Source organism: Arthrobacter sp. YAF16, assembly GCF_052113385.1.
Classification (GTDB): Bacteria; Actinomycetota; Actinomycetes; order Actinomycetales; family Micrococcaceae; genus Arthrobacter.
Genome location: NZ_JBFRDC010000006.1, coordinates 172,457 through 229,149 on the forward strand (window position 1 = coordinate 172,457; position 56,693 = coordinate 229,149).

A 56,693-nucleotide genomic window follows, 5' to 3' on the forward strand; every position below is an offset into this window, starting at 1 on the left:
CGCGGCACCGACGATCCGGAGGGTGTCCGCCTGGGCGCGGGCCTTCGCGCTGTCCGCGGCGTCCACCACGACCACCCGGGCGCCGAGTTCGATCAGGGTGTCGGCGGCGGCGAAACCGGAGATGCCGATGCCGGTGACGACCACGCGGAGGCCGGCCCAGTCCGAGTCCCAGCTGGTCAGCGTGTCCAGCCGCGGGGACGTGGCCAGCGGCTCGGGAATGTTCCCGCTCACAGCAGCACCACCCATTCGGCGTAGAAGATGCCCAGGCCCGCGGCGACGAAGAGCCCGCAGAGGATCCAGAACCGGACCACGACGGTCACTTCCGCCCAGCCCTTGAGTTCGAAGTGGTGCTGCAGCGGGGCCATCTTGAAGAACCGTTTGCCCTTGGTGATCTTGAAGTAGCCGACCTGGATGATGACCGAGAGGGTGATCAGGACGAAGAGGCCGCCGATGAAGGCGAGCAGCAGTTCGGTCCGGGACAGGATGGCGAAGCCGGCGACGGCGCCGCCAATGGCCAGCGACCCGGTGTCGCCCATGAAGATCTTCGCCGGCGAGGTGTTCCACCACAGGAACCCGACCAGCGCGGCGCTGAGGATGGCGGCAAGCAAGGCGAGGTCGAGCGGGTCACGCACGGTGTAGCAGCCGGCGCCGGCCTGCCGGGGCGAGCCGCAGGCCTGGTTGCTCTGCCAGATCCCGATGATCGTGTAGGCCCCGAAGACCATCACGGAGGCGCCCGCGGCCAGGCCGTCCAGGCCGTCCGTGAGGTTTACCCCGTTGGTCGCTGCGGTGACAATCAGGTTGGACCACAGCACAAACAGGATGGCGCCCAGCACGGTGCCGCCGAACGCGAGGTTCAGCCACGGGATGTCCCGCACCAGCGAGATCTGGTACGACGCCGGTGTGACGTTGTTCTCGTCCGGGAAGTTGAGGGCCAGGACCGCGAAGATGATGCCGACCGCGGCCTGCAGGATCAGCTTGGCCTTGGCATTGAGGCCCAGGCTGCGCTGCGCGGAAATCTTGATGAAGTCGTCCAGGAACCCGACCAGGCCCATGCCGACCATGAGGAAGAGCAGGAGCAGGGCCGAGGCGGACGGCCCCGGCGAACGGGGGTTCATCATCCACATGACCAGGTGCGTGATGCCGTAGCTGACCAGTACCGCGACCACCACCACCGTCCCGCCCATGGTCGGCGTGCCGCGCTTGGTGTGGTGCGAGGTGGGTCCGTCGTCCCGGATGAATTGTCCATAGCTCTTGCGGACCAGGAAGCGGATGAAGAGCGGGGTCCCCAGGAAGGAGAGCAGCAGGGCCAGACCGGAGCCCATCAGCAGTGCGATCACAGCAGCGCACTCCCTTCAGTGGCGGTTCCGGCGGCGGATTCAGCAGCGTTTCCGGCCGAGCTTCCGGCCGGCGCGTCCGGCGCATGTGGGGGTAATGCTATCCGATCCCCCAGATGGCGCAGCCCGATGCTGTTGGAAGACTTGAAGAGGACGAGGTCACCGGGCTCCAGTTCGGAGCGCAGGATTTCGTAGGCTTCGTCCGCGGTTTCGGCAAACAGGCATTCGTCCCCCCAGGAGCCCTCGTTGACGGCCGAGACGTAGAGCGCTCGGGCCTCGCGTCCGATTACCAGCAGCCGGGAGATGTTGAGCCGGACCACCTGGGTGCCGACGGCGGTGTGCTCCCGGATGGAGTCCTCGCCGAGTTCCAGCATCGCGCCGAGCACGGCCCAGGTCCGGCGGCCACGGCCCAGGTCCGCCAGCGTCCGCAGGGCGGCGCGCATCGATTCGGGGTTGGCGTTGTAGGCGTCGTTGATGATGGTTACGCCGTCGGGCCGTTCGGTGCGTTCCATCCGCCAGCGGCTGGCAGCCGCCTGGGCGCTCAGCGAGGCGGCGATCTGCGCGCCGGGGATTCCGGCGGCGTGGGCCGCCCCGGCCGCGGCGAGCAGGTTGCCCACGTGGTGGGCCCCGATCAGCTTGGCCGAGACGTGGTGCCGCGCGCTCTCGCCCGGAAGCAGGAGGTCGAATTCAGGGCTTCCCCCGGCGTTCAACTCGACGTTTTCGGCCTGGATGGCGGCCTGCTGGCCGCCCCGGGCGGGCTGGGCGGAGAAACCGAGGACCGTCGCGGAGGTCCGCGCGGACATCGCAGCCACCCTCGCGTCGTCCAGGTTCAGCACGGCCGTGCCGTCGGCGGGGAGGGCCTCGACCAGTTCGCCCTTGGCCAGGGTGATGTTTTCGACGCCGCCGAATTCACCGGCGTGGGCCGTGCCGACGGCCAGCACCACACCGATCTCCGGGCGGACCATGTCCGCGAGGTAGCGAATGTGCCCGACGCCGGTGGCGCCCATCTCGATCACGAGGTAGCGGGTCTCATAGCCGGCCTTGAAGACGGTCAGCGGAACGCCGACCTCGCCGTTGTAGGAACCCTGGGGCGCCACCATTTCGCCGTGTTCGGCGAGGATCCCGGCCAGCAGGTCCTTGGTGGTGGTCTTTCCCGCGGACCCGGTGATCCCGATCACGGTGAGTTCCTCGCCGCGGGCTGCGCGGCGGGCACGGATCCTGCGCACCGCTTCAGCAGCGAGGGCGCCCATGGCAAGGACCGAGTCCGCAACGACGACTGCGGGGAAATTCTGCCCGTCAGCGGCGGGGACGTCCCGCTCCACTAGGGCCAGGACGGCACCGCGTTCGAAGGCGGCGGCCACGAAATCGTGCCCGTCGGCGGCCTCCCCCGGCTTGGCCACATAGAGGGAACCCGCCGTGGCCTCGCGGGAGTCGGTCACCACAGAGCCGGGCGTGAGGCCCGGTTCGGCGGCCAGCCGGCCGTTGGTTATTTCGGCGATTTCCGCCGCTGTAAATGCAATCATCTCGGTTTAGGACTCTATCCGCTGGTCATCGAGAACGGTGAATCCTCGTACTGTCAAGGCGGTCCGCAGCTCCACCCGGTCATCGAGCGCCAGGTTGACGCCCTTGACTTCCTGCCAGACCTCGTGGCCGCGCCCGGCAACCAGGATGGTGTCCTCCGGGCCGGCGAGTTCCACCGCCTTGCGGATGGCGGCGTCGCGGGGGAAGACCTCCAGGACCGTGCAGCCGAGGCCCTCCGCGGTTTTGGCCTCGATGGCTCCGGCCATCACGTCGGCGCGGATGGCTGCCGCGTCCTCATCGTGCGGGTCGTCGTCGCTGACGATCACGATGTCCGCAAGCCGGGCCGCAATCGCTCCCATCGCGGGCCGCTTGCCCTGGTCGCGCTGGCCGGTGGCGCCGAAGACGACGATCACCTTGGACCCCGGCGTCTGGGAGCGCACTGCCTCAAGCGCCCGGGCGAGGGCATCCGGGTTGTGGGCGAAGTCGACCACGGCGGCCGGAGCCGTCGCAACGAGCTGCATACGGCCGGGGACGGCCACGGTGAAGGGGTCCGCGCTGTCCAGGGCGGCTTGCACCTCGGCCGCGGAGATACCGGTGGCGAGCACCATGGCCGTGGCCAGGGCGGCGTTGGCGACATTGAAGCTGCCGGGCAGCCCGGTGTGCAGGCGCAGTTCGGTACCGTCCCGGTGGCGCAGGCCGAACTCGGTGCCGAGGCCGCGCGGCTGGGGGTCCACAACCCTCCAGTCCGCTCCCGGAGCAACCGCTTCTGCTGCGTCGGAGCCCGTGGCGAGCGTGGTGACGGGGATGCCGGCGTCGGCGGCCAGCTTTCGGCCCCACTCATCGTCAACGGTCACGACGGCGGCACGGGCGCGCTCTGCCGTGAAGAGCCGGGCCTTTGTCTGGAAGTACTCCTCCATGGTCCCGTGCAGGTCCAGATGGTCCTGGGTGAGGTTGGTGAAGCCGGCGACGTCGAACACCACGCCGTCGACCCGGTGGAAGGAGATGGCGTGCGAGGAGACCTCCATGGACGCGGCGTCCAGGCCGCGTTCACGCATGAGGGCCAGCAGGGCGTGCACGTCCGTCGACTCGGGGGTCGTCAGGAGGCTGGGGATCGCTTCGCCGCCGGCCAGGATCTCGATGGTCCCGATCAACCCGGTCTTTTTGCCCAGCGCCTGGAGCAGGGAGTTGATGAAGTAGGTGGTGGTGGTCTTGCCGTTGGTTCCGGTGACGCCGAACAGGGCCGGCGCCGCGGCGTGCTCCAGCCGGCTCTGGTAGATCAGCGCGGAGAGGCGCCCGACCAGGCTGCGCGGCTCATCGGCCAGCAGTACCGGCACGGAGATGTCGTTGGAGAGCGCCAGGAGGCGGGCGCCGGCGTCGTCGGTCAGTACCGCGACGGCGCCGGCGTCGACCGCCTGGGACACAAAGTCCGCGCCGTGCCGGGTGGCGCCGGGCAGGGCGACGTACAGGTCCCCCGGCCGGACGGCCCGGGAGTTCAGCGAGATCCCGGTGACCGGGACGGCCGCGGAGGAGCCGGGAACGACGACGCCGATCCACTCACCGATGGTTTCGAGCGGCACCGCGGCAACCGCCGTCGGCCGGAACGCCGAAGTGGAGTCCTGGCCGGACGGCGCGGCGGCCGCGTCCTGGGCATTGAGCTCTGACAAGGGGATCTCCGTTTGCGGTACTGGGGCAGCGTGCGCCGCGCGCGGAGGATTGCCCCGCACGCAGGCCCTGCTGCGTGGAACTGGTTGTTGCTGCTGACTCGTGAAGCTGGGTGCTACTTGGCGTACTGCGGCAGCCTGACCGGTTTACCGGTGGACGGCTCAACGTTGTACGTGCGCAGCGTCTGGCTCATGACCGAACGGAACACGGGTCCGTTCGTGATGCCGTAGATGCTGCCCTTGGGCCGTTGCAGGACCACTTCAACAATAAACCGCGGATCGTCCATCGGCGCCATCCCCACCATCGAGGCCGTGTAGCCGCAGAAACCCGACTTGCCGTCGTCGCACGGCGACTCGGAGGTGCCGGTCTTGGCGCCCACGCGGTAACCGTCAATCGCGGCGTCCTTGATCTCGCCTTCGGTGACGGCGCTTTCCAGGATGTCGCGGACCTGCTTGGCGGTGTTCTTGGAGACAACTTGGCGGGTGGGCTTGGCCGGGACTTTCTCTTCGGTGCCGTCCGGGTTGATGTAGCTGTCGATCAGGCGCGGCTGGACCATGACGCCGTCATTGGCGATGCTCTGGTAGGCGCGGACCGTCTGCAGCGTCGACTGGGCCACGCCCTGGCCGAAGAGCACGGTGTATTGCTGGCGGCCGTCCCATTGGTCGGCCGGCGTGAGGATGCCTTTGGACTCGGCGGGCAAGCCGATGTCCGGTGCCTCGCCGATGCCGAACTTTTGCAGCCAGTCGTGCCGTTTTTCCTTGCTGAGCCGCCGGCCCACCATGACCGTCCCGGTATTCATGGAATAGCCTACGATGCCCGCCAGGGTCCTCTTCTCGGTGCCGTGTTCGAAGGCGTCGGTGAACGTCTGGCCGTCCACCGTGTAGCTCGGCGGGATGATGAATTTATCCAGCGGCCGGGCGGTGCCCTCCTCGATGGCGGACGCGGCGGTGATCATCTTCTCCACCGAGCCCGGCTCGTAGGCGGCGGTCACCGCACGGACTCCGCGGTCCTTGGCGGCGACCTTGCCTGGATCATTGGGGTCCGGCGCGTCGGTGTCGGCCATCGCGATAATGTTGCCGTTCTTGGCGTCTGAGACGACGATGATGCCCCACTCCGCGCTGAGTTTGTCCTTCTGGCTTTGGATGGCCTGCTGGGCAAAGTACTGCAGGTCCGAGTTCAGCGTGAGCTTGATGTCCTTGCCGTTGACGGCCGGCGTGAACTGGTCCACGCCCACCGGGATGCGCAGCCCGTCGGCGCCAATCTCGAACAGCCGCTTGCCCGCTGTGCCCTTGAGCACCTCGTCCTGGGTCTGCTCCAGCCCGGCCTGGCCGGTGGTGCCGTCCTTGAGGAAGCCGACGATTCCGCCCGCCACCGAGCCGTTGGGGTAGACCCGCTTGCTGGTGCCCTCGGTGACGATGCCGGGCACCTGGAGTTTGGAGATGCGGTCCTCGACGTCGGGCCTGATGTCCTTCGCCACGATGTAGTAGCGCGACGTCCCGGTCACCGCCGCCTTGAGGTCGTCTTTCTTAATGCCGAGCACGGTCGCGAGCTCTTCGATGCCCTGGTCACGCGGGATCTTGACGACGGTGTCCTTCCCGTCGACCTTCTCGAGCCGCGGGAAGGATTCGGTGTTGGTGTTGACGGTCTGGTCAACCACGACGTTGTAACGGATCACGCTGCTGGCCAGGACGGTGCCGTTGGCGTCAAGGATGCTGCCGCGCTCCGCGGGCAGCTCAATCGGCTTCAGCCGGTTCTTGAGGGCTGTCTCAGCCATGCCGCCGACGTCGAGGCCCTGGACCAGGAACAGCTTCCCGCCCACTACCAACAGGAGCGTGAGCATGATGCCCAGCCCGAGCCGCAGTCGCCGCGTGGCGCTCGGCGTCTTGCCTGTCCGTGCCTTGCCGGTGTTCTGCGCCACGATGTTTCCTTGCTGCTTGCCTGGGCTGGTGGTCGGTCCCGTCGGCTATTTCCCGGGGACCTTCTGCGCGGGGGCGGGAACGGAGCCGCCGTACAGGTTCACGGACAGGGCGGGCGCCCGGACGGCCGGAGCCTTTGCAGCGGGCACGGCCGGTGCACCGCCTGCAGCTGCCGGAATGCTCGCGGCCGGCTTGCGGCTCAGGAGGGGTTCATTCGCCGTGGCGGCCGGAACCACATTGACCTGGCCGGCAACGGCCGGCGCGGCAATGACGGCACCGGGGGCGTCGCCCTTGACGGCGGGCTTGGCCTGGCCGGTCACCGCGAGGGTGGACAGGTCAATCTGGCCCTTGACCGTGGAGGCCACCATGCCCAGCTCCGTGGCCTTGGCAGCCAGGTTCTGCGGGGCGTCAAAATTCTGCACCTGCTGGGTGAGGTCCTGGTTCTGCTTGGTCAGCGTGGACTGCTTGGCCCGCAGCTCCACCAGCTGGTACTGCGCCGAGGAGACGGAGATGTTCAGGACCAGCACCGCCATCAGCGCAAGGGCCAGAATTCCGAAGCACATCACGACGAACGGTGCCCGGCGCTTGCGCGGAACGGAGCGGACGACGGAGAGCGGAGTGCGGGACTTGCGTGCGGGCGCACCCGGGTGCAGGTCCGGGAGGGCACGGGCCGTGGCAGCTGTGGCAACGGGGAAGCTGTTGACGGCGGCGGTGCTCATGCGACTCTCCTGGCTTTGATGCGTTCCACGGCGCGGAGCCTGGCGGAGGCAGCGCGTGGGTTTTCTGCGATTTCTGCGGCGGTGGGCACCTCGGTGCCTTTCGTCAGGGTCTTGAGTTCGGCTTTATGTTCCTCAAGCTCCACCGGGAAACCGAGCGGGGCCGAGGACTTGGAACCGGCCTGGAAGACTCCCTTGACGATCTTGTCTTCCAGCGAGTGGTAGGACATGACGACGACGCGGCCGCCGAGGGCGATCGAGGCCACGGCCGCCGGAATTGCACGCTCCAGGACCTCGAGTTCCTCGTTGACCTCGATCCTGAGGGCCTGGAAGGTCCGCTTCGCGGGGTGGCCGCCGGACTTGGCGGCACCGGAGGGCACCACGGCGCGGATGGTCTCGACAAGTTCCCCGGTGGTAGTGAAGGGCTTTTCGGCGCGGGCGGCGACGATCCGGTTGGCGATCCGGCCGGCGAACTTCTCCTCGCCCCACTTCCGGATGATCCGGACGAGGTCTTCTTCGCTGTAGTTGTTCACGACGTCGGCGGCGGTCTGGCCGCGGCTGGTGTCCATCCGCATGTCCAGCGGCGCGTCGAAGGAGTAGGCGAAGCCGCGTTCGCGCTCGTCGAGCTGCAGCGAGGAAACGCCGAGGTCCATCAGGATGCCGTGGACTTCGGTGAAGCCAAGGTCTTCGAGGACCTCAGGGATTTCGTCGTACACCGCGTGGACCAGGTCGATCCGGTCCGCGAAAGGCTTGAGGCGTTCGCCGGCCAGGGCGAGAGCCTCCTCGTCACGGTCGATGCCGATCAGGTGCAGGTCCGGAAACCGCTGCAGCATGGCTTCGGAGTGGCCCCCCATGCCGAGCGTCGCATCGACGACGACGGGCGTCTCGCCGCGGCGTCGCGCTTCTTCGAAAGCCGGTGCCAACAAATTGATGCACCGGTCCTTGAGGACCGGTACATGGCGTTCGGACGTAGGCTTCGCCTGGTTGGAGTCTTCGCTCATGCCTGCGTCCTTTCGTTGCGGGAAGTACCTGTCGGGTGGTGTGCTTCTTGGTCCAGATCCCCATCCGCGCCTACCCTGCGGCCCGCCTGGCTCCGGGGAAGTGAGCCAGGTGAACTGCCGGATGGGCGGCTGGAGATCTCGATCAAGAAACGGTTGGTGCTGATGGTGCCGGCGCCTGCGGGGCTTCAGAGAATCCCCGGGATGGCGTCGTCGGTTTCCGAGAAGGCTGTTTCCTTTTCGGCCAGGTACTCGTTCCAGGCCTGGGCGTCCCAGATCTCCGCGCGGGTGCCGGCGCCAATGACGGCCAGTTCCCTGCCGAGACCTGCGTATTCCCGGAGCGCCGGCGGAATCGTCACGCGCCCCTGCTTGTCAGGTACCTCGTCGGAGGCTCCAGAGAGGAAAACGCGGATGTAGTCACGAGCCTGCTTGGAGGAGATTGGAGCCTCCCGCATCTGCTCGTGAACCCGGCCGAATTCCGCCTCGCTGAAGACGTAGATGCAACGTTCCTGGCCCCTTGTGAGAACCAGGCCGGCGGCAAGTTCCTCGCGGAACTTCGCCGGGAGGATGATTCGACCCTTTTCGTCCAGACGTGGCGAATGAGTGCCGAGAAACACGGCCCACCGCCTGTCTGTTGTAGGAAGTCCAACGTCCCCTGTGCTGCCACTACCCTCTTACGTCCTCCACATTACTCCACTTCGCTCCCCCGTCAACGACATCGGGGACATTTTGGAGCAATTTTGGGCGAGTTTTCAAACAAATGTCCGTTGCAAATAAAGGGAAGCGTCAAAAGTGGGGCGCAGTGGAGGGATATGCCCCGGGGAGGCCGGGCAGCCGGAAGGGCACCTACGCAGCAGTCGATGCCCGGCTTAACGGCAAAAGACCCGCCGAAGCGGGTCTTTAGGTGCCTACCGGAGGTCGCGGTGGGGCGGAATGGAGGGGCGGTTGCGGCGACGGAACCGGGAACGTGTCAGGCGTCCCCGCGGTGCCTTTCCTCCCACCGCTCCTCCAGGTTGCTCATGAAGGAACTGCGCGGCTTGCCCGGCTTCCGGCCGGCGGCTCCGGACTTGGATTTGCCGCCCGCGCTGCGCATGGTCGCGAAGTAAACGCCGGCACCCATGACGACGAAGCCAAGGACACCCACGATGATGCTCTGCAACGAGACGCCCAGCAACAGCAACAGGATGCCAGCGAGGGCACCGAGGACCCCGATGACCAGATGACGGGTGGACCAGGAGCGACCCGGATCCGAGCCCATCGAGCTGGCAAACTTGGGATCGTCCTCGTGCAGCTGCTTCTCAAGTTGCTCAAGCAACTTCTGTTCGTGCTCCGAGAGCGGCATCACGACCTCCTTAAGTCGACCAACGTCCAGATTTGACGCGGTCCTTGTCCCTAAAACCCTAACGACCGGGATGGCCGGCTGGTTCCTTGTTTCCCGTCATTGGTGAAATAAGGATCCGCGGTTCCCTGAAAGGTGTTTAGTTGGCATGGCCGGCAACCCGAACGTTCGATCCAGTCGTTCGAAAACTATGTATATCTAAGGATAGATTGTTGCGCCCTGTTCTGAAAGACGCTAGGCCCGGCTTCGCGGCGCCTGCCCGCCCCTTGGACGCAGCCCCGCCAGTGCCGACCGGGACGGCCTGCGCCCGTGCACTGCCAGCTCACTCGGCGGCCGGCCCCGGGTCAAGCAACCGGGCCGGGAGAACCGACTTGTTGCCGAACTTGCGGGTGACGCGGTCCAGGGCCTGCTCGGCGGCGCGCCAGTTGTCATCCCGGCGGTCCAGGCTGAGTTGCAGCGGCGCCTGGGCGGCTTCCTCGAGCTGCTCCGCCCTAATCCCCACGAGGCGCACGGTCATGGGCCGCTGGCCAACGGACTCGAGCAACTGCACGGCGACGCCGTAAAGCAACTGGGCGCTGTCAATGGGCGTGCTGACGGTGCGGCTGCGGGTAATTGTGGAGAAGTCCGCGTAACGCAGCTTCAAGGCAACCGTCCTGGCATGCATCCCGGCGCTCCGGAGCCTTTCCGCCGTGCGGTGCGAAAGCCGGAGCAGCTCGCGGTGCAGCAGGGCGTCGTCGGCGGTGTCCACCGCAAAGGTCTCTTCCGCCCCGATGCTCTTTTCCAGCCGGACCGGCGTCACCGGCCGGGGGTCGATCCCCCACGACAGCCGGTAGACGTGCTCCCCCGTGGCGCCGAGGATCTTGCGCAGTGACGGCAGCGGCGTTGCGGCGACGTCGGCGACCGTCCGGATCCCCATCCGGGCGAGCACCTCCACGGTCTTGGCACCGACTCCCCAGAGGGCGTTGACCGGCAGGGTGTGCAGGTAGGGCACCGTCTCGTCCGGACCGATCAGCAGCAGGCCGTCGGGCTTGCACCGGGTCGAGGCGATCTTGGCGACGAACTTGCTGGCCGCGATCCCCACCGACGCCGTGATGCCAAGCTCGCCCTCGACCCGGCGCCGGATCAGTTCGCCGATGTCCCGGGGCGGACCGAGCCGCCGGATGGCGCCTCCGACGTCGAGGAAGGCCTCGTCGACGCTCAGGGGTTCCACGAGGTCGGTGATCGATCCGAAGATGGCCATGATCTGTCCCGACACCTCGTAGTACAGCTTGTGCCGCGGTTCGATGATGACGGCGGAAGGGCACATCCGCGCCGCCACCGCCATGGGCATCGCTGACTTGACCCCGAACTTGCGGGCCTCATAGGAAGCCGAGAGGACCACCGAGCGGTCCGCCGGATAGCCCACGATCACCGGGCGTCCCTTGAGCTCCGGACGGGTGCGCAGTTCCACCGAGACGAAGAAGGCGTCCATGTCCACGTGCAGGATGCTGCTGCGCCGGAGTTCGCGAAGGCCCGCCTCGCTGGATTGTGTCCCGCTGTGTTTATCGATGTGATTTTCCCTGTCCGGCCCCACGCATCAATCCTATGCGCAGGTACTGACTAAACTGGAGGCTGGATCCGGCGTCAACACCAGGAGGAATGTCCCCGTGAAGGTTATTGGAGAGCGCAAACGCGCCGTGACGGCCGTTGCCGCCGCCGGCGCCTTGCTGGCCCTGGCCGCGTGCACCCCGGGCCCGGGAGCCCCGTCGCCTTCGGCGTCTGCGTCTGCGCCGGCGGCGCAGTCCACCGCCCAGCCCTCCACCACGGCCCCTCCCAGCCCGTCCGCCGAGCCCGGCACCTCCGCCACTGTGGGTGCCCTGGTTGCGGGCTTCCCGAAGAAGCTGCTGCCGGTCATGCCTGGCGCACAGGTGGAATCCAGCAGTTTCGACAAGAACGGTGCTCCCGCGACCGTCGCCCTGGTGGCGAAAATCACCTCGCCGGCGGCCGGAGTGGTCGCGTACTACAGCAAGAAACTGGAAAGCCAGGGCTTCAAGGCAGTCCCCGGCGGCACCGTCGGTTCGGTGGCGTCCAAGGACTTCCTGCGCGGGGACAATGAAACCGTGAATCTCGCCGTCGTCGAGGCCGCCGGGGTCTCCACCTTCACGATCGGCGCCAACGTCGCCGCCGAGTCCGTCAAGTGAGCCTGGCCGAACAACTGCGGGTTGAGCAGACGGACTTCGTGGCCGCCGTCGCCGGCAAGCTGACCGACTTCCTCACCGCCCGCACCACGGTGATGTCCGCCATTTCCCCCGACATCGACCCGCTGATGGGGTCCATCTCCAACCTGGTCACCGGCGGCAAGCGCCTCCGGGCCCTGATGTGCTACTGGGGCTGGCGCGGGGCCGGGGGCGGCGCCGGAGCCCGCGAAGTGGTCACGGCCGGCTCGGCGCTGGAGCTGTTCCAGGCCGCGGCACTGATCCACGACGACATCATTGACCGCTCGGACACCCGCCGCGGCGGCCCCAGCGTGCACCGCCGCTTCAGTGAACTGCACGCGAGCCAGGGCTGGGCCCTGGATCCCGAGCGCTTCGGCCACGCGGCGGCGATCCTGACCGGCGACCTGTGCCTGTCCTTCAGCGAGGAATCGTTCACCGAAATCGGCGACCGGGCCGCCTCGGGCAGCCAGGCCCGGCTCATCTTCAACCTGATGCGCGCCGAAGTTATGGCCGGCCAGTACCTGGACATCCTGGAAGAGGTGGCCGGGCCGCACCGCGACCGTGCCGGCGCCGTCAGCCGCGCCCAGTCGATCATCCGCTTCAAGTCGGCTAAGTACTCCACCGAGCATCCGCTCGCGCTGGGCGGCGCCCTGGCCGGCGCCTCCGACGAGTTGCTGCGCGGCTACTCCGCGTTCGCCCTCCCCCTGGGCGAGGCTTTCCAGCTCCGCGACGATGTCCTGGGCGTCTTCGGCGACCCGGTCACCACCGGCAAACCGGCCGGTGATGATCTCCGCGAGGGCAAGCGTACGGTGCTGGTGGCCTTAGCCCTCGACCAGGCCGCGCCGGCGGAATCGAGCTTTCTCGACGCGAAGCTGGGCAGCCCGGACCTGAGCACCGCCGACGTCGAGGAGATCCGCCGCATCATTGTCGACTGCGGGGCACTGCAGGCCACGGAGGTCCTGATCGAGGAATTCGGCCGGGCCGCCTTCGACGCCTTGGACCTGCTGCCGCTGGAGGAGCTGCCCAAGACCGCGCTCCGGAAACTGGCTGAGGCCGCCGTCAGCCGCACCGCCTAAACGCAAGGCCAAAACACGCAGGCAGACGAAAACGGAGACGAAAAAGGCCGTGGACAGCGGGATCCGTCGTCCACGGCCTTTGCCGTATTACCAGGGCTTACTTTTGGGCCGTACTACCAGGCCATGGTCTGTGCCCGGCGGCGGATTTCGGTTTTGCGCCCTTCGCGGAGGGCATCGATCGGACGGCCGCGCAGGGACTCGTCCGGCGTGAACAGCCAGGTGATGAGTTCTTCGTCCGAATAGCCGGCGTCGGCGAGGACAACAATTGTGCCCTTCAAGCTCTCCACCGGGTGGCCGTCCTGGATGAACGCCGCGGGCACGGAACGGATCCGCCGGTCGCCGATCCGCACTGCCGCCAGCGCGCGCTCGTCCAGCAGCGCATGAACCTTAGTGATGGAAACGTTCAGCAGCTGGGCTACATCGGGCAGGGGCAGCCATTCGCCTACAAGGCTTTCTACAGTACTCACGGATCAAGATTGCCATGCCGGGGCGGAATGCGCCTAGTCAGCCACGACCCAATAATGCGACCGCTTAACCCGGCGTATAAAAGGGACTGCGAAATGGCCGCCGGCGCGGACGCCTTCGCGGGCCCCGGCCGGGGCCCCTGGGCCGACACTCCCAATAGCCGCGTTGCAGAATGTCAAACAGTTCTTGTGCTAATTCGCAATTCATGAGAGATTCGCATAGATCACATTTGTAACTGCAGTATCTTCAGTCACACTGGTAACACCAGTAACACTGTCCGTGCTGCAGGGTTCGCCGCTGAGAAGAGGATCTTTCCCATGACGACGTCACGTTCGCCAAAGCCCAACCCGAGGCCCGGCCTCCCGCTGATTGCGGCGACGACGGCGGCTCTCCCCGCCGTCATGCTCTCCTCCTTGGCGATCGCACAGCCCGCTGCTGCCGAATCCCGCCCCCGGGCGATCCCGGCGACGCTGGCGGCGGCCATGAAGGCGCAGGGTCAGGCCGCCGCGGCACTGCCCTCGGCTCGGATTCCGGCAACCGAGGTTGCGGTAGCGCTGCCGACCGCGTTCCGCCCCGCCAAGGTCGCCGCACCGGCCCAGTACACGATCGTCCGCGGCGATACGATCAGCGCGATCGCCCGCAAGTTTGGACTGAGCACCCAGTCCGTCCTTACGCTGAACAAGCTCCGCGCCAACTCCGTGATTTACCCTGGCCAGAAAATCAAGCTCACCGGCGGCCCCGCCGCGAAGGCAGCTCCGGCCAAGGCAGTCCCGGCGAAGGCTGCTCCGGCGAAGGCTGCTCCGGTCCGGTCCGCCGGCAGCGTTTACACGGTCAAGTCCGGCGACACCCTGAGCGGCATTGCCGCCCGCCACGGGGTCAAGCTGTCGGACGTGTTCAGCCGGAACGGGCTCAACATGCGCTCGGTAATCCACCCTGGCCAGCGGATCAACATCGGCGCCGCCGCGGCAGCACCCGCGCCGGTCCGGACCGCGGCGCCGAAGCCCGCCCCCAAGCCCGCCCCGGCCCCAGTCAGCTCGGGGTCCTACACGATCAAATCCGGTGACACGCTCTCCGGCATTGCCGCCCGGCACGGCGTAAAGCTCTCCGCCGTCCTGTCGGCGAACCGGCTGACCATGAGCAGCATCATCTACCCCGGCCACAAGCTCGTCATTCCCGGTGCCGGCACCGGGACCTTGAAGCCCGCCTCAAGCCAGCCCGCGGCGACCGTGACCCCGCTCGTGCCCAGCACGTTCCTGGGGTTCAGCTACCCGAAGGCTGTCGTCAGCTCCGCCAACCAGAACAAGGCGCTGCTGAATGCCTCGCCGGTTCCCACCCGCGAGCAGATGAAGCAGATCGTGGCGGACACCGCGCGCCGGATGGGTGTGGCGCCGTCGCTGGCCATGGCGTTCGCCTACCAGGAGTCCGGCTTCAACCACCGCTCGGTGTCCCCCGCGAACGCGATCGGCACCATGCAGGTCATTCCGTCCTCCGGAGGGTGGGCCTCGGAACTCGTGGGCCGCAAGCTGAACCTGCTGGATCCGTACGACAACGCCACGGCCGGCATCGCCATCATCCGCCAACTGGTCGCGACCAGCAAGAACCTGGACTACGCCATCGCGGGGTATTACCAGGGCCAGTACTCGGTGAGCACGAAGGGCATGTACGAGGATACGAAGGCCTATGTGGCGTCGATCAAGGCGCTGCAGAAGACCTTCAGCTAGAACCGCCAGCATCGCACGGGGCTGAGACCTCCGTCGCGTAACGATACGGGTCCGGGTTGCATGTCAATCCGGGCCCGTTTCCGTGCAGAGCTTAGGATCAAAGGGTGCAGGAATACACATCGGACGCTCTCGTCGGGACCCTGGTGGACAACCGGTACCTGATTCGATCCAAGCTGGCCCGGGGCGGGATGTCCACGGTTTACCTCGCCACCGACCGGCGGCTCGAGCGGGACGTGGCGCTCAAGGTCCTGCATCCGCACATGGCCGGAGACCCGCAGTTCCTGGACCGGCTGGGCCGCGAAGCCAAGGCCGCCGCCCGGCTGTCGCACCCGCACGTGGTGGGCGTCCTGGACCAGGGCGACGACGGCCCGCTGGCCTACCTGGTGATGGAATACATCAAGGGGCACACGCTGCGGGACGTGATCAAGGAAAAGGGAGCCCTCACGCCGAGGCTTGCCCTGGCGCTGATCGACCCGGTCGTGGAAGGACTCGGAGCCGCCCACGCGGCCGGCCTCATCCACCGCGACGTCAAGCCCGAGAACGTGCTCATCGCCGACGACGGCCGGATCAAGATCGGCGACTTCGGGCTGGCGCGGGCGATCACGACGACGACCAGCACCGGCGCCCTGATCGGGACCGTCGCCTACCTCTCCCCCGAGCTCGTGCTGGGCCAGCAGGCCGACGCCCGCAGCGACATCTATTCACTCGGGATCATGCTCTACGAGATGATCACCGGTCGGCAGCCGTTCGACGGCGAGGTTCCCATCCAGGTCGCCTACCAGCACGTGAACTCGACCGTCGGGCCGCCGTCGGCCCTGGTCCCGGGGCTGGCCGAAGAACTCGACGAGCTCGTGCAGTGGTGCACGGCGAACGACCCGGACAAGCGCCCCGTCGACGGCAATGCATTGCTCTTCGAACTTCGACATATCCGCACCAACCTCAGCGACGCCGACTTGGACCTGCGGCCCCCGGCCGCCCTTGCGGCGCCCGTTGCCGGCGCCGCGGCGGCAGGCCCCGGCGGTTCCACGCCCGGGCGGCCCGCGACGGAACCCCGCCCGGCCGCCGCCAAGGCACACACGGAATTCCTCGGTGGCCTCCAGCAGCCCACGGAAGTCATCAACCGCGGCAGCAACCCCACCACCGTCCTCGCCGGCAGGTCACGGCCCGGCGCTTACGGTCCGCTAGCCGCGCCGGAGGAACGAGAGTTTGGCGCCTATCCTGAGGATGCTCCGGACGGCCGTCCGGAGCCGGCAAGCAAGCGTGCACAACGCAAGCAGGACCGCGAGGAGGAAAAGGCGCGGCAGCGTGCTGCCGCGACCCCCAGCCGAAGCCTCCGGGCGGGCAGCCCGCGGCGCCGGGGCCTGGCCTGGATCCTGGTGCTGGTCCTGGTGGCGCTGCTCGCGGCCGGCGCCGGTTGGTTCTTCGGCATGGGCCCGGGGTCTCCGGGGACCATTCCGCAGTTGGCCAACAAGACCGTGGCCGAAGCACAGCAGCTGCTCCGCACTGCCGGTTTCGAGTCGACCACCCGGGACGTCTTTGACGACGACGTGTCCCCTGGCCTCGTGGTCGGCTCGGAGCCGCAGGCGGGTCAGGTGGTCCGGAAATTCCAGTCCGTCTCGCTGGCCGTTTCGAAGGGTCCGGAGCTGTTTCCCCTGCCCCAGCTGACGGGCAAGTCGCTCGATGCGGCGAAGACGGCCCTCAATGGCGCCGGCATGGCGCTGGGCCCCGTCACCGAGCGCTACGACGAGGCCGCGGCGGCTGGAACCGTGCTGGCCCAGAAGCCGGGCAAAGGCACCCCCGCCAAGCACGGGACAGCCGTGGGGCTGACGGTCTCCAAGGGGCCGCGGCCCATCCCGGTGCCTGAGCTGCGCGGCAAGGACCAGGAGACCGCGGTGAAAACGCTGGAAGCCGCCGGGCTCAAAGCCGTCGTCGCCCCGGAAGCCGTTTTCGACCGGGAGGTGCCAAAGGGCGCGGTTGCCGGCCAGGACCCGGCCACCGGGAATCTCACCAAGGGCGGCGCCGTGACCCTGACGATCTCCAAGGGGCCGAAATTCGTCCAGGTCCCGGACGTGTTCCGCAAGCCGGAGGAGGAGGCGGTGCAGGCCCTCAAGGATGCCGGCTTCGAGGTGAAGGTCAACTACGCCTTCGGTTCATCCGTGCTGGGCCTGGTGGCCGGCCAGGACAAGACCGGGCGGCAGCCCGAAGGCTCACTCGTCACGATCACCGTGACCTGACTTCTGCCAAATAAGTAAGAGCTCCGCCCCGGCTGGAAACAGCCGGGGCGGAGCTCATACTGCCTGTGGCGTCGCCGCCTGCGGCATCGGCCCGTGTCGGCCGGCGCGGCTTAGCGCTTGGCGAGGGCTCCCGCCACCAGGAACGCCATTTCGAGGGACTGCATGTGGTTCAGCCGCGGATCGCAGACGGATTCATAGCGGTCCAGGAAGGCGTCCTGGTCGATCGGGTCGGCGCCGCCGAGGCACTCGGCCACGTCGTCGCCGGTCATTTCCACGTGCAGGCCGCCCGGAACGGTGCCGAGGCCGTGGTGCACCTCGAAGAAGCCGCGCACCTCGTCGATGACGTCGTCGAAGTTGCGGGTCTTGTAGCCGTTGGGCGAGGTCACCGTATTGCCGTGCATCGGATCGGTGACCCAGAGGACCTGGGCGCCGGAGGCGGTGACGCGCTCGACGATGGGAGGCAATTTCTCGCGGATGTTGCCGGCGCCCATCCGGGTGATGAAGGTCAGGCGGCCGGGTTCCCGGTTGGGGTCAAGCTTGTCGATCAGGCGGAGGGCGTCCTCGCCGGTGGTCGAGGGGCCAAGCTTGACGCCGATCGGGTTGCGGACGCGGGAGAGGAAATCGACGTGCGCGTGGTCCAGTTCCCGGGTGCGCTCCCCGATCCACAGGAAATGCGCCGAGGTGTCGTACGGCAGGCCGGTTCGCGAGTCGATGCGGGTCAGGGCCCGCTCATAGTCCAGCAGCAGCGCCTCGTGGCTGGCGTAGAACTCGACGCGCTTAAGCGCCTCGAAGTCCGCGCCGCAGGAGGACATGAACTTGATGGCCCGGTCGATGTCGCGGGCCAGGGATTCGTAACGCGCGTGCGCCGGGTTCTCGGTGAAGCCCTTGTTCCACTGGTGCACCAGCCTCAGGTCGGCGAAGCCGCCCTGCGTGAACGCCCGGATCAGGTTCAGGGTCGATGCCGAGGTGTGGTACGCCTTGAGCATCCGGCTGGCGTCGTGCGCGCGGGACTCCGGCGTGAAGTCATAGCCGTTGACGATGTCGCCGCGGTAAGCCGGCAGCGTGACGCCGTCGCGGGTTTCGTCGTTGGACGAGCGCGGCTTGGCGAACTGGCCCGCCATCCGGCCCATCTTGATCACGGGCATCGCCGCGCCATAGGTGAGCACGACGGCCATCTGCAGGATGGTCTTGACCCGGGCGCTGATCTTGTCCGCCGTGGCGGCTTCGAAGGTCTCCGCGCAGTCACCGCCCTGGAGCAGGAACGCCTTGCCCTGCGCGGCCGCGGCGAGCCGTTCGCGCAGGATGTCCACTTCGCCGGCGAAGACGAGCGGCGGCAGCACCGAGAGTTCCTTGACCGAGGCCTCAAAGACTGCCGCGTCGGACCAGCTGGGCTGTTGCGAGGCAGGCAGCTCCCGCCAGTGGTCCAGTCCCGGATAGTTGGCGGCGCCGCTCTGGGCCGTGCTCGTGAAAGCAGAACCGGCAAAAGCGGAGCCTGCGGGGGCGGGGCCCGCCGGCGTGGAGTTGTTCAGGGACGTCGAAGGCGCAGATAGCTCAGTCACCCTCTAAGGATAGTTGCCTCCGCGTTGAACGGCGGCGCCCGGCGTCATTGACCGCGGGCGCCCCGTCACACAGTTCCGGGCGTCTCCGGTTCCTGGCCGGCGCCGGCCTCCGGTGCCTCGGTGGCTTTTCCGGCGAGACGCAGTTTGACGACGGCGGCGTACTCGTCGACGTATTCCTGGCCGGAGAGCCGCATCAGTTCGTACATGATTTCGTCCGTTACGGAACGCTGGATCAGGCGGTCGTCTTCCATGCCGTAGTAGCGGCTGAAGTCCAGCGGTTCGCCAAAGATCATCCCGATCCGGCGGATGTTGGGCATCCGCTTGCCGATGGGCTGGACCTTGTCGGTGCCGATCATCGCGACCGGGATCACCGGGACCCGGGCCTGCAGGGCGAGCCGGGCGACCCCGACCTTGCCGCGGTACAGGCGGGCGTCCGGACTGCGGGTGCCTTCGGGGTAGATGCCCAGGAGCGAACCGTTCTTCAGCACATCCATGCCGGCATCAAGCGAGCGGGCGGACGCCGCTCCCCCGGACCGGTCCATCGGCAGCTGGTTGGTCAGCCGGAAGAAGGCGGCGGTCAGTTTGCCTTTGATTCCCTTGCCGGTGAAGTACTCGGATTTCGCCAGGAACACCACCGGCCGGGGCACCATCAGCGGCATGAAGATGGAATCGGAGAAAGAAAGGTGGTTGGAGGCCAGGATCGCGGCGCCCTCGGCCGGAACATTGTCCAGGCCTTTGACCCACGGCCGGAAGAGCGTCTTCAGGACCGGCCCAAGGACGAACGTCTTCATGAACCAATAAAACACGTGGTGTACCTCTCCGGCAGGCGTCTGGCCGGCCCTTCTTCGGACCCGGCCAGGACTTCAGTGACACCCTACTCTAGTGAGTTTTGTCGGGAACAGTGACACGATGGGCTCATGAGCGAAAGCAGCACTCCAGTGGCGCCTGCCGCTTTTCGCTACCCCGGCCACGGCGCCAATGCGGGCACCGGCGTCGCGATCTGCCATGGCTTTACCGGTAGCCCCCTGAGTGTGCTTCCCTGGGCCGAGCACCTGGCCTCCCTCGGGTTCGCCGTCTCCGTCCCGCTGCTGCCCGGCCACGGCACCGACTGGCGGGATCTCGCCCGGCACGGCTGGCAGGACTGGTACGGCGCCTTCGAGGCCGCGTACCTGGACCTGGCCGCCGGAACCCGCTCTTGCTTCGTGGCGGGCCTGTCCATGGGCGGAACCATCGCGCTGCGCACCGCTGCCCGCCACCGCGTGGCCGGCGTCGCCGTCGTGAACCCCGGGCTCAGTTTCTACGACCGCCGGGTGCGCTACATCGGGTTGCTCAAGTACCTGCAGCGCACCACCGTCCCGCTCCAGGAGACGGAGTCGACGGCGGCCGCCACCCAGGACGGCGACTACTCACTGACCCCGCTCGCGGCCGTCCACCAACTGCGCAAGCTCTTCACCGCGACCCTGCGCGAACTGCCCGCCGTCGACGCTCCGGCTATCGTGTTCAAGTCCGACACGGACGCGGTGGTGCCGCCGACCTCGCTGGAGCTGCTCCGCGGGCGCCTCGGATCGCCGGACCTTACGGTGGTCCCGCTGCCGTCCAGCGGCCACGTTGCAACGCTCGACGTCGACGCTCCCGTAATCTTTTCGCAGTCCGCCCGCTTCTTCCGGGAGCACGCGGCCCCGTCCCCAGCCCAGTCCACTGTCCCCGCAGGCCCTCAGCAGCCAGTAAAAACTGAGCAGCCATGAACCACGGAGCATCCATGAGCACAGCCGCCGACCACTCGCCGTTCAGCAGTCCGTTCACCGGATCCGGTCCCCGGACCGGCGTCGTGGTCTCCCATGGGTTCACCGGCAGCCCGCACGGCGTCCGGGCGTGGGCCGAGTCCCTGGCCGCGGCCGGCTACGCGGTCCGGATGCCGCTGCTGCCCGGGCACGGCACGAGCTGGCAGGAACTGGCCCGGACACGCTGGCAGGACTGGCATGCCGGACTCGACGCCGCCTACCTGGAACTGGCCTCGGAGTGCGACCACGTCGTGGTGGCCGGGCTCTCGATGGGCGGCGCCCTCGCGCTGCGGCTGGCGGCCACCCGCCCCGTGGCCGGGGCGGTGCTGGTGAACCCCGGCCTGGTCATCGATGATCCCCGCGCGCCGCTGGCCGGGATCCTGAAATTCGTGCTGAAGAGCACCCCGGCGATCGCCAATGACATCCTCAAGGAAGGCGTGGATGAAGGCGCCTATCCGCGGACCCCGGTCGCGGCGGCCCACGAGCTGAACAAGATGTTCAAGGACACCCTGCGGCTGCTGCCCCGGATCACGGCCCCGGTCCGGGTCTACCGGTCCACCGTGGACCACGTCGTTTCCGACGCCAGCCTGGCCGCCCTGCGCCGCGGACTGAGCAACGCCGCGCTGGAGGTCATCCGGCTGGAGAACAGCTACCACGTGGCTACCATGGACAACGACGCGCCACAGATCTTCCGCGGCACAGCGGAGTTCATCCGGTCGGTCGTGGAAGGGCCCAACCCGGGCGCCGCCGGTGCCAGCCAGAAAGAAACGGCAGATGACTAGATTCGACCCGGGCTCGCCGGACCCCGATTCCCCGGACTCCAGCGCCAACGAGGACGACGCTGTCTGGCTGGATCTGGTCGCCAGGCTGGAGGGCACCGACTCCGGTCCGGCCGGCAGCGCCGACGCCGGAAGCCCCGCCGCGCGGACGTTCCGCGACTTCGACCCGCTGGGCCTTGCGGCACCGGCACCGGCACCGGTCGAACCCCCGGCCGGCGGCCGGGCGGCCTCGCTGGGCGGGAGTGACGACGCCGCGGCCGGCCAGGGCGCCTCCGGCCCGCGGGACTACGAGCCGGACGACGACGACGGAGCGTTCGTCCCCGAAGAGCCGCCCAGCCTGGCCGGGTCCGACCCGCTGACGATGCTCGCATGGCTGGGCGCCGTCGGCGGCCCGATCGCGCTGATGCTGTCCGCCATTTTCTGGCGGAGCGCACCGCTGCTGGCGGTCGTCGGCATGGTGGTCGCCTTCGCGGCGTCGGTGGTGTTCCTGATCATGAAGCTGCCGCAGGAGAAGGACGAGAACGACGACGGGGCCCGCGTTTAGCCGGTTGCTGTCCGGCTGGCGGCTGCGGAGCCGCCCGCGCGCCGGCTAGCTGCGCATGCGGCTGCTGACCCGGGAAAGGTCGGCCGCGCCGATCAGCCCGGCATTGGGGCCCAGCGCGGCCAGTTCAATCGTGGCCGCCGGGCGGAACCCGCGGCCGGTCAGGTTCCGGGCAAAGGCCTTCCGCGCCGGTTCCACGAGGAGTTCGCCGGCGTCGCAGAGCCCGCCGCCGATGACGAAGGTTCCCGGGTCCAGGGCCGCCGCCAGGTTCGCCAGTCCCAGGCCGAGCCATTCCCCCACGTCTTCGAGGAGTTCACGCGCGGTGGGATCGCCGGCCTTGGCGAGTTCGGTGACGACCACGCCCGTGATCCGGTCGGCATGGCCGTGCACTGCTTTGAGCAGCTCCTGGGCCACCGGCGAGTTGGCTGCGGCGAGTTCCCGGGCCTCCCGGCCAAGGGCGTTCCCCGAGGCGTACTGCTCCCAGCAGCCGCGGTTGCCGCACTCGCAGCGGTGGCCGCCGGGCATGATGATCTGGTGGCCGAATTCACCGGCCACGCCGAAGCGCCCACGTTCGAGCCGCCCGTCCATCACCATGGCCCCGCCGATTCCGGTGCCCAGGGTAATGCAGACCAGCCGGCTCTCGCCCTTCCCGGCGCCAAAGCGCCACTCCGCCCAGCCGGCGGCGTCGGCGTCGTTGGTCAGCAGCACCGGACGGCGGAGCAGCCGCTGCAGGTTCTCACGCAGCGGTTCGTTGCGCCAGGCCAGGTGCGGGCTGAACAGCACGGTGGCGCCGTCGAGGTCCATCCACCCGGCCGCGCCGATGCCGACCGGCCAGATGCGGTGGCCCCGGCCCAGTTCCTCCACGAGTTCGACGATCACCTGCTCGACGGCGCGCGGATCGCTGCCCGGCGTTGACCGCTTGGCCTGGCTGAGGATGCGCCCTTCCGCGTCCACAACGCCGGCCGCCACCTTTGTGCCGCCGATGTCGACGCCGATCGCGAGGCCCTTGCGCCCGAGCCGCAGGTGTTCACGGAAACTGCCGGCCTCGGAGGCGCCGGAAAAGCCCTGCATCCGGCGCCGCCAGGCGGCCGTCCTGCGCTGCGGTCCGGGCTTCTGGCCGGGTGTTGGAGTATGCATCGTTCCCCATTCTAGGGCCCTCAGCGAGCGGCGCGGCCGGGCCGCCGGCCCTCTCCCGGGTGGCGCAACACGGGCCTTGACCGTAAAGTTACTCGCCAGTAGGTGAAGTGGAACACACCCCGCCGGGGCCACATACTACTGTTAGTCGTACCCCCCTTGCGGGCCAATGGATATCAAAGGAGCTATCGTGCGAGAAATCAGTGTCCCGCCCCTGGTCACCGTCCCACCGGAGACGAACGTAACGGACCTGGTCCTGCGCCAGGCCGCGAAGGCGTCCAACCCGGCCCTGTTCTCACGGCTCGACGCCGCAGGCCAGTGGCAGGACGTCCGGGCGACCGATTTCCTGGCCGATGTCTCCCTGCTCGCCAAGGGCCTGATGGCCAGCGGCGTGGCTGCCGGCGACCGGGTCGGCATCATGTCCCGCACCCGGTACGAATGGGCCCTGATCGACTTCGCGATCTGGTTTGCCGGCGCCGTCTCGGTCCCGATCTATGAAACGTCCTCCCCCTCACAGGTTGCCTGGAACCTCGGCGACTCCGGCGCCGTCGCCGCCTTCGGCGAGTCCGCCCACCATGAGGACATCATCCGGCAGGCTGCCAGCTCCGAGGGCCTCACCGGGCTGAGGCACGTCTGGCAGCTGGAAGGTGACGCCCTCGACGAGGTCCGCGCCGCCGGCAGCGGGATCAGCGACGAGGAACTCGAAGCCCGCCGCAGTCAGGCCTCGCTCAACGATCTCGCCACCATCATCTACACCTCCGGCACCACCGGCCGGCCCAAGGGCTGCGAGCTGACCCACGGCAACTTCGTGGAGCTCTCCGACAATGTGCTGGCCACGTCCCTGGGCCAGATCGTCCACGAGCAGGCGCGGACCATCATGTTCCTCCCGCTCGCGCACGTCTTCGCCCGCTTCATTTCTGTGCTGGCGGTGGCGGCCGGCGTTACCGTGGCGCACACTCCGGACATCAAGAACCTGCTGCCGGACCTGCAGAGCTACAAGCCGACCTTCATCCTCGCGGTGCCGCGGGTCTTCGAAAAGGTCTACAACTCCGCTCTGACCAAGGCCGAGGACGGCGGTAAGGGGGCGATCTTCCATCGCGCCGCGGAAACCGCCATCGCCTATTCGCGGGCTCGCCAGGCGGGCAAGCTGGGCCTGGGCCTGCGGCTCAAGCACACCCTGTTTGACAAGCTCGTCTACGGCAAGCTCCGCGACGCCATGGGCGGCCAGGTCGCGCACGCGGTGTCCGGCGGCGGCCCGCTCGGCGAACGCCTCGGCCACTTCTTCCAAGGCATCGGCCTGCAGATCCTCGAAGGCTACGGCCTGACCGAAACCACCGCCCCGGTCACGGTCAACACGCCCGGCCTGATCAAGATCGGCACCGTCGGCGCGCCGATTCCCGGCAACGCCGTGAAGATCGCCGACGACGGCGAGATTCTCGCCAAGGGCGTCTGCGTGATGCGGGGCTACTTCAACCGGGAGGACCTCACGGCCGAAGCCTTCGTGGACGGCTGGTTCCGCACCGGCGACATCGGCCAGCTTGACGGGCAGGGCTTCCTGACCATCACCGGGCGGAAGAAGGAAATCATCGTCACCGCCGGCGGCAAGAACGTGGTGCCGGCCCTGCTCGAGGACCAGATCCGCGCCGACGCGCTGGTTTCGCAGGTCCTTGTGGTCGGAGACAACCGTCCGTTCATCGGCGCTCTCGTGACGCTCGACGAGGAGGCGCTCCCGGGCTGGCTGCAGCGCCACGGCCTGCCGGCGTCGACCACGGTGGCCGAGGCGACCGTAAACCCCGCCGTCACGGCGGCGGTCCAGGAGCTGATCAACCGTGCGAACCAGTCCGTCTCGCAGGCCGAGGCCATCAAGTCGTTCCGGATTGTTCCCTCCGATTTCACCGAGGCCTCCGGCCACCTGACGCCGTCCATGAAGGTCAAGCGCGCCCAGGTGATGAAGGACTTCGAGAACGTGATCGAGGAGATGTACTCCGCGAAGCGCACCACGCACGCCTAAGACCCGCTTCAACGCGTTGGCATAAACCAGGAAGGGCTCCTCCGGCCGTAGCCGGAGGAGCCCTTTCTGCTGTGCTGCCGTGTCCGGCCGCGTTACTCCACGACCAGCAGCAGGTCGCCGCCCTGGACCTGCTCGACGGGGCCGACGGCGAGCCGCGACACGGTCCCGGCCACCGGCGTCGTGATCGAGGCTTCCATCTTCATGGCCTCGATGGTCGCGACTGTGTCCCCGGCCTTGACCGCGTCGCCGGCCTTGACGGTCAGGGTGACGGCGCCGGCGAACGGCGCGGCGACCTGGCCCGGCTGCGAGGCGTCGGCCCGCTCGGCGGCCTTGACGTTGCTGACCACGGAGCGGTCACGGACCACCACGGGCCGGGACTGTCCGTTGAGCGTGCACATCACGGTCCGCATGCCCTTCTCGTCCGGCTCGGAGACGGCCTCGAGCGAGGCGATCAGACGCACGCCCTTCTCCAGCTCGATCTCGTGCTCGGCGCCGCGCTGCAGGCCGAAGAGGTAGTCGCGGGTGTCCAGGACGGAAAGGTTTCCGTAGGCCTCGACACTCTTCTGGTAGTCCTTGGTGGGACCGGCAAAGAGCAGCCGGTTGAGGGTCTGCTGCACCGTCCTGGAGTCGCCCTTAAGCGCGGCACTATCTTCGGCGCTGAGTTCGACGTCGCGGACCTTGACGCTGCGGCCCTGCAGGGCCTTGGTCCGGAACGGCTCGGGCCAGCCGCCGGGAGGGTCTCCCAGTTCGCCGGAGAGGAAGCCGATCACGGAGTCCGGGATGTCGTACTTCTGCGGGTTCTCGTTGAAGTCCGCCGGGTCCGCGTTGAGGCCGACCAGGTGCAGGGCGAGGTCGCCCACCACCTTGGACGAGGGCGTGACCTTCACGAGCCGGCCCAGGATGCGGTCCGCTGCGGTGTACATGTCCTCGATCGCTTCGAAGCGTTCGCCCAGCCCCAGCGCGATCGCCTGCTGGCGCAGGTTGGAGAGCTGGCCGCCGGGGATCTCGTGCTGGTAGACCCGGCCGGTGGGGCCCGGCAGTCCCGACTCGAACGGGGCGTAAACGCGGCGCACAGCCTCCCAGTACGGTTCCAGGGCGCACACATTGGCCAGGCTCAGGCCGGTGTCCCGCGGCGTGTGGGCCAGCGCCGCGACGAGGGCCGAGGCGGAGGGCTGGCTGGTGGTGCCGGCGAGCGAGGCCGAGGCGACGTCGACGGCGTCCACGCCGGCGTCCACGGCAGCCAGCAGGGTGGCCAGCTGGCCGCCCGCCGTGTCGTGGGTGTGCAGGTGTACCGGGAGGTCGAACTTCTCCCGCAGGGCCGTCACGAGGCGGGCTGCCGCCGCCGGGCGCAGCAGTCCGGCCATGTCCTTGATCGCGAGGATGTGCGCGCCGGCGTCGACGATCTTCTGGGCCAGGTCCAGGTAGTAGTCGAGGGTGTACAGCTTCTCGTCCGGATCGAGCATGTCCGCGGTGTAGCAGAGGGCGACCTCGGCCACGGCGGTGCCGGTGGCGCGGACGGCGCGGATGGCGGGGGCCATCTGGTTGACGTCGTTGAGGGCGTCGAAGATGCGGAAGATGTCGATGCCGGTCGCGGCGGCCTCGTTGACGAAGGCCACCGTCACCTCTTCCGGGTATGGCGTGTAGCCGACGGTGTTCCGGCCGCGGAGCAGCATCTGCAGGCAGATGTTCGGCAGCGCCTTGCGCAGCGCGGCCAGGCGGTCCCAGGGGTCCTCGCCCAGGAAGCGGAGGGCGACGTCGTAGGTCGCGCCGCCCCAGGCCTCGACGGAGAGCAGTTCGGGTAGCAGCTTGGATACTGCCGGTCCGGCCGCCACGAGGTCCCGGGTCCGGACGCGGGTGGCCAGCAGGGACTGGTGCGCGTCGCGGAAGGTGGTGTCGGTGACGGCGACGGCGTCCTGCTCGCGCAGGGCCTTCGCGAAGCCCTCCGGGCCGAGTTCGAGCAGCCGCTGCCGGGACCCCAAGGGGGCGTCACTGTCCGTCAGGGCGGGCAGCTTGTCGGCCGGGTCGGTGTGTGCCGTGAGCTCGCCGTTGGGCTTGTTGACGGTGATCTCGGCGAGCCAGGTCAGCAGCTTGGTGCCGCGGTCCGCGGAGACGCGGGCCTTGAGCAGTTCGGGGCGTTCGTCGATGAACGAGGTGGCGACGTCACCGGCGACGAAGTCCGGGTCGTCCAGGACGGCCTGCAGGAAGGAAATGTTGGTGGAGACGCCGCGGATCCGGAACTCGGCCAGGGCGCGCCGGGCGCGGGCGACGGCGGTCTTGTAGTCGCGGCCGCGGCAGGTCAGCTTGACCAGCATCGAGTCGAAGTGCGGGCTGATCTCGGCGCCGGAGTAGACGGTGCCGCCGTCGAGCCGCACACCGGCGCCGCCGGCCGAACGGTAGCCGGTGATCTTTCCGACGTCGGGGCGGAAGCCGTTTGCCGGGTCCTCGGTGGTGATGCGGGACTGCAGTGCGGCGCCGTTGAGCTTGACGGTCTCCTGCGAGAGGCCGAGGTCGGCGAGGGTCTCGCCGGAGGCGATCCGCAGCTGGGCCTGGACGAGGTCGACGTCGGTGACTTCCTCGGTGACGGTGTGCTCGACCTGGATGCGCGGGTTCATCTCGATGAAGACGTGCTGGCCGGCCCGCTCGCCGACGGTGTCGACGAGGAACTCCACGGTGCCGGCGTTGACGTAGTTCAGGGCCTTGGCGAACTTCACGGCGTCCCGGTAGAGCGCCTGCCGGATGCCCTCATCGAGGTTCGGCGCGGGGGCAATCTCGATCACCTTCTGGTGGCGGCGCTGGATGGAGCAGTCGCGCTCGAAGAGGTGCATGACGTTGCCCTCGGCGTCGGCGAGGATCTGCACTTCGATGTGCCGCGGGCGCAGCACCGCCTGTTCCAGGAACATGGTGGGGTCACCAAAGGCGGCGTCGGCCTCGCGCATGGCGGCCTGCAGGGCCTCGGGCAACGCGTCCCGGGTGTCCACCCGGCGCATGCCGCGGCCGCCGCCGCCGGCGACGGCCTTCGCAAAGATGGGGAAGCCGATTTCGTCCGCGGCGGCGATGAGTTCGTCGACGTCCTTGGACGGTTGGCTCGACTTGAGCACCGGGACGCCGGCCTTGCGGGCGGCCTCCAGTGCGGCGACCTTGTTGCCGGCCAGTTCAAGGACTTCTGCCGGCGGTCCAACGAAGGTGATGCCGGCGGCAGCCGCGGCGCGCGCCAGGTTGGGGTTCTCCGAGAGGAATCCGTAGCCGGGGTAGATCGCGTCGGCCCCGGCCTCCTTCGCCACGCGCACCACCTCGTCGACATCGAGGTACGCCCGGACCGGGTGCCCCTCCTCGCCGATCAGATACGCCTCATCCGCCTTCTGGCGGTGGATCGAGTTACGGTCCTCGGTCGGGAACACTGCAACGGTCTTGGCACCCAGCTCATAGCTGGCGCGGAAGGCGCGGATGGCGATTTCGCCGCGGTTAGCCACCAGAATCTTGGAAAACATACTTCTCCTGCATCATCGCGGGTGGTTCGGTAAGTCGTCACAGTTTCTAAGACTGGTGTGCGCAAACACAAATCATTGTGGCGCCCATCACAGCATTATGCGTCATTTCGGCGGCATTGGGCAGATCGCTCTCGCGCGGGGGGCTCCGCCGCGGTCCGGGCACCCGCCGGCCCGGATAAGTCGGGCCGGATGAGAAGGGTTTCGGTGCCGGGTCAACATATGATGAGTTGGTGGGTGGCGCATGCACGCCCCGGTCCGAAGGAACGCACGGGCCGGCATGACCCAGTCTCGGCAACCGGCGTTAGGTATTGGTTTTTCAAGTGCAAGTAGTCAGCATCAGCAGCCTCAAAGGCGGTGTCGGCAAGACCTCCGTGACAACCGGACTGGCGTCGGCCGCACTCGCAGCCGGCATCCCCACCCTCGTGGTCGACCTTGACCCGCACGCGGATGCCAGCACCGCCCTCGGCGTCCGGCCCGATGAACAACTCGACATCGGCCGGATGCTCAAGTCCCCGCGCCGGGCCCGCCTCGCCGACAACGTTGTCCCCAGCGGATGGGTGGAGCACAGCGCTTCTTCCAAGGGAACAGCAGCGTCCGTACTGGATGTCGCCATCGGCTCGGCCTATACCGGAATCTACGACCGGCCCGACCTCGGCCGCCGCGACCTGCGCCGACTCTCCGCCGTGCTGGCAGGTGCCGGGCAGTACGAACTCGTGCTGATCGACTGCCCGCCCTCGCTGAACGGCCTGACCCGGATGGCCTGGTCCGCCAGCGACAAGGTCGCCCTGGTCGCCGAGCCGGGACTGTTCTCCGTCGCGGGCACCGAGCGCACCATGCGCGCCATCCAGCTGTTCCGGCAGGAATTCGCGCCAGGCCTCTCCCCCGCAGGCATTGTCGCCAACCGGGTGCGGACCGGCTCCTCGGAGCACACCTTCCGTCTGGCCGAGATGCAGTCCATGTTCGGCGAACTGCTGCTCACCCCGCACATCCCGGAGCAGGCGAACTGGCAGCAGATCCAGGGCGCGGCCCACTCGGTCCATCACTGGCCCGGGGACTCCGCCAAGAACGCCGCGGCGTTGTTCGACACGCTGCTAGGCAACCTGATGGGGGCCGGCGGTACCGGGGAGCTGGCGGCTGCGGGCATGGTCCGCAACCGCAGCCAGCGTTAGCTGTATTGTTCCGGCTCGAAGTCCGGCCTCCCGGATGGAGGACAACAAGAAGCGCGGGGCCACGATGTGGCCCCGGCCAAAGACACCCTGTCCGCCCTGGACCAGGTCGATGACTTCATCCGCCGAGGTGCACTCGTAGACGCTCGCGCCGTCACTCATCAGCGTGATCTGGGCGAGGTCTTCGACCCCGCGCTCCCGGAGGTGCTCGACGGCGGTGCGGATCTGCTGCAGGGAGACGCCGGTGTCGAGGAGCCGCTTGACGACCTTGAGGACGAGGATGTCGCGGAAGCCGTAGAGGCGCTGCGAACCGGAGCCGGCGGCGCCGCGCACGGCGGGTTCGACGAGCCCGGTGCGTGCCCAGTAGTCCAGCTGGCGGTAGGTGATCCCGGCCGCCTTGCACGCGGTGGGGCCGCGGTAACCCGCGTCTTCGTCCAGGACGGGAAGATCCTCGGTGAAGAGCAGGCCTTGGGCACCGCTCGCGGGCACAGCAACGCCTGCCGTCGAGGTCTGCTTGAGCTCGCCTGCTTCGCCTTTCGGACTCACGTGGATCCTCCTTGTCATGAGTTCCCGCGGGAACTTGCAGCAACGACGCGCTGTCCGGGACCTGCGTCGGACCGAGTAGGCACGAAAATCATCCGTGTAGTTTCGGCTCCGGCTGCTCTGTCCAGTGTGACTTGCGCGGCTGTTGTATGCAATGGGAACTTGTACCTCCGACGTTAGGCCTGCCGGGGCCCAAGGTCAAAGACGTTGGGGGTATTGCCGGGGCGTGTCGAAACTTTCGACCTCGACTTTAAGCTTAGGGCCGTTTCAGCCGGCGAAATCCTCGGGTTCGACGTCGTCCAGGAACTCGCGGAAGCGGCGCAGCTCGCCCTCTTCGTCGACGGCGGGCCCCGGCTGGGCCTCCTCGCCGTCGTCGTGCTCGGTGATCCGCACACCGGCTTCTTCCATCACGGCGTCCGCGCACCAGATCCGGCATTTGGCCCGCAGGGCCAGGGCCAGGGCATCCGAGGCCCTCGAGCTGACGGTGGTGCCGTCTTCGAACTGGAGCTGGCCGTAGAAGATGTTGTCCTCGACCGCCACGATATTGACGCTGACGATCGTGTGGCCCAATGCCTCGACAACGTCCACCAGCAGGTCGTGCGTCATCGGCCGCGGCGGGACCACACCCTGCTGGGCCAGGGCGATGGCGCTGGCCTCCGGGGTGCCGATCCAGATGGGGACGTGGCGCTCCCCGTGCATCTCCTTGAGCAGCACAAGCGGTTGGTTGGACGGCAATTCAATCCGTACGCCTACGATTTCCACCTCAATCATCAGATGTCCATCCTCGAGATGCGGTCCTGGACCAGGGCCCGGTGCAGCGTCAGGCAGAGTTCGCTGATTTCGCGGGCGGCCTCGGCGGCGCGGGCGTGCGAGGCGGCGTCCTTCCGCGAAGTCAGGGTCGCCACCGCCCGTTCCACCAGCCCGAATTCGCGTTCGGCGGCGGCCTGGAACGGGCGCAGGTGCCGCGGTTCCAGGCCGTGGCCCTCCAGTTGCACGCAGGCCCGGGCAACCTGCAGGGCATGTTCATCGAATTTGCCGTTGACGTGGCCGATCAGGCCGAAGCTGAGCAGGGATTCGAGCAACGGCACGCTGGCCCCGGACTCGGTGCGGAGCTGCTCTTCGCTGAGCAGGCGTACCCGGTGGTTCAGTTCGGCGGCGAGTTGGTCCGAGACGATCCGCGGCGAGACCGTGACCCCGGGAGGGAGGTTGTCCGGGCGTTCGCCGCGGTCAATCGCGTCGAGGTAGTCCTTGATCACCTTCAGCGGCAGGTACTGGTCCCGCTGCAGGGCCAGCACAAAACGGAGACGCTCGACGTCGCCCTCGGAGTACTGCCGGTACCCGGCGGGAGTCCGCTGCGGGTTGATGAGTCCCTTTTCTTCAAGGAACCGGATTTTCGACGCGGTCATGTTGGGGAAGTCGTCGCTCAGTTGAGCCAGGACCTCCCCGATGTTCAGGACCTGGGGTCCGCGCCGTTCGGCTTGTGCCATGGCCACAGGCAACTACCCCGATATCAGACGTTGCCTGCGGTACGGGCAGGGCTGAGGTAGAAGGTGAGCCGGAACTTGCCGATCTGCACCTCGTTACCGGACTTCAGCTCCACACTGTCGACACGGTCGTGGTTGACGTAGGTGCCGTTCAGGCTCCCGGTGTCCACGACCTCGAAGCTGCGCGCCGTGCGGCGGAATTCAACGTGGCGGCGCGAGACCGTGACGTCGTCGAGGAAGATATCGGCGTCCGGGTGGCGGCCCGCCGTCGTGACGTCCGAGTCGAGCAGGAAGCGGGCGCCGGCGTTGGGGCCGCTGTGTGCCACCAGCAGGGCGGACCCTGCGGGCAACGACTCGATGGCCGTGCGTTCCTCGACCGAAACCTTCGGGGTGAGGGTGGGCTCGTCGCGCACGGGAGTGAGATGGATCGATGTGGTCTCCGAGGCTTTCACTCCACCCGTGCCGTATTCACCGGTGTCGTTCTGTCCGTGCCCAACCATTGAGTCCTCCTCATTCGTTGCAGGTGTCCCCCCTGCAAACAACGCATGCCGTCCGGAAAAGCCTGGCAGATCCGGTAGTCAGTCCCCCCGGCCGGCCACTGTGTCCAGTAATCGCTGTCTCCAACAACTGCTGTGTCCAGTAACACGGCCCGGAGACCTTCCCATTAGCCTACCTGTTGTTCGTACTCCGATGCACTGAGCAACGACTCCACGGCGTCGGCTTCTGCGAGCTTGATTTCGATCAGCCAGCCCTCGCCGTAGGGATCCGAATTGATCAGGGCGGAATCGGTGTCCAGGGCCTCGTTGCGGGCCACTACCTCGCCGCTGACCGGGGCGTAGATGTCGCTGACACTCTTGGTGGACTCGACCTCCCCCACGACGTCGTTGGCCTTGATGTCGGTGCCGACCTCCGGCATCTGGGCGTAGACGACGTCCCCGAGCGCGTCCTGGGCAAAATCCGTGATCCCCACGCGCACGACTCCGTCGGCATTCGGGGCGGAGACCCATTCGTGTTCCGCGGTGTAGGACAGCTCTTCGGGAATGATGCTCATGGCGGGCCTTTCGTCTGGTCAATCACCAAGGTCGACGGCGGCCGATCGAACGGGCCGCCGCTGAAAGTATAGGCATATCCGGCCGGACCCCGGGAGGACTCTGGCATGATGGGGCCATGGCAGCACCTGCACCCGTTCCGGTCGGATTTGCCCATGCCTGAGCTACCGGAAGTGGCAGCCCTCGCGGATTTCCTGGACACGCGCCTGCGCGGTGCGGTCCTCACGAAAATCCAGATCGTCTCGTTTGCGGTGCTGAAGACGGCGGATCCTCCCATCTCGGCGTTGGAAGGCAGGTCCGTGACGGGGGTGCGCCGCCATGGCAAGTTCGTGGACCTGGAGGCCGACGGGCTGCATCTTGTCTTTCACCTTGCCCGCGCCGGCTGGGTGCGGTTCACCGACGCGCCCACCGGCGCGGTGCTGAAAATGGGCAGCGGGCATATCGCGGCGCGGCTGTCGTTTTCCAGCGGGGGCGGACCACTTGACCTGGACCTGACCGAGGCCGGCACCAAGAAGAGCCTGGCGGTCTACCTGGTCCGCAGCCCGACGGATGTGCCGGGGATCGCGGCGCTCGGACCGGATCCGTTCAGTCCGGGTTTCGACGTCGAGACCCTGGCCGGGATCCTCGCGGCCGGCAAGCAGCAGATCAAGGGGCTGCTGCGCAGCCAGGGCGTCATCGCCGGCATCGGGAACGCCTACAGCGACGAGATTCTGCACGCGGCCAGGATCTCCCCGTTCGCCATCGCCGGCGCCCTGGACCGGGCGGCGGTAGAGCGCCTGTACGACGCCATCCACGAAATCCTGGGCACGGCACTGGCCGAGGCCCGCGGGAAGCCGCCGGCCGAGCTCAAGGACGCCAAGCGGAGCCACATGCGGGTGCACGGCCGGGCCGGCGAAGCATGCCCGGTCTGCGGAGACACCGTGCGAGAGGTCTCCTTTGCCGACACCGCGCTGCAGTACTGCCCGCACTGCCAGACGAAGGGAAAGATCCTGGCGGACCGCCGGACGTCGCGTTTTTTGAAGTAGGACTTTTCCAGGAGCCGCTTTACGAAGTCGACCGGTCCGGGAAACAGAAAACCCCGCCATTCCGTTGCCGGAATGGCGGGGTACTTTCTGTTGGTCGGGCTGACAGGATTTGAACCTGCGACCCCTTGACCCCCAGTCAAGTGCGCTACCAAGCTGCGCTACAGCCCGTTGGTTCCGCCGTTCTCCGCTCTTGATGATGTCCTGTTGTTATCCAAAGGATTTCATCCGAGCAGTCCGGCCGAACCACCTCCAAAAGCTTACACGATTCCGGAGGGTGCCCGTGACACTTTCACTTGTGTCACGGGAACTTTTTCCCTCGGCGGGCGCGTTCGGAATTAGCGCTTCTTGCCGCGCTTTTCCCGGACCCGCATGTTTACCTCGATCGGCGTGCCCTCGAAGCCGAAGGTTTCGCGGAGCCGGCGGGTGATGAAGCGGCGGTAGCCGGGATCCAGGAAGCCGGTGGTGAAGAGCACGAACTTCGGCGGCCGGCTGGAGGCCTGGGTGCCGAAGAGGATGCGGGGCTGCTTGCCGCCGCGGACCGGGTGCGGGTGTGCCGCCACCAGTTCGCCGAGGAAGGCGTTGAGCCGTCCGGTGGGGATGCGCTTGTCCCAGCTCTCCAGCGCAGTGTCCAGGGCAGGAACCAGCCGGTCCTTGTGCCAGCCGGTCTTGGCCGAGATGTTGACGCGCGGCGCCCACGCCACGTGGGCGAGGTCCTGTTCGATTTCGCGTTCCAGGTAGGTGCGGCGTTCGTCGTCGAGCAGGTCCCACTTGTTGAACGCGAGCACCAGCGCGCGGCCGGACTCGATCGCGAGTTGCAGGATGCGTACGTCCTGCTCGCTGAGCACCTCGTCCACGGCGAGGAGCACGACGGCGACCTCGGCCTTTTCGAGCGCGCTCTGGGTGCGCAGCGAGGCGTAGAAGTCGGCGCCCTGGGCCATGTGCTGGCGGCGGCGGATGCCTGCCGTGTCGACGAAGCGCCAGGTACGGCCGCCGAGTTCGATGAACTCGTCGACCGGGTCACGGGTGGTGCCGGCGGTGTTGTCGACGACGACGCGTTCGGAGCCGGCGAGCTTGTTCAGCAGCGAGGACTTGCCGACGTTCGGCCGGCCGATCAGGGCGATCCGGCGCGGGCCGCCGCTGCGCTCGAGTCCTTCGATCGTGGAGAACTCCGGCAGCGTGTCCATGACATGGTCGAGCAGGTCGGCGACGCCGCGGCCGTGCAGGGCGGAGACCGGGTACGGCTCGCCGAAGCCGAGGCCCCAGAGCGCGGCCGAGTCGGCTTCCTGGGCGAAGTCGTCGACCTTGTTGGCCACCATGATGACCGGCTTCTTGGACTTGCGCAGCATCTTCATGACGCCTTCGTCCGTGGCGGTCGCGCCGACGGCGGAGTCCACCACGAACAGCACGGCGTCGGCGAGCTCCACGGCCATCTCGGCCTGCTCGGCGACGCGGGCGTGGATGCCCCGGGCGTCGTGCTCCCAGCCGCCGGTGTCAACCACGGTGAAGTTCCGGCCGTTCCAGTGCGCCGAGTACATAACGCGGTCACGGGTGACGCCGGGGGTGTCCTCCACGACGGCTTCGCGGCGGCCCAGGATGCGGTTGACCAGGGTGGACTTGCCGACGTTCGGCCGGCCGATGATGGCCAGGACGGGGTCAAGCTTGACCGGGCCGTCGAAGTCCTCGTCCTCGTAGCGCCCGCTCAGCAGGGCGGCGTCTTCCTCGTCCAGTTCGTAGTCGTCCAGGCCGGCGCGGAGCGAGGCCGCGCGGAGCTCGGCTTCCTCGTCGTCCAGGGCGGCAAGATTCTCCGCCACCTGGTCCGTGCCGGTGGGCGTGTATTCGTCTTCGCCGGCGCCAAAATGGCCGGGGGTTTGAGTCGTATCGCTCATTGCACTTTCCTTAGGTGGTGATCTGCCGGCGTCGCGGCTACTGCTGTCTGTGGTTCTTGCGGTGAATCCGCGTCGGGCAGGCGCTGCCCGCTGCTCTGAATAGTGTCCTGGACGTGCCGTGCCAGTGCGGCGCGGATCTCGGTTCCCACCCTGTCCATTGAAGCACGCCCGGTCTCCCCGGGCCTGCGGCTGACGGTGAGGGCCCCGCCGAAGCTGACGTGCAGCCGCCGGCCGGGACGGGGAACCGCGTTGAGGTGCTCGCCGCTGATCCTGGTCCCGAGGATGGCTACCGGGATCACGGTGGCCCCCGAGTTCAGCGCGAGCCAGGCCACCCCGTTGTTGATGGCGGCGGCCTCTCCGCTCCCCCGCGTGCCTTCGGGCAGGATCCCGACGCACCGTCCGGCGTCGAGGACGCTCTTGGCCCGTTCCAGCGCCGCCCGGTCACCCGAACGGTCCACCGCCAGCTGGCCGGAGGCCTTCAGGACCAGGCCCAGGAACCCCTTGAACATCTCCTTCTTGACGAAGATGTGCATCGGCCGGGGCGCCGCACCGAACATGACCGGGCCGTCCAGGAAACTGATGTGGTTTCCGGCGAAGATGACCGGCCCCGCCGCCGGGACGTTGGCGCGGCCCTGGACGGTGGTCCGGTACACCAGATGGTCCAGCAGCCAGCCGACCGGCCGGCTCCAGGCCATGGTCCCGTGCTTGAACCAGCGGCCGGGAAGCTGCGCCCCGGCTGAGCCCTCAGTCACGGTCGATGGCCGTGTGGTTGATGGCCGTGTGGGTGACGACCCGGTGCACGATCCCGAGGGCCGCGTCAACGGTCTGGGCAAAGTCCAGGTCCGAGGAGTCCAGCGTGACCACGCCGTCGGCGGCCTGCGTGAAGTTCACCACGGTGGAGTCCTTGGCGTCCCGCGCCGTGACTTGCGCGGCAAGCTGTTCGGCGTTCTGGCTGCCGCCGAGCTGGATGCCGCGGCGGCGAAGCCGGGCCTCTTCGCTGGCGGTGAGCAGCATGCGCACCTCGGCATTGGGAGCGACGACGGTGGTGATGTCCCGGCCCTCCACCACCATTCGGCGGTGGTGCTTTTCGATCAGCGCGCGCTGCCGGCGGATCAGTTCGGTCCGTGCCCCGAGCGTGGTGGCGACCGCGCTGACCGCAGCGGAGATGCCCGGTTCGCGGATGGCCTCGGTGATGTCGGCACCCGCGACCCGGACGTACTCTTCCTGCGGGCTGGTGCTGATCTCCAGTTGGAGGGCCTCGGCAGCGGCTTCGATGGCTTCGGCGTCGGCGAGGTCCAGGCCGCTGTCGAGGCAGAACCAGGTCAGGGCCCGGTACATGGCGCCGGTGTCGAGGTAGGCCAGCCTGAGCCGGCGCGCCACCTCTTTGCTGACGCTGGATTTGCCGGAGCCGGAGGGGCCGTCGATTGCGACGACGAGGCTCTTGCCGGGGCGGACGACGTCCACCGTTTCAATGAGTTCCTGGGTCATTACTGGAGTACCCGCCATCCACGGTCGTTGAGGGCTTCGATGAGCAGCTCGTGCTTGTTGGGCAGCACGGAGAGTTCCACCATGCCGACATTCTGTCCTGAGGAGTGGTCCAGTCGGAGGTCCTCGAGGTTGACGCCGATCTCGCCGATCTCGGTCAGGAGCCTGGCGATCTGGCCGGGCGTGTCGTCCACCAGGACGGTCAGCCAGGAGTAGGCCTGCGGCGGTCCGCCGTGCTTGCCCGGGATCCGGGCCTGGCCGGCGTTGCCTTCGCTGATCAGCTGGGCAAGGTCCAGCCTGGCACCGGGCGCGGTCGGATCCTCGAGGGTTCCGATCAGCCGGTTCAGGTCCTCGCGGACGCCGTAGAGGATCTCCACGACCTTGCCCGCGTTGGCGCCGAGGATCTGCACCCAGAGCGTGGGGTCGCTCGCGGCGATCCTGGTCACGTCCCGCAGCCCGTTGCCGGCCAGCGAGAGCGCGTGCAGCGGGGTTCCCTGCAGCCGGCTGGCTACGAGGGAGGACATGACCTGGGGCAGGTGCGAGACCAGCGCCACGGCCTCGTCGTGTTCCTCGGCACCGAATTCGGAGACGACGGCGCCCAGGTCCCCGGCCAGCGCACGCGCCGCCTGCAGGGCCTCGGGCCGGGTTTCCGGCGTGGGGCAGAGCACCCACGGCATCGAGGTGAACAGTTCCCCGCGGGCGGCGACGGGGCCGGACTTTTCCCGGCCCGCCATCGGGTGGGTGCCGACGTAGCGGCCCAGGTCGGCGCCGCGCTCGCGCAGCTCCGCCTGGATGGACGCCTTGACGCTGGCAATGTCCACCACAACGGCCTGCGGGTAGTCCGCGAGGGCGCGGGCGACGACGTCGGAGGTCACGTCCGGCGGCGCGGCGACCACGACGAGTTCCGGCGTTTCGCCGTCAAGGCGCGCCAAGGGCAGGCCTGCGCCGATGTCGACGGCGACGGCCTGGTTGGTAGGCGACGGGTCGGAGAGGAACACGGCGACGCCGCGGCCCCGGAGCCCCAGCCCGATGCTGGTGCCCAGCAGTCCGGTGCCCACGACCACGACCGGCCCGTTCAGGTGGCCGCGGCCGTGGGTGCGAAAAGCGGACATGCCTTACAGCCCCACGGATGCCAGCAGGTGGCCGACTTCCTGCTTGCCGAGGTTGCGGATGCTGCCCTGGCGCTGGTCGCCCAGGCCGATGGGACCGACCTTGACGCGGACCAGGCGCAGTACCGGGAAACCGACGGCGTCGAAGAGGCGCCGCACAATGCGGTTCTTGCCCGAGTGCAGCACGACCTCGATCAGCACGTGGCCCGGGGTCGAGTCGACGAGCTTGAAGGAGTCGACCGAGGCAATGCCGTCCTCGAGTTCGACGCCGGCCTTGAGCTGCGCGCCGACGCCCTGCGGGAACGGCCCGCGGACCTGGACGAGGTACGTCTTGGGCACCTCGTAGGAGGGGTGCGTCAGGCGGTTGGCGAGTTCGCCGTCGTTCGTCAGGAGCAGGAGCCCCTCGGTGGCGACATCGAGCCGGCCGACGTGGAAAAGGCGTTCGCCGTGGTGGTTGCGGACGAAATCGCTGACGCACGGACGGCCGTCCGGGTCTTCCATCGTGGAGACAACGCCCTTGGGCTTGTTGAACACCATGTAGACCATGTTTTCGTCCAGCTGGATGCGCAGGCCGTCCACGTGGATCACGGACGCCTTGGGGTCGACGCGCATGCCGAGCTCGGTGACGACCTGGCCGTCGACCTCGACGCGGCCTTCGGCGATCATTTCCTCGCAGACGCGCCGGGAGGCGACGCCGGCGGAGGCCATGACCTTTTGCAGACGGACACCGTCGGCATCGTGCAGTTCGGACTGCGGCACGGGTCCGCGCGGGCCGCGTTTGCGGGCCGGCTTCCGGACCGGGCCGAGGTTCTGGCCGAAGCGTTCGCCGCCGAACGCGCTGGAACCGGTGGCCTTGGCCGCTCCGGCGCCGATGCGCGGCTTGGGCTTGAGCGCGCCCGGCGTACCGGGGACCTTGCCGGCACCGGGCTTGCGTGCCGCAGGCTTGCGGGCGGCCGGCTTACGCGCTGCCGGCTTGGCGCCGTTGCGGTCCCCGGATTCCGGAGCTGAACCCGCGGGGTTCAGGTCCGGATCGATGAAAGCCTCTTCGCGCGGCTTGGGCCGCTTGAACGGGCGGTCGCCGCCGCCCTTGGAGAAGTCGCGCTGGCCTCGGCCGGCGCCGCCCGCACCCTGGGTGCGTGCTGATTGATGTCCGGCGCTGGTGCGTCCCGAACCGTTACGTGGTGAACCCTGGCGTCCCGCCTGTGTCATGACCCGTCCTTCGTTTGTTGGCCCGCGGCGGCTGCCTCACGGCAGCCCCCACCGGCCGGGCAAATGGTTCTGCCCTGGTGGATACTCGTTACGCAGGCAGCATTCCTGCCTACATTCTTCCTGCGTCGTAAAACTCTGCTATGCCTTCAAGCCCTGGAAGATGGGGCGAAAGCTGAGGCAACTCAGCCACCGAGCCGATTCCCATACGTTCGAGGAAATACGACGTCGTGCGGTACAGGATGGCCCCGGACTCAGGATCGGTTCCCGAATCCTCGATCAGTCCGCGCTGGGTCAGCGTCCGCACGACGGAGTCAACATTGACCCCTCGAATTGCAGACACCCGCGCCCTGGAAACGGGCTGGCGGTAGGCGATGACGGCGAGCGTTTCGAGCGCCGCCTGCGTCAGCCTGGCTGTCTGTCCTTCCAGCACGAATCCGCCTACGACGTCGGCGAACTCAGCGCGGGAATAGATCCGCCAGCCTCCGGCGATATTCCGCAATTCAAAACCCCGGGGGGCGGCACCGAAACCAGCACGATTAATCGCAGTGCTGGCGTCGTCCGCATCCGGGGCATTACCAGTATAGCCGTTATACTCCCGTTGCAGTTCCCCGAGCAGGCCCTCGACGACGTCGACCGTCAGGTTCAGGCCGGCGGCGAGCTCCGTGGCCGTGGCCGGTTCGTCGACCACCATGAGCACGGCCTCCAGCGCGGCACGGGCGCCGCCGGGCAGTCCGGAAACGTCCGGAACCCGGGAGTCGCCGGCGTCGGATCCGGCCGCGCCTGATGGGGCCCCGCCGGCTGTGGCAGAGGTGGGTGCTTCGGTCACGGCTGCTCCTCGTATTCTTCGCTCAGCTTGTCGCTGCTCCAGTCCGGGTCGTCGGCGGTCCAGTGCACGGACAGCTCGCCGAGGGGAAGCAGTTGGTCGAAGCCCACTGCCTTGTCCCGAAACATTTCCAGCAGCGCGAGGAACCGGGCCACCACTACGAGGGTGGACTCGGCGTCGGCGATCAGGGCCCGGAAGGTGAGTGCCTTGCCAAGACGCAGGCGGTGGCCGATGATTTCGGCCTGCTCCTTCACGCTTACCGGCGTGCCATGCAGGTGTTCGAGGCCCACTTCGGTGGGGGCTGCTTCCTTGGGCTTCAGGGCCGCTTCGGCCAGAGCCGCGAACTGCTGCGGGGTGTGCTTCCAGACCAGCTCGGGCAGGAGGGCGGCGAACTGGCCCTCCAGGGCGACCTGCCGCGGGTAGCGCCGGCCCTCCAGCTCCAGCGTCGAGCCGATCAGTCCGGCAACCTGCTTGAAGGCCTTGTACTGGAGCAACCGGGCGAAGAGCAGGTCGCGGGCTTCGAGCAGCGCGATGTCCTCGTCGTCCTCGACCTCGCCGGAGGGCAGCAGCCTGGCCGCCTTGAGGTCCAGCAAGGTGGCGGCGATGACCAGGAATTCGCTGGCCTCGTCCAGGGCCCAGTCCTCCCCCAGCCGTTGCAGCCCCTTGATGTATTTGATGAACTCGTCGGTGACCGTGGCCAGCGCCACCTCGGTGATGTCCAGCTGGTGCTTGGAGATCAGGCCCAGCAGCAGGTCGAAAGGGCCGGTGAAGTTGGCCAGCCGGACCTCGAATCCGGGCTTCTTCCCGGGCGGCGACAGCTCTGCCGTCGCGGTTCCCGTCACCGCCATAGCCCTGGTTAGGGCGCGCCGCCGCGCGAAATCAGCTCTTTGGCCAGGCGGCGGTAGGCGTCGGCACCGGCGTGGTTGCCGGCGTAGCTGGTAATCGGCTCGGCAGCCACGGTGGCGTCGGCGAACTTGATGGAGCGCTTGATCACGGTCTCGAAGACCTTGTCCCCGAAGGCCTCCACCAGCCGGGCGATGACCTCGCGGCCGTGCAGGGTGCGGGAGTCGTACATGGTGGCGAGGACGCCGTCGACCTGCAGGCGGGGGTTCAGCCGGTCCTGGACCTTATCGATCGTCTCGACCAGCAGCGCCACGGCGCGCAGGGCGAAGAATTCACAGATCAGCGGGATGATGACGCCGTGCGCCGCGGTCAGCGCGTTGACCGTGAGCAGCCCGAGCGAGGGCTGGCAGTCGATCAGGACAACGTCGTAGTCGTCTTCGACCTTTTTCAGGGCCCGGTCCAGGACCTGTTCACGGGCGACCTCGTTCACGAGCTGGACTTCCGCAGCGGAGAGGTCGATGTTGGCCGGCAGCAGGTCCACATTTTCGACGCCGGTCTTCTGGATGGCGTCGCGGATGTCGACCTTGCGGTCCATCAGCACGTTGTAGACCGTGAGGTCCAGCTCGTGCGGATTGGTGCCGAGGCCGGCAGAGAGGGCGCCCTGCGGGTCGAAGTCGACCAGCAGCACGCGGCGGCCGTATTCGGCCAGGGCAGCGGCCAGGTTGATGGTGGACGTGGTTTTGCCCACGCCGCCCTTCTGGTTGACCATGGCGATGACCCGGGCCGGGCCGTGGGATGACAGCGGCGCGGGCTCCGGAAAGTCGCGTTGGGGGCGCCCGGTGGGGCCCATGATGGCGTCTTCCAGGTCGAGTCCGGTGCCTTCCAGAGTGGCTGAACCCTGTTCGCTGCTCACGTATCTATCCACACTTTCGATGACGGTGATTTTCGTGCCTGACCCTGCCGGCTGCTTGTTGTGCTGACTGGCTCATGTTGCGGCCCCATCTTGCTTGCGGCCGCCCGGCACGGATCGTTATTCCTCCCAAGGTTACAGCCCCCGACACGGTATTCGACGGACCTTGACAACCGCCGTTCCGCGCGCCTTGACCCTCTGGTAGAGGTCGAGGGTTGCCTGGCACCGGGGCCCCGCCGCAAACGAAACCGCCCGGACGCGGGGTGCGCGTCCGGGCGGTTTCAGTGCGTTCGGGCTGGTGCTCAGGCGTTGACCGGCACCGGCTGCGCGGCCTGGCCGGCCGGCTGGTCGGCGGCCACGTGCCCGGTGTGGCCGGCGATCATGGTCTGCTCGTCGAAGGGCTCGGCGCCGGAGAGGACACGCTCGACCTGTCCGCCGTCGATCTCCTTGACCCAGGTGCCGATCAGGACGGTCGCCACGGCGTTGCCGGTGAAGTTGGTCAGCGCGCGGGCCTCGGACATGAAGCGGTCGATGCCGACAATCATGCCCACGCCGCCGAGCAGTTCCGGACGGTGGGCCTGCAGGCCCGCTGCCAGGGTGGCGAGGCCGGCGCCGGTGACGCCGGCGGCGCCCTTGGAGGCGATGATCATGAAGATCAGCAGCGAGATCTGGGCGCCCAGGTCCAGCGGGGTGCCCATCGCGTTGGCGACGAACAGGGAGGCCATGGTCAGGTAGATGGCCGTGCCGTCGAGGTTGAAGGAGTAGCCGGTGGGGACCGTGACGCCGACGACGGGCTTGGAGACACCGAGGTGTTCCATCTTCGCGATCAGGCGGGGCAGGGCCGCTTCGGAGGAGGACGTGGAGAAGATCAGCAGGTATTCGCGGCCGAGGTAACGCATCAGGCGGAAGATGTTGACACCCGAGACGACCTGGAGCAGGCCGCCCAGGATCACGACGATGAACACCGCGCAGGTGATGTAGAAGGCGACCATGAGGGTGGCCATGCTGATGATGGCCTGCACGCCGGTGGCGCCGACGACGGCGGCGATCGCACCGAATGCCCCGACCGGGGCGAGCCACATGACCATGATCAGGATGCGGAACACGAGGGCCTGGCCGTGGCCGATGGCCTTCAGGATCGGGGTGCCCTGCGGGCCCATCTTCTGTAGCGCGAAGCCGACCAGGATGGCGGCGAGCAGGGTGGGCAGCACGGGGATGTCGCCCGGGATGATGCCGAGCAGGAAGTCGACGGTGCTGTCCGTGGCGGCCTTCTTGTTGGGATCGTACGGGGCGAGCTTGAGGCCCTCACCCGGGTGGATCAGGTTGCCGACGACGAGGCCGATGGCCAGCGCGAAGGTCGACATGACGATGAAGTAGCCGAGGGCCAGGCCGCCGACCTTGCCGACCGTGGCGGCCTTGGCGATCGAGCCGATGCCCAGCACGATGGTGCAGAAGATGACGGGGGCGATCATCATCTTGATGAGCTTGATGAAGCCGTCGCCGAGCGGCTTGAGGGACTTGCCGACCTCGGGGAAGATCAGGCCGACCAGGGCGCCGAGGACCACGGCGACAATGACTGCGATGTACAGGTAGTGGGACTTGTCCAGCCCCTTGCGCTTTTTGACCGGCGCCGCGGCGGTTGCCGCTGACTCTCCTCGTTGAGAGGCCATGGTGTTCTCCTTGGATAGGCTGGACTTCGATGCGGCTTGGGGTGCGCATCACGTCCGTTCTGCGTGTTTCTCCATCATTGGGGATGAAGTGACGCGCATCACCGTTGCGTTCATATTGGTCATGGAAGGTGCAGTTGATCCATCACTGGAGCATCGCCCGCAGGCTGTTTGTGGCCCACTTGCTGTTCATGCTGGCCCTGACCGCCGTCGTCGGCACGGCCACCTTCGTCGACGCCCGCGACCACGCCTACGAGGAAGCCGGCCGGCGGATGGCCGGGATCGCCACCGCGGTGGCAGACAACCCCCTGGTGCTGCAGGCGGCGAGCGCCCCCAATCCCTCGGCGAGGCTCCAGCCCTACGCCCTGGAGGTGATGCGGGACGCCCGCGCGGACTTCATCACGATCATGGCGCCGGACCGGACCCGGTGGACCCATCCCCGCAACGAGGAGCTGGGCAAGCCCTACATCGGCTCGATCGACGCGGCCCTGCGCGGCGAGGTCTTCACCGAGATCATGGCCGGCACACTCGGACCGTCCGTGCGGACGATCGCCCCGGTCAAGGACGCCGACGGCAAGGTCCGGGCCCTGGTGGCGGCGGGCGTGACGGTGGGGACGGTGGATGTCGCGTTTTCCGGCCGCCTGCCGGCGCTGCTCGCGATCGCAGTGGCTCTGCTGGCCGGCGGTTCGGTGGCCTCCTGGCTGCTGGGCCGCTACCTCCGCCGGGTTACCCGCGGCTGGGGCCCGGAGCAGCTGGCGCAGCTGTTCGCCTATTACGAGTCGGTGCTCCACTCGGTCCGCGAGGGGGTGATCCTGATTGACCCGAAGGGCAAGGTGGTTATGTACAACGATCAGGCGGCCGCGCTGCTCGGGGTGCCGCCCCGCGCCGTCGACGTCGGGTCCTCCGGCGGCCGCGGACCGGACGCGCCGTCGCTGGCGGAACTGCCGCTGGCCCCCAGCCTCAAGGAACTCTTCGAATCCGGCCGGACCGCCCAGGACGAAATCCACCTGACCGGCCCGCGTGTCCTGGTGGTGAACCAGGGCCCCGCGGTCGGGCCCCGCTCCCCCGCGGCCCGGCAGCGGCCGGCGGCCTCCGGCGCCCCCGTCTACGGCACGGTGGCCACCATCCGGGACCGCACCGAAATCGAGTCGCTCGGCAGCGAGTTGGAGACCATGCGGACGCTCTCCGACGCCCTCCGCGCCCAGACTCACGAACACGCCAACCGGCTGCACACCATCGTGTCCCTGATGGAACTGGGCCGCGGCAACGAGGCACTGGATTTCGCCACCAACGACCTGGAGCTGAGCCAGCGGCTGACCGATGACCTGGTCAGCTCCCTCGAGGAGCCGGTGCTCGGCGCCCTGGTCATGGGCAAGGCCGCCGAGGCGCACGAACGCGGCGTCGAACTCATCCTCACCACCGACGGCTCCACGGCGGTGACCGGACTGGCCGTCCAGGATCTCGTTGCCATCCTCGGCAACCTGCTCGACAACGCGATCGACGCCGCGGCCGATGCGCCACCGCCGCGCCTCGTGGAGCTGAGTGTCTCCTCGGCGGGCGGAGCCCTGGAGATCACGGTGGAGGACAGCGGCCCCGGCATCGATCCGGACGCCGTGGAGGATGTTTTCCGGCACGGCTTCAGCACCAAGGCTCCGGGTCCCTTCGGGCGCGGCCTCGGGCTGGCCCTGGTCCGCCAGGCCGTGCAGCGCCTGGGCGGTAGCATGACAATCACCAGCCCGGCCGGGGCACTGTTCCGTGTCACCCTGCCGACGGCACCGGCTGCAGCGGCAGGCGCGGCGAGAGGCGCCGCGGACGGCGCCAGGGAAGAACCAGCCGGGACAGCAGAGGAACAGCAATGAGCGATATCCGCGTACTCGTCGTCGAGGACGAGCCGATCGCCGCGGCCGCCCACGCCGCCTACATCGGCCGGCTCGAGGGCTTCACCCTGGCCGGGTCTGCCCCGGACGGGCAGTCCGCCCTGCGCCTGATGACGGACCTGTCAGCCGCCGGGCAGCCCGTGGAACTGGTCTTGCTGGACATGAACCTGCCGGACCTGCACGGGCTGGACATCGCCCGCCGGATGCGTGCCGCCGGCCTCTTTGCGGACATCATCGCGATCACGGCGGTGCGGGAGCTGAACATCGTCCGCAGCGCCGTGGCAACCGGCGTCGTGCAGTACCTGATCAAGCCGTTCACCTACGCCACGTTCGCGGACAAGCTGAGCAGCTACCGGCAGTTCCGTGAACAGCTGGCCTCCCCCGGCCCGGGCGGTACCGGCGCCGGGGCGTCCCAGAGTGACGTGGACCAGGCCTTCGCCAGCCTGCGGGCGCCCTCCGAACTGCCGCTGCCCAAGGGCCTGTCCGCCTCGACACTGGATTCCGTGCAGGACTTCATGAAGCTGCAGGCCGGTGCGGTGTCGGCCAGCGAGGTGATGGAAGCACTGGGCATGTCCCGCGTCACGGCCCGCCGCTACCTCGAGTACCTCGCGGACGCCGGTACGGTGTCACGCACCGCACGCTACGGCGCCCCCGGCCGGCCGGAGAACGAGTACCGCTGGAGCCGGCCGGCGTCGTAGCCCTACACCTGGCCCCATGCCTCTCCCCCGCGGCGCCAGCTCACCCAACTGGCGGACTAGGACGCCGTTGACGGGCGGGTGCCCACGGCGCCGGGCCGCAGCGTCTCCAGGAGCTGGTCGATCACGCCGGCGTCCTCGATCGTGGAGGGCACCACATAGTCGTCGCCGTCGGCGATTTGGCGCATGGTCTTGCGCAGGATCTTTCCGGAGCGGGTCTTCGGCAGGGCCTCCACGACCGTGACGTGCTTGAAATCCGCCACGGCGCCAATGTCGCGCCGGACCAGGGCGATCAGGTCCTTGACCAGGATCTCCTCCGGCACGTCCACCCCCGATTTGAGGACCACGTAGCCGCTGGGGCGTTGGCCCTTGAGGGGGTCCGCGAGTCCGATCACAGCGCATTCGGCGACGGCCGGGTGCTGGCCGATCACCTGTTCCATGGCGCCGGTGGAGAGCCTGTGCCCGGCGACGTTGATGATGTCGTCGGTCCGGCCCATCACGAAGAGGTAGCCGTCCTCGTCCTGGTAACCGGAGTCGCCGGTGGCGTAGCAGCCCTCGAAGGCCTGCAGGTAGGAGGAGATGTAGCGTTCGTCGTTGCGCCAGAGCGTGGTCAGCGTGCCCGGCGGCAGGGGCAGTCCCAGGACGATGTTCCCCTCGGTGCCGGTTTCCACCTCGTCGCCCGCGCCGTCCAGGATCCGCAGCCTGAAGCCGGGCATCGGAACGCTGGGCGAACCGGCCTTGATCGGCAGCCCGTCCAGGCCGCGAGGGTTGGCGCAGATGGCCCAGCCGGTCTCGGTCTGCCACCAGTGGTCCACCACGGGCACGCCGAGGACGCGGGACGCCCAGTGGAACGTGTCCGTGTCCAGCCGCTCGCCCGCCGCAAACAGGGTGCGCAGGCTGGAGATGTCGTATTCTTCGAGCAGCTTTGCCTCGGGGTCGGCCTTCCGGATGGCCCGCAACGCGGTAGGGGCGGTAAACAGCACGTTGACCTTGTGGTCCTGGATGACCCGCCAGAACGCGCCCGCGTCCGGGGTGCCCACCGGCTTGCCTTCATAGATCACGGTGGTGGCGCCGGCCAGCAGCGGCCCGTAAACAATATACGAGTGCCCCACCACCCAGCCGACGTCGGAGGCAGTCCACATGACGTCGCCGGGGCCGACGTCGTAGATATTCTCCAGCGTCCAGCTCAGGGCGACGGCGTGGCCCCCGTTGTCCCGCACCACGCCCTTGGGTGACCCGGTGGTGCCCGAGGTGTAGAGGATGTAGAGGGGGTCCGTGGCTGCGACGTCGACCGGGGCGGCGGGCTCGGCGGACGCCATCGCCGTGTCCCAGTCCAGCCAACCGGCGTGGTCTGCAGCGGACGCGGTGAAGCCTTCCCGTGCCTTGACCAGCACGGGGGTCTCCGGCGCGCCGGCCAGTTCCAGCGCTTCGGCGACGGCCGGGAGGTACTCGATCCGCCGCGAGGGCTCGATTCCGCCGGAGGCGGTGACCACGGCGGCGGGGTCGGCGTCCCGGATGCGGGCGGCGAGTTCCTTAGGCGCGAAACCGCCGAAGACCACCGAGTGGATCGCGCCGAGCCGGGCGGTTGCCAGCATGGCGATGGCGGCCTCCGGGATCATCGGCATGTAGATCACCACGCGGTCGCCCTTGCCGACGCCGTGGCTGCGCAGCACCCCGGCGAAGCGAGCGACGAGGTCGGTGAGCTCGGCGTAGCTGAAGCGCTGCTGCGTGCCCAGCATGGCGGAGTCGTAGATCAGGGCGTCCTGGCCGCCGCGGCCCTCCGCCACGTGGCGGTCCAGGGCGTTGTAGCAGGTGTTCAGCACGCCGTCGGGAAACCAGCTGTAAAGCGGCGCGCGGCTGGAGTCGAGGGCCCGGCCCGGCGGCGTGCTCCAGTCGATCTTCCCGGCGGCCTCAAGCCAGAAGTCCTCCGGCTGCTCAACGCTGCGCTGGTAACTGTCCCGGTAGCTCTTGGTGACCATGAAGTAATCCCGTCCACGACGTTGTGATGCAGCTCATGGTAGCCCTGCTGGGGTCCTTCCACAAGGGCTGTGTATACACCGGACACTTGGATCTGGCTCTTTTTGCTGATTAGGGCCGGAAAGTGTGGCCTATTCTGCCGATTGTGTATACACTGGACGGGTCAGCCGAGGAAGGAGACCATCATGCGCGCCAGTGACAAGGCCTACGCCGCCCTGCGCGACGACATCATCGAGTGGCGTCTCCTGCCGGGAACAGTCCTCGCCGAGGTCGAACAGTCCGAGCGGCTCGGCATCTCGCGGACCCCGCTGCGCGAGGCCCTCAGCCGGCTCAGCGCGGAAGGGCTGACGACGACGGCGGGCGGCCGCGGCGTCGTCGTTACCGACATTTCCCTCGAGGACATTGACGAACTCTTCGAACTGCGCGAAACCCTCGAGGGCAGGGCCGCGGCGCTGGCCGCCGAGCGCGGCGATGCGGCGACATTCGAGCAACTGCGTCGCGAGCTCCTGCGAGCGCCGGAGCTGATCAATGGCACAGACCCCGCACGCCATGACTACTACAGCCTGGTCGGGCGGCTCGACGCGGCCATCGACGCCGCTATTTCCAACTCCTACCTGGTCCAGGCCATGCGCAGCCTGCGCGTTCACCTGGTCCGGGTGCGCCGGCTGGCGGCCGACGACGCCGAGCGCCTCACCGCAGCGGCCGCCGAGCACGCCACCATTGCCGAAGCCATCGCCGCCGGCAACCCGCGGCTCGCCGAGGCCGCCACCACGCTGCATCTGCACCGAAGCCTTTCCCACGTCAAAGCCACCCACGTACCTCACTAGAAGGAGCACCATGGTTAAGGAACACCACGTCCGCGTTTACAAGAGCGAGGAAAACCTGGCCCGCGAGGACCAGCTCGCCTATAAGATCGCCAAGGTCGCCGCGGATCCCGTCGCCGTCTCCGACGAGGTCACCGACATGGTGATCAACCGTGTCATCGACAATGCTTCGGTGGCCATCGCTTCCCTGAACCGCGCCCCGATCGTCGCCGCCCGCGCCCAGGCACTCACCCACGGTCCCAGCACCGGCGGCAAGGGCTCGAAGGTGTTCGGCATCGAGGAGCGCGTTGCTCCGGAATGGGCGGCCTGGGCCAACGGCGTCGCCGTCCGCGAACTCGACTACCACGACACGTTCCTGGCCGCGGACTACTCCCACCCGGGCGACAACATCCCGCCGATCCTCGCCGTCGCCCAGCACGTCGGTTCCAGCGGCAAGGACCTGATCCGCGGCATCGCCACCGGCTACGAGATCCAGGTCAACCTGGTCAAGGCCATCTGCCTGCACAAGCACAAGATCGACCACGTAGCGCACCTGGGCCCCTCCGCCGCCGCCGGCATCGGCACCCTGCTGGGCCTCGACGTCGAGACCATCTTCCAGTCCATCGGCCAGGCGCTGCACACCACCACCGCCACCCGCCAGTCCCGCAAGGGCGAGATCTCCACCTGGAAGGCCCACGCCCCCGCGTTTGCCGGCAAGATGGCTGTTGAATCCGCCGACCGTGCCATACGCGGCCAGACCTCCCCGGTGCCGATCTACGAAGGTGAAGACGGCGTCATCGCCTGGATGCTCGATGGCCCCGACGCCAACTACACGGTGCCGCTGCCCGAGGACGGCGAAGCCAAGCGCGCCATCATGGACACCTACACCAAGGAACACTCCGCCGAGTACCAGGCACAGGCGTGGATTGACCTGGCCCGCAAGCTGCACGGCGAGCACCCCGAGGTCACCGACCCGGCCAACGTCGAGTCCGTGCTGATCAAGACCAGCCACCACACGCACTACGTGATCGGTTCCGGCGCCAACGACCCGCAGAAGTACAGCCCCACGGCAAGCCGGGAAACCCTGGACCACTCCATCCCGTACATCTTCACGGTGGCCCTGCAGGACGGGGCCTGGCACCACGTCGATTCCTACGCCCCGGAGCGCGCAGGCCGCCCGGACACGGTGGAGCTGTGGCACAAGGTGACCACGGTCGAGGATCCGGAATGGACCCGCCGCTACCACTCGCTGGATATCGCGGAGAAGGCCTTCGGCGGCTCCGTGGAGATCACGCTCAAGGACGGCACCGTCATCACCGACCAGATCGCCGTCGCCGACGCGCACCCGCTGGGCGCCCGGCCGTTCGCCCGCGAGCAGTACGTCAACAAGTTCCGCACCCTCGCCGCCGGCCTCGTGGCCGAGGACGAGATCGAGCGCTTCCTGGCCGCCGCCGCGCGGCTTCCCGAACTCGCCGCCGGCGAGCTCGACCAGCTCAACATCAAGGCAGCCGACGGCGTGATCGACCTGGCAGCCGCCCCGAAGGGACTCTTCTAATGCTGTATTCGAAGACCACGCCGGAGCAGAAGCGGATCCGGTTCCGGGAGCTGCTTGCTTCCGGAACGATCCAGCAGTTCCCGGGTGCGTTCAACCCGCTCTCGGCCCGGCTGATCGAGGAAAAGGGATTCGCGGGGGTGTACATCTCCGGCGCCGTCCTCGCCAATGACCTCGGCCTGCCGGACATCGGCCTGACCACGCTCACCGAGGTGGCCACCCGGGCCGGGCAGATCGCCCGGATGACGGACCTGCCCTCGATCGTCGACGCCGATACCGGTTTCGGCGAGCCGATGAACGTCGCACGCACCATCCAGGAGCTCGAGAACGCGGGCCTGGCCGGCTGCCACATCGAGGACCAGTTCAACCCGAAGCGCTGCGGCCACCTCGACGGTAAGAACGTTGTGGACCTCGACACCGCGACCAAGCGGATCCGGGCCGCGGCCGACGCCCGGCGGGATCCCAACTTCCTGATCATGGCCCGGACCGACATCCGGGCCACCGATGGGCTCGAGGCGGCGCAGCAGCGGGCCAAGGCCCTCGTGGAAGCCGGCGCTGACGCGATCTTCCCGGAAGCCATGAAGGACCTCAGCGAGTTCCAGGCCATCCGCGACGCCGTCGACGTGCCGATTCTGGCCAACATGACCGAGTTCGGCAAGAGCGCGCTGTTCACGGTCGACGAGCTGGCCGGCGTCGGCGTCAACATGGTCATCTACCCGGTAACGCTGCTCCGTAGTGCCATGGGCGCTGCTGAGCGTACTCTGGAATCGATCAAATCCGACGGCACCCAGGAGGCACAGGTTTCGAGCATGCTGACCCGTGCGCGTCTCTACGACCTCGTCGACTACGAGGCGTACAACCGCTTTGACACCGGGGTCTTCAATTTCCAGATCCCCGGCATCTGACACCCCCACCGGACTGCCGGCCCCGGCCGGTCAACAGGCGTTAGGAACAAAGGAGTTTCAGCATGGCTGAAAATGAGATCAAAAAGGGCCTTGCCGGCGTCGTGGTGGACTACACCGCGGTGTCCAAGGTCAACCCGGACACCAATTCCCTGCTCTACCGCGGCTACCCCGTCCAGGAGCTGGCAGCCAAGTGCAGTTTCGAGGAAGTGGCCTACCTGCTCTGGAACGGCGAGCTGCCGACGCCGGAGCAGCTGGCGGAGTTCACCGCCGCCGAGCGCGCGGGACGTGCCCTGGATCCGGTCGTCAAGCAGGTCATCGACGCGCTGCCGATCACCTCGCACCCCATGGACGTCTGCCGCACCGCGGCGTCGGTGATGGGCGCCCGGCACCCGCTCGCCGAGGACTCCTCGCGGGAGGCCAACATGGCCAAGGCCGTGGACCTCTTCGCCGCCATGCCGGCGGTGGTGGCCTACGACCAGCGCCGTCGCCACGGGCAGGCAGCGGTGGAGCCCCGTGACGACCTGGGCTATTCCGCCAACTTCCTATGGATGTCCTTCGGCGAGGAGCCGGTCCAGGAAGTAGTGGAGGCCTTCAATGTCTCGATGATCCTGTACGCCGAGCACTCCTTCAACGCCTCGACCTTCACGGCGCGGGTAATCACCTCCACGCTCTCGGACCTGCACTCGGCCGTGACCGGCGCCATCGGGGCGCTGAAGGGGCCGCTGCACGGCGGCGCGAACGAGGCGGTCATGCACACCTTCGACGAGATCGGCATCCGGCAGGAGGAGTCGCTCGACGAGGCTGCGGTGCGGGCGAAGGCCTGGATGGAAGATGCCCTGGCGCACAAGAAGAAGGTCATGGGCTTCGGCCACCGTGTGTACAAGCACGGCGACTCCCGGGTGCCCACCATGAAGGCGGCCCTGGACAAGATGATCGCGCACTACGGCCGTCCGGAGCTGCTGGGGCTCTACAACGGACTCGAGGCCGCGATGGACGAGGCGAAGGCGATCAAGCCGAACCTCGACTACCCGGCCGGACCGACGTACCACCTGATGGGATTCGACACCCCCACCTTCACTCCGCTGTTCGTCGCCAGCCGGATCACCGGCTGGACCGCGCACATCATGGAGCAGCTGGACTCGAACTCGCTGATCCGCCCGCTGAGCGAATACAACGGTGTCGAGGAACGCCACGTGCCGTAGACAGCATGACTTAGCCAGTGCGAGCAACAAAAAAGCGCGGGCCGCCCACCTCCGGGAGGTGGACGGCCCGCGCTTTTTGTGGCTAGCCCTGCATCCTCAGGCTGAGGATCATGGCCTTGAGCTTCTTGTACTCCGGGCTCCGCATAAAGTCCTTGGCCTCCGCCAGCGAGTTGAAGATGGGGTCATCGTTCCTCTGGCTTTGGAAGGTGCGGTCGGCAAAGGACAGGGTGCCCTTGGGCGCACCGGACACGAAGGAGAACATCTTGCAGCTGTCCTTCACTTGCCCGGTCACATTGTCGACCAGTCCAACCTGGTAGTCGAAGGCGCCGCCGTCCGCCCGCATATCCAGGACGCGGTAGGAAAACCGCACTCCACTGGCCTGGGCCCACGGCGTGTCCAGGGCCGGCGCTGTGTCGAGTTCCGTCATTTTGTACGGACCCGGACCGCAGGCGCCGCCGACTGCACCAGTGGCGCCGTGATAAAGCTCGGCCACCTGCATCCTGGCTTCGTTGAAGACGATGATTTTGGTCCCCGGGAACTCGGCGGGCCGGTCCGTGGATTCCTCTACCGTCCAACGGTCAGGCAAGGTGAACGAGACCCCGGCCGAAGCGCTGACGTAACGCCCGTTGGTGACTCCGCTGACCGTCCCGTCCGTTGCGGGCGCTGTGGTTGCCGACGGCGTCGCGGATTCCGACGCCGTGGCGGTGGGCGACGGTTCCGTCGTGACGGTGGCGGATTCGGTCGGCGTGGATACTGCCGCCGTCGAGGCCGCAGCGGGGGCCGGGTCGGCGGGCCGCATATTGCCGGCGACGGCGACGCCCCCGGCAACGGCCGCCAGCGCGACGATAACGACGGCAGCCGCCAGCGGCCAGCGGCGGCGTGTACCGTTTACGGCCGGCTGTTCGTCGTCGTAGGACTCCCCGCCCGTAAGGTCGTGCTTGCTTGAATCCATGCCTTGCCCCCAATGTGGTCCGTGTGCCGCTTGCCGGCGAGCGAAGGAAGTGCCTGGATCGCCGCTGAGCAATGTTCGAAGCCTAGGCTACCGGCCGAGCCGCGGCATTCCCCGCACCGAGTTTCGAGTCGCGGAAATATTCGTCGCGGGCGCCGGGCCTCAGCCCTGCGCGGTCCTCTGCGTGGAGGGGTAGCGGATCGACGCCACCGTTTCGTTGTCCTCGTTGAGGACCACGACGACGTCGATGGTTTCGCCGGCCAGCGCCGGTGGTAGCCAGTGCCCGGCATCCTGCCACATGCGGTGCAACGGAAGCTCCCCGACGCCGAACCATTCGGGCGTTATTTCCGCGCTTTCGGCGGGTTCGCCGTTCCAGCGCCGGGTGGTGAAGAGCCGGCAGGCCATGTTCCATGCCGGCCGGGCGGGAAAGATGAACTCGACGTTGCCGGCGTGGACCAGGTCCTCCTGGAGCACCACGACGCCGACCTCTTCCCAGACCTCGCGGACCACGGCCTCGGCGTCGCTCTCCCCCGGTTCGACGTGGCCGCCGACGCCGACGATCTTGCCGACGCCGAACCCGGTCCTTTTCAGGCCCAGCAGCACCTCCGCGCCGCCCGCCGTATCGCGGAGCAGGAAGCAGAGGGTCACTGGTGTGAGGTTCATGTATTCCAGCCTAATAGCCGCCGGCACCGAAGTTACCCGGCCGCCGGGCCCTCGCCGACCAGCTTCGGCCGCAGTTTGACCGGAATTCCCTTGGCCGCGAATTCCTTGTCCATGGCCTGCTGCGCGGTGAGTCCCTGGTTGTTCGTCGCCTGGAACTCCCAGTTGAAGACGTAGGCCCACTCCTGCCGAACGTCACAGAGGAAACGGCCGTTTTGCAGCTTGGCAATCTTGTACCACGCGTTGCCGCCGTCGAGCTTGAGCGCCCGGACGCCATCATCGGAAATGGAGTAGGCGAGCCAACCGTCAGCACAGCCCAGCACGGTGTAATAAGCCTGCTCGGCGGCGGGGATCGCCTTGATGGCACGCGTCTGGTCATTGCGCTGCTGGTCGATATTGGACAGCGTGCACGCGACGCCGCCGGTGCTCAAAGCTGCGGCGCTCGTTGGAGCGGGAGCGGCTGTGGACGTGGGCGCCGTCGGGGTGGCCGAACTTGGTGAGGGGCTGGCAGGACTCGGTGCGGGGCTTGCGGAGGCGGTCACCGTTGGGACCCCGGTCTGGGCAGGGCCGGGCGCCGATTGCGGCATCAGGTTCCCGCCGATCACCACTGCGGCAACGACAGCAGCAGCGGCCAGCACGGTTGCCGCCGCGGCCCGGACGGTTTTGCGTCGTGCCGGTGTCCGCCCTGCGGGTGTGCGCCCGGCCAGTTGGACAATGTTGGGATCCGTAGAAAAGACGGCAGAGCGGGCAGCATCGCTCCCCGGCGCCACGCCCGGTGCACCGACACGCGGCTTGGCGTCCTTCATGAGCTGTTCGATGCGGTCCATGGCTAGTCCTTCCGTTCGGTCATGAGATGGGTGGGCGCGGCCTTCGCGAAGGCCCGGCGTGCCCGGTGCAGTCGGACTGCAGCGGCGGACGGAGAACATCCCAGCGCCTGGGACAGTTCAGCGGTGCTCAGTTCGTCCCAGTAGCTGAGCATGAGGACCTCGCGATCCCGCTCCCTCAACCGCGCTAGAACGTCCGCTACGGCGGCGCGTTGTTCAGTGTCTGGCCCTGGAACCTGGCTGCGGGCCTCATCTTCCAGCCGATCGACCAGTTCCTGGCGGCGACGGCGGCCCTTGTATTCGTTGCCGATCACGTTCCGGGCGGTCGCCAGCAGCCAGCCAATACCGGGTGGTTCCGGCAGCTGCTTTTCCCAGGCAATCCTGAAGACATCCGCAGCCAGTTCCTCGGCGCGGTGCCGGTCGCTGATCCGGCAGGCAATGTAGCGGTAGACCCGCACTGAATGTTGCGTGTGCAGGTCAATGAACGCTTGCTCTTTGGCAGCCAACATGGTGCTTCCCCCGGACATCGGATGACTTCTTCCTGAAGACTAAGTGTCCTGCGACGGGTTTTTTCTTACATCGGCCACTAAAAACATTCAGGAGCGGAAATTCTGGCAGGATGTCGTGATGCCCTTCACTTTGCGCGAACCCGCGCTGCCCGAGGCACTTGAGATCGCTGATCTGCACGTGGCCACGTGGCGGGAGACGTATTCACGCTTACTTCCTGAGGACTTCTTCACCGAGGAGCATGTCCGGAGCCGACACCAGATGTGGAACAGGGTCCTCGGGAACCCCCGCGTGGAATGGACTATCAGAATCGCGGAGAGCAGAGGACAGATCATCGGCTTCGCGTTCGCTGGTCCCAGCCTCGACGCGAGGGGTCAGCAACTCCCCCGCGACCGGCAGCTCTACAGCCTTTACGTGTTGGCGGAGCACCACGGCACCGGGGTGGGACAGGCCTTGATGGATGCGACCGTGGGCGATGGTGGGGCCATGCTGTGGGTCGCGAAGGACAATCCCCGTGCGGTGGCGTTCTATCGCCGCAACGGCTTCGATTTCGACGGTACGGAACAGAGGGACCCCGGGGCTCCAAAGATCGTCGACGCACGCATGGTGAGGTAGGGACCGTCAGTTGATTAGTCGATCAGACCGGTTGGAGAAGGCGCCCTACCAGCGTGGTTCCCATCGCCGAGGACCAGTCCGGGTCGGTTGCTTCAACGGCAGGGATTTCGTGCCCGACCCTAAATTCATACCAGTCCGGAAATTCATACCAGTCCGGGAGGGGATCCTCCGGCAGTTCCAGTCCAAAATGTTCGCCTGCACGATCCTCTGGAAACGGCGCGGGCACACTCCCGTATCCCGTATGCCCTGGCAGTCCTTGGTGGGACTGGGTGTCCGACTCCGCAATGAGCGTCGGCAAGTGGGGTGGTTCCCAATCCTGGTGTTCGCTGGCGTAGTGCCGGCCGGTCGGTGAGGTCCAGCCAGGCGGGTGGTCTTGACTGGCTTGGGTGGGTGCCCAGGCGGTGGTGTGTTTGAGGCGGTGGTGTTTGCGGCAGGGTTGGCCGAGGTTGGCGATCCCG

General features: G+C 67.8%; 52 protein-coding genes and 1 tRNA gene (2 of these 53 running past the window's edge). 17 read left to right on the forward strand and 36 right to left on the reverse strand.

Annotated elements, in window-relative coordinates; translation table 11 throughout:
* From murD to dinB, 10 genes are all read right to left on the reverse strand, one after another.
* Window positions 1–246, reverse strand: partial view of a UDP-N-acetylmuramoyl-L-alanine--D-glutamate ligase gene (gene murD, locus AB4Y91_RS13050; RefSeq protein WP_441418882.1) — the 5' end (the start) only. Its footprint begins 1,356 nt before the window's first position; only the first 246 of its 1,602 coding nucleotides appear in the window; the start codon lies at window positions 244–246; the stop codon falls past the left edge of the window.
* Entirely contained in the window at window positions 228–1,337 is a 1,110-nt protein-coding gene (mraY, locus tag AB4Y91_RS13055) for a phospho-N-acetylmuramoyl-pentapeptide-transferase (protein ID WP_175321598.1), read from the reverse strand. The genes murD and mraY overlap by 19 nt, the downstream gene beginning before the upstream one ends.
* A complete protein-coding gene (locus AB4Y91_RS13060; RefSeq protein ID WP_441418883.1) occupies window positions 1,334–2,857 on the reverse strand; it encodes a UDP-N-acetylmuramoyl-tripeptide--D-alanyl-D-alanine ligase in 1,524 nt (507 codons plus the stop codon). Before AB4Y91_RS13060 ends, mraY begins: the two co-directional genes overlap by 4 nt.
* 6 nt (window positions 2,858–2,863) lie before the next feature.
* Window positions 2,864–4,519 carry a UDP-N-acetylmuramoyl-L-alanyl-D-glutamate--2,6-diaminopimelate ligase gene (locus AB4Y91_RS13065; RefSeq protein ID WP_441418884.1) on the reverse strand — a complete coding sequence of 552 codons (1,656 nt, stop codon included), beginning with the start codon at window positions 4,517–4,519 and terminating at the stop codon, window positions 2,864–2,866.
* A 113-nt stretch (window positions 4,520–4,632) separates the two neighbouring features.
* On the reverse strand, window positions 4,633–6,435 hold the full coding sequence (locus AB4Y91_RS13070) for a peptidoglycan D,D-transpeptidase FtsI family protein (RefSeq protein WP_441418885.1): 1,803 nt from the start codon (window positions 6,433–6,435) through the stop codon (window positions 4,633–4,635).
* Between the two features lie 45 nt (window positions 6,436–6,480).
* Window positions 6,481–7,152: a hypothetical protein gene (locus tag AB4Y91_RS13075; protein WP_441418886.1), complete on the reverse strand. Its 672-nt coding sequence runs from the start codon at window positions 7,150–7,152 to the stop codon at window positions 6,481–6,483.
* Window positions 7,149–8,150 carry a 16S rRNA (cytosine(1402)-N(4))-methyltransferase RsmH gene (gene rsmH / locus AB4Y91_RS13080; protein WP_441418887.1) on the reverse strand — a complete coding sequence of 334 codons (1,002 nt, stop codon included), beginning with the start codon at window positions 8,148–8,150 and terminating at the stop codon, window positions 7,149–7,151. Before rsmH ends, AB4Y91_RS13075 begins: the two co-directional genes overlap by 4 nt.
* A 185-nt stretch (window positions 8,151–8,335) precedes the next feature.
* Complete coding sequence (gene mraZ / locus AB4Y91_RS13085) at window positions 8,336–8,764, reverse strand: division/cell wall cluster transcriptional repressor MraZ (RefSeq protein WP_056740915.1); 429 nt, start codon at window positions 8,762–8,764, stop codon at window positions 8,336–8,338.
* Between the two features lie 353 nt (window positions 8,765–9,117).
* Window positions 9,118–9,489, reverse strand: coding sequence for a DUF3040 domain-containing protein (locus AB4Y91_RS13090; RefSeq protein WP_175321592.1), 372 nt, complete (start codon window positions 9,487–9,489; stop codon window positions 9,118–9,120).
* A gap of 319 nt (window positions 9,490–9,808) precedes the next feature.
* Window positions 9,809–11,059, reverse strand: a complete 1,251-nt coding sequence (dinB, locus tag AB4Y91_RS13095) for a DNA polymerase IV (protein ID WP_441418888.1) — start codon at window positions 11,057–11,059, stop codon at window positions 9,809–9,811.
* Between the two features lie 73 nt (window positions 11,060–11,132).
* Here dinB and AB4Y91_RS13100 point away from each other — a divergent pair, with 73 nt between their 5' ends.
* Entirely contained in the window at window positions 11,133–11,666 is a 534-nt protein-coding gene (locus AB4Y91_RS13100; protein WP_441418889.1) for a hypothetical protein, read from the forward strand.
* Window positions 11,663–12,757 carry a polyprenyl synthetase family protein gene (locus tag AB4Y91_RS13105; RefSeq protein ID WP_441418890.1) on the forward strand — a complete coding sequence of 365 codons (1,095 nt, stop codon included), beginning with the start codon at window positions 11,663–11,665 and terminating at the stop codon, window positions 12,755–12,757. Before AB4Y91_RS13100 ends, AB4Y91_RS13105 begins: the two co-directional genes overlap by 4 nt.
* 113 nt (window positions 12,758–12,870) lie before the next feature.
* Here the strand turns inward: AB4Y91_RS13105 and AB4Y91_RS13110 are convergent, their stop codons facing one another.
* A complete protein-coding gene (locus tag AB4Y91_RS13110; protein ID WP_441418891.1) occupies window positions 12,871–13,224 on the reverse strand; it encodes an Rv2175c family DNA-binding protein in 354 nt (117 codons plus the stop codon).
* A 315-nt stretch (window positions 13,225–13,539) separates the two neighbouring features.
* On the opposite strand from AB4Y91_RS13110, the gene AB4Y91_RS13115 reads away from it, so the two are divergent.
* Window positions 13,540–14,943: a LysM peptidoglycan-binding domain-containing protein gene (locus tag AB4Y91_RS13115; RefSeq protein ID WP_441418892.1), complete on the forward strand. Its 1,404-nt coding sequence runs from the start codon at window positions 13,540–13,542 to the stop codon at window positions 14,941–14,943.
* A gap of 104 nt (window positions 14,944–15,047) precedes the next feature.
* Entirely contained in the window at window positions 15,048–17,177 is a 2,130-nt protein-coding gene (locus AB4Y91_RS13120; RefSeq protein ID WP_441418893.1) for a protein kinase domain-containing protein, read from the forward strand.
* A 110-nt stretch (window positions 17,178–17,287) separates the two neighbouring features.
* On the opposite strand, the gene AB4Y91_RS13125 is transcribed toward AB4Y91_RS13120, so the two are convergent.
* Together AB4Y91_RS13125 and AB4Y91_RS13130 are read right to left on the reverse strand one after the other, a co-directional pair.
* A complete protein-coding gene (locus tag AB4Y91_RS13125; protein ID WP_441418894.1) occupies window positions 17,288–18,736 on the reverse strand; it encodes a class II 3-deoxy-7-phosphoheptulonate synthase in 1,449 nt (482 codons plus the stop codon).
* Window positions 18,737–18,801: 65 nt separating this feature from the next.
* Window positions 18,802–19,542 carry a lysophospholipid acyltransferase family protein gene (locus AB4Y91_RS13130; protein WP_175321586.1) on the reverse strand — a complete coding sequence of 247 codons (741 nt, stop codon included), beginning with the start codon at window positions 19,540–19,542 and terminating at the stop codon, window positions 18,802–18,804.
* A gap of 111 nt (window positions 19,543–19,653) precedes the next feature.
* Between AB4Y91_RS13130 and AB4Y91_RS13135 the strand changes: the two genes are divergently transcribed.
* The 3 genes from AB4Y91_RS13135 to AB4Y91_RS13145 are packed head-to-tail and all read left to right on the forward strand — an operon-like array spanning window position 19,654 to window position 21,840.
* Entirely contained in the window at window positions 19,654–20,481 is an 828-nt protein-coding gene (locus AB4Y91_RS13135; protein ID WP_441418895.1) for an alpha/beta hydrolase, read from the forward strand.
* Window positions 20,482–20,495: 14 nt separating this feature from the next.
* Window positions 20,496–21,299 (forward strand): alpha/beta hydrolase, encoded by an 804-nt coding sequence (locus AB4Y91_RS13140; RefSeq protein WP_441418896.1) that lies wholly within the window; start codon window positions 20,496–20,498, stop codon window positions 21,297–21,299.
* Complete coding sequence (locus tag AB4Y91_RS13145) at window positions 21,292–21,840, forward strand: hypothetical protein (protein ID WP_441418897.1); 549 nt, start codon at window positions 21,292–21,294, stop codon at window positions 21,838–21,840. Before AB4Y91_RS13140 ends, AB4Y91_RS13145 begins: the two co-directional genes overlap by 8 nt.
* 45 nt (window positions 21,841–21,885) lie before the next feature.
* On the opposite strand, the gene AB4Y91_RS13150 is transcribed toward AB4Y91_RS13145, so the two are convergent.
* On the reverse strand, window positions 21,886–22,908 hold the full coding sequence (locus tag AB4Y91_RS13150) for an ROK family glucokinase (protein ID WP_441418935.1): 1,023 nt from the start codon (window positions 22,906–22,908) through the stop codon (window positions 21,886–21,888).
* A gap of 253 nt (window positions 22,909–23,161) precedes the next feature.
* On the opposite strand from AB4Y91_RS13150, the gene AB4Y91_RS13155 reads away from it, so the two are divergent.
* The gene (locus tag AB4Y91_RS13155) at window positions 23,162–24,982 is read left to right on the forward strand and encodes an AMP-dependent synthetase/ligase (protein ID WP_441418898.1); all 1,821 of its coding nucleotides are present in this window, start codon (window positions 23,162–23,164) and stop codon (window positions 24,980–24,982) included.
* A 92-nt stretch (window positions 24,983–25,074) separates the two neighbouring features.
* On the opposite strand, the gene AB4Y91_RS13160 is transcribed toward AB4Y91_RS13155, so the two are convergent.
* Window positions 25,075–28,470, reverse strand: coding sequence for a pyruvate carboxylase (locus AB4Y91_RS13160; protein ID WP_441418899.1), 3,396 nt, complete (start codon window positions 28,468–28,470; stop codon window positions 25,075–25,077).
* A gap of 320 nt (window positions 28,471–28,790) precedes the next feature.
* Here AB4Y91_RS13160 and AB4Y91_RS13165 point away from each other — a divergent pair, with 320 nt between their 5' ends.
* Window positions 28,791–29,639: a ParA family protein gene (locus tag AB4Y91_RS13165; RefSeq protein WP_441418900.1), complete on the forward strand. Its 849-nt coding sequence runs from the start codon at window positions 28,791–28,793 to the stop codon at window positions 29,637–29,639.
* On the opposite strand, the gene AB4Y91_RS13170 is transcribed toward AB4Y91_RS13165, so the two are convergent.
* The 5 genes from AB4Y91_RS13170 to gcvH all read right to left on the reverse strand — a co-directional run bounded on the left by AB4Y91_RS13170 (window position 29,562) and on the right by gcvH (window position 32,714).
* Entirely contained in the window at window positions 29,562–30,182 is a 621-nt protein-coding gene (locus AB4Y91_RS13170) for a MerR family transcriptional regulator (protein WP_441418901.1), read from the reverse strand. The two genes, AB4Y91_RS13165 and AB4Y91_RS13170, sit on opposite strands and share 78 nt — an antisense overlap.
* Window positions 30,183–30,446: 264 nt before the next feature.
* Window positions 30,447–30,950 carry a bifunctional nuclease family protein gene (locus tag AB4Y91_RS13175; protein ID WP_175321577.1) on the reverse strand — a complete coding sequence of 168 codons (504 nt, stop codon included), beginning with the start codon at window positions 30,948–30,950 and terminating at the stop codon, window positions 30,447–30,449.
* Window positions 30,950–31,666: a transcriptional regulator FtsR gene (ftsR, locus tag AB4Y91_RS13180; RefSeq protein ID WP_175321576.1), complete on the reverse strand. Its 717-nt coding sequence runs from the start codon at window positions 31,664–31,666 to the stop codon at window positions 30,950–30,952. Before ftsR ends, AB4Y91_RS13175 begins: the two co-directional genes overlap by 1 nt.
* 23 nt (window positions 31,667–31,689) lie before the next feature.
* Entirely contained in the window at window positions 31,690–32,163 is a 474-nt protein-coding gene (locus tag AB4Y91_RS13185; protein ID WP_175321575.1) for an FHA domain-containing protein, read from the reverse strand.
* Between the two features lie 164 nt (window positions 32,164–32,327).
* The gene (gene gcvH, locus AB4Y91_RS13190) at window positions 32,328–32,714 is read right to left on the reverse strand and encodes a glycine cleavage system protein GcvH (protein WP_138769663.1); all 387 of its coding nucleotides are present in this window, start codon (window positions 32,712–32,714) and stop codon (window positions 32,328–32,330) included.
* A 153-nt stretch (window positions 32,715–32,867) separates the two neighbouring features.
* On the opposite strand from gcvH, the gene AB4Y91_RS13195 reads away from it, so the two are divergent.
* On the forward strand, window positions 32,868–33,737 hold the full coding sequence (locus AB4Y91_RS13195; RefSeq protein WP_441418902.1) for an Fpg/Nei family DNA glycosylase: 870 nt from the start codon (window positions 32,868–32,870) through the stop codon (window positions 33,735–33,737).
* A 91-nt stretch (window positions 33,738–33,828) separates the two neighbouring features.
* Here the strand turns inward: AB4Y91_RS13195 and AB4Y91_RS13200 are convergent.
* The 10 genes from AB4Y91_RS13200 to AB4Y91_RS13245 all read right to left on the reverse strand — a co-directional run bounded on the left by AB4Y91_RS13200 (window position 33,829) and on the right by AB4Y91_RS13245 (window position 43,672).
* Window positions 33,829–33,905, reverse strand: a tRNA-Pro gene (locus AB4Y91_RS13200).
* A gap of 167 nt (window positions 33,906–34,072) precedes the next feature.
* Complete coding sequence (gene der, locus AB4Y91_RS13205; protein ID WP_346959094.1) at window positions 34,073–35,623, reverse strand: ribosome biogenesis GTPase Der; 1,551 nt, start codon at window positions 35,621–35,623, stop codon at window positions 34,073–34,075.
* Window positions 35,620–36,318: a lysophospholipid acyltransferase family protein gene (locus tag AB4Y91_RS13210; RefSeq protein WP_441418936.1), complete on the reverse strand. Its 699-nt coding sequence runs from the start codon at window positions 36,316–36,318 to the stop codon at window positions 35,620–35,622. The genes der and AB4Y91_RS13210 overlap by 4 nt, the downstream gene beginning before the upstream one ends.
* 49 nt (window positions 36,319–36,367) lie before the next feature.
* Complete coding sequence (cmk, locus tag AB4Y91_RS13215) at window positions 36,368–37,111, reverse strand: (d)CMP kinase (RefSeq protein ID WP_441418903.1); 744 nt, start codon at window positions 37,109–37,111, stop codon at window positions 36,368–36,370.
* Window positions 37,111–38,220: a prephenate dehydrogenase gene (locus AB4Y91_RS13220; protein ID WP_441418904.1), complete on the reverse strand. Its 1,110-nt coding sequence runs from the start codon at window positions 38,218–38,220 to the stop codon at window positions 37,111–37,113. Before AB4Y91_RS13220 ends, cmk begins: the two co-directional genes overlap by 1 nt.
* 3 nt (window positions 38,221–38,223) lie before the next feature.
* A complete protein-coding gene (locus tag AB4Y91_RS13225; RefSeq protein ID WP_441418905.1) occupies window positions 38,224–39,426 on the reverse strand; it encodes a pseudouridine synthase in 1,203 nt (400 codons plus the stop codon).
* A 109-nt stretch (window positions 39,427–39,535) separates the two neighbouring features.
* A complete protein-coding gene (gene scpB / locus AB4Y91_RS13230) occupies window positions 39,536–40,156 on the reverse strand; it encodes an SMC-Scp complex subunit ScpB (protein ID WP_441418937.1) in 621 nt (206 codons plus the stop codon).
* A gap of 92 nt (window positions 40,157–40,248) precedes the next feature.
* The gene (locus AB4Y91_RS13235; protein WP_441418906.1) at window positions 40,249–41,091 is read right to left on the reverse strand and encodes a segregation and condensation protein A; all 843 of its coding nucleotides are present in this window, start codon (window positions 41,089–41,091) and stop codon (window positions 40,249–40,251) included.
* Between the two features lie 14 nt (window positions 41,092–41,105).
* Window positions 41,106–42,005, reverse strand: coding sequence for a ParA family protein (locus tag AB4Y91_RS13240; protein WP_441418907.1), 900 nt, complete (start codon window positions 42,003–42,005; stop codon window positions 41,106–41,108).
* A 299-nt stretch (window positions 42,006–42,304) separates the two neighbouring features.
* Entirely contained in the window at window positions 42,305–43,672 is a 1,368-nt protein-coding gene (locus AB4Y91_RS13245) for a cation:dicarboxylate symporter family transporter (RefSeq protein ID WP_441418908.1), read from the reverse strand.
* A gap of 134 nt (window positions 43,673–43,806) precedes the next feature.
* On the opposite strand from AB4Y91_RS13245, the gene AB4Y91_RS13250 reads away from it, so the two are divergent.
* Window positions 43,807–45,528 (forward strand): sensor histidine kinase, encoded by a 1,722-nt coding sequence (locus tag AB4Y91_RS13250; RefSeq protein WP_441418909.1) that lies wholly within the window; start codon window positions 43,807–43,809, stop codon window positions 45,526–45,528.
* Window positions 45,525–46,244, forward strand: coding sequence for a response regulator (locus AB4Y91_RS13255; protein WP_441418910.1), 720 nt, complete (start codon window positions 45,525–45,527; stop codon window positions 46,242–46,244). Before AB4Y91_RS13250 ends, AB4Y91_RS13255 begins: the two co-directional genes overlap by 4 nt.
* 56 nt (window positions 46,245–46,300) lie before the next feature.
* Here the strand turns inward: AB4Y91_RS13255 and AB4Y91_RS13260 are convergent, their stop codons facing one another.
* Window positions 46,301–48,220, reverse strand: a complete 1,920-nt coding sequence (locus AB4Y91_RS13260) for a propionyl-CoA synthetase (protein WP_441418911.1) — start codon at window positions 48,218–48,220, stop codon at window positions 46,301–46,303.
* 183 nt (window positions 48,221–48,403) lie between these two features.
* On the opposite strand from AB4Y91_RS13260, the gene AB4Y91_RS13265 reads away from it, so the two are divergent.
* The 4 genes from AB4Y91_RS13265 (at window position 48,404) to AB4Y91_RS13280 (ending at window position 52,680) form a co-directional block, all read left to right on the forward strand.
* The gene (locus AB4Y91_RS13265; RefSeq protein ID WP_441418912.1) at window positions 48,404–49,045 is read left to right on the forward strand and encodes a GntR family transcriptional regulator; all 642 of its coding nucleotides are present in this window, start codon (window positions 48,404–48,406) and stop codon (window positions 49,043–49,045) included.
* A 10-nt stretch (window positions 49,046–49,055) separates the two neighbouring features.
* Window positions 49,056–50,576, forward strand: coding sequence for an MmgE/PrpD family protein (locus AB4Y91_RS13270; RefSeq protein ID WP_441418913.1), 1,521 nt, complete (start codon window positions 49,056–49,058; stop codon window positions 50,574–50,576).
* On the forward strand, window positions 50,576–51,478 hold the full coding sequence (gene prpB, locus AB4Y91_RS13275; protein ID WP_441418914.1) for a methylisocitrate lyase: 903 nt from the start codon (window positions 50,576–50,578) through the stop codon (window positions 51,476–51,478). The genes AB4Y91_RS13270 and prpB overlap by 1 nt, the downstream gene beginning before the upstream one ends.
* Window positions 51,479–51,540: 62 nt before the next feature.
* Entirely contained in the window at window positions 51,541–52,680 is a 1,140-nt protein-coding gene (locus AB4Y91_RS13280) for a bifunctional 2-methylcitrate synthase/citrate synthase (protein ID WP_441418915.1), read from the forward strand.
* A gap of 82 nt (window positions 52,681–52,762) precedes the next feature.
* Here AB4Y91_RS13280 and AB4Y91_RS13285 read toward each other — a convergent pair whose 3' ends face one another.
* The 4 genes from AB4Y91_RS13285 to AB4Y91_RS13300 form a co-directional block, all read right to left on the reverse strand.
* Entirely contained in the window at window positions 52,763–53,632 is an 870-nt protein-coding gene (locus AB4Y91_RS13285) for a hypothetical protein (protein ID WP_441418916.1), read from the reverse strand.
* A 159-nt stretch (window positions 53,633–53,791) separates the two neighbouring features.
* Complete coding sequence (locus AB4Y91_RS13290; protein WP_441418917.1) at window positions 53,792–54,292, reverse strand: NUDIX domain-containing protein; 501 nt, start codon at window positions 54,290–54,292, stop codon at window positions 53,792–53,794.
* A 32-nt stretch (window positions 54,293–54,324) separates the two neighbouring features.
* Complete coding sequence (locus AB4Y91_RS13295; protein WP_441418918.1) at window positions 54,325–55,116, reverse strand: hypothetical protein; 792 nt, start codon at window positions 55,114–55,116, stop codon at window positions 54,325–54,327.
* Between the two features lie 2 nt (window positions 55,117–55,118).
* Window positions 55,119–55,622: an RNA polymerase sigma factor gene (locus tag AB4Y91_RS13300; protein WP_441418919.1), complete on the reverse strand. Its 504-nt coding sequence runs from the start codon at window positions 55,620–55,622 to the stop codon at window positions 55,119–55,121.
* Window positions 55,623–55,740: 118 nt separating this feature from the next.
* Between AB4Y91_RS13300 and AB4Y91_RS13305 the strand changes: the two genes are divergently transcribed.
* A complete protein-coding gene (locus tag AB4Y91_RS13305) occupies window positions 55,741–56,235 on the forward strand; it encodes a GNAT family N-acetyltransferase (protein ID WP_441418920.1) in 495 nt (164 codons plus the stop codon).
* 22 nt (window positions 56,236–56,257) lie between these two features.
* Here AB4Y91_RS13305 and AB4Y91_RS13310 read toward each other — a convergent pair whose 3' ends face one another.
* Window positions 56,258–56,693: the 3' portion of a DUF222 domain-containing protein gene (locus AB4Y91_RS13310; protein ID WP_441418921.1), read on the reverse strand. Its footprint extends 1,202 nt past the window's final position; 436 of the gene's 1,638 nt are visible here — the last part of the coding sequence; the start codon falls outside the window, past its right edge; the stop codon is at window positions 56,258–56,260.

Excerpts from the sequence above, each read along its gene's own strand:
- AB4Y91_RS13185 (WP_175321575.1), bottom strand. The coding sequence starts at position 32,163 with ATGGTTGGGCACGGACAGAACGACACCGGTGAATACGGCACGGGTGGA.
- AB4Y91_RS13145 (WP_441418897.1), top strand. The coding sequence starts at position 21,292 with ATGACTAGATTCGACCCGGGCTCGCCGGACCCCGATTCCCCGGACTCC.
- gcvH (WP_138769663.1), bottom strand. The coding sequence starts at position 32,714 with ATGAGCATCATTCCCGAAGAGCTGTCCTACACCGCGGAACACGAATGG.
- AB4Y91_RS13290 (WP_441418917.1), bottom strand. The coding sequence starts at position 54,292 with ATGAACCTCACACCAGTGACCCTCTGCTTCCTGCTCCGCGATACGGCG.
- AB4Y91_RS13285 (WP_441418916.1), bottom strand. The coding sequence starts at position 53,632 with ATGGATTCAAGCAAGCACGACCTTACGGGCGGGGAGTCCTACGACGAC.
- AB4Y91_RS13265 (WP_441418912.1), top strand. The coding sequence starts at position 48,404 with ATGCGCGCCAGTGACAAGGCCTACGCCGCCCTGCGCGACGACATCATC.
- AB4Y91_RS13090 (WP_175321592.1), bottom strand. The coding sequence starts at position 9,489 with ATGCCGCTCTCGGAGCACGAACAGAAGTTGCTTGAGCAACTTGAGAAG.
- AB4Y91_RS13220 (WP_441418904.1), bottom strand. The coding sequence starts at position 38,220 with ATGTCCGCTTTTCGCACCCACGGCCGCGGCCACCTGAACGGGCCGGTC.
- AB4Y91_RS13175 (WP_175321577.1), bottom strand. The coding sequence starts at position 30,950 with ATGATTGAGGTGGAAATCGTAGGCGTACGGATTGAATTGCCGTCCAAC.
- AB4Y91_RS13135 (WP_441418895.1), top strand. The coding sequence starts at position 19,654 with ATGAGCGAAAGCAGCACTCCAGTGGCGCCTGCCGCTTTTCGCTACCCC.
- AB4Y91_RS13195 (WP_441418902.1), top strand. The coding sequence starts at position 32,868 with ATGCCTGAGCTACCGGAAGTGGCAGCCCTCGCGGATTTCCTGGACACG.
- cmk (WP_441418903.1), bottom strand. The coding sequence starts at position 37,111 with ATGACCCAGGAACTCATTGAAACGGTGGACGTCGTCCGCCCCGGCAAG.
- AB4Y91_RS13260 (WP_441418911.1), bottom strand. The coding sequence starts at position 48,220 with ATGGTCACCAAGAGCTACCGGGACAGTTACCAGCGCAGCGTTGAGCAG.
- AB4Y91_RS13210 (WP_441418936.1), bottom strand. The coding sequence starts at position 36,318 with ATGGCCTGGAGCCGGCCGGTCGGCTGGCTGCTGGACCATCTGGTGTAC.
- ftsR (WP_175321576.1), bottom strand. The coding sequence starts at position 31,666 with ATGGCACAAGCCGAACGGCGCGGACCCCAGGTCCTGAACATCGGGGAG.
- AB4Y91_RS13305 (WP_441418920.1), top strand. The coding sequence starts at position 55,741 with ATGCCCTTCACTTTGCGCGAACCCGCGCTGCCCGAGGCACTTGAGATC.
- AB4Y91_RS13160 (WP_441418899.1), bottom strand. The coding sequence starts at position 28,470 with ATGTTTTCCAAGATTCTGGTGGCTAACCGCGGCGAAATCGCCATCCGC.
- AB4Y91_RS13150 (WP_441418935.1), bottom strand. The coding sequence starts at position 22,908 with ATGCAGGGCTTTTCCGGCGCCTCCGAGGCCGGCAGTTTCCGTGAACAC.
- AB4Y91_RS13300 (WP_441418919.1), bottom strand. The coding sequence starts at position 55,622 with ATGTTGGCTGCCAAAGAGCAAGCGTTCATTGACCTGCACACGCAACAT.
- der (WP_346959094.1), bottom strand. The coding sequence starts at position 35,623 with ATGAGCGATACGACTCAAACCCCCGGCCATTTTGGCGCCGGCGAAGAC.
- AB4Y91_RS13225 (WP_441418905.1), bottom strand. The coding sequence starts at position 39,426 with ATGACACAGGCGGGACGCCAGGGTTCACCACGTAACGGTTCGGGACGC.
- prpB (WP_441418914.1), top strand. The coding sequence starts at position 50,576 with ATGCTGTATTCGAAGACCACGCCGGAGCAGAAGCGGATCCGGTTCCGG.
- AB4Y91_RS13245 (WP_441418908.1), bottom strand. The coding sequence starts at position 43,672 with ATGGCCTCTCAACGAGGAGAGTCAGCGGCAACCGCCGCGGCGCCGGTC.
- AB4Y91_RS13280 (WP_441418915.1), top strand. The coding sequence starts at position 51,541 with ATGGCTGAAAATGAGATCAAAAAGGGCCTTGCCGGCGTCGTGGTGGAC.
- AB4Y91_RS13295 (WP_441418918.1), bottom strand. The coding sequence starts at position 55,116 with ATGGACCGCATCGAACAGCTCATGAAGGACGCCAAGCCGCGTGTCGGT.
- AB4Y91_RS13255 (WP_441418910.1), top strand. The coding sequence starts at position 45,525 with ATGAGCGATATCCGCGTACTCGTCGTCGAGGACGAGCCGATCGCCGCG.
- AB4Y91_RS13270 (WP_441418913.1), top strand. The coding sequence starts at position 49,056 with ATGGTTAAGGAACACCACGTCCGCGTTTACAAGAGCGAGGAAAACCTG.
- AB4Y91_RS13060 (WP_441418883.1), bottom strand. The coding sequence starts at position 2,857 with ATGATTGCATTTACAGCGGCGGAAATCGCCGAAATAACCAACGGCCGG.
- AB4Y91_RS13115 (WP_441418892.1), top strand. The coding sequence starts at position 13,540 with ATGACGACGTCACGTTCGCCAAAGCCCAACCCGAGGCCCGGCCTCCCG.
- AB4Y91_RS13140 (WP_441418896.1), top strand. The coding sequence starts at position 20,496 with ATGAGCACAGCCGCCGACCACTCGCCGTTCAGCAGTCCGTTCACCGGA.
- AB4Y91_RS13075 (WP_441418886.1), bottom strand. The coding sequence starts at position 7,152 with ATGAGCACCGCCGCCGTCAACAGCTTCCCCGTTGCCACAGCTGCCACG.
- rsmH (WP_441418887.1), bottom strand. The coding sequence starts at position 8,150 with ATGAGCGAAGACTCCAACCAGGCGAAGCCTACGTCCGAACGCCATGTA.